A 40,790-nucleotide genomic window follows, 5' to 3' on the forward strand; every position below is an offset into this window, starting at 1 on the left:
CCCCGCACAGGCCCGCCAGGGTCAGGGCGCGCCAGGCGATGCGCAGCTCGACGCCGAGGGCCGCTTCGTCGGGGCCGTGGCCGCAGACGTCGCCGATCATGGCGTGGACGGTGCCGTCGGGGGTGCGGACGGTGTCGTAGAAGTCGCCGCCGAGCAGGGCCCGGCTGCGGCCGGGGCGGTAGCGGGCGGCGAACCGGAGGTCGGAGCCCTCCAGGAGCGGCGTGGGGAGCAGGCCGCGTTCCAGGCGGGCGTTCTCCTGGGCCCGCAGTTTCGATTCTGCAAGCTTGTACTGGGCGATGTCGGCCCGTTTTCTCTCCACGGCGTAGCGGATGGCGCGGCTCAGCAGCCGGCCGTCCAGCTCGTCCCGGAAGAGGAAGTCCTGGGCGCCGACCCGCACGGCTTCGGCGGCGCGTTCGGCGTCGGCCTCGGCGGTCAGCACGAGGACGGCGTGGCGCGGGGCCATGCGGAGCACCTGGCGGAGGGCGGTCAGCTGGTCGACGGCGGTGCCGTCGGTGCCGGCCGCCGTGCGGGCGACGCCCGTGTCCGGGAGGGACAGGTCGAGCAGGATGCAGTGCACGTCCGGGGTGAGCAGGCGTGCGGCCTCGGTGAGGTTGCGGGCGGTGCGCAGGCGGATGCGGTGGCCGTCGGCGTCGAGGATCTCGGGGACGGTGAGGCCGCCCGCCGGGTCGTCCTCGATGACCAGGAGGGTGAGCGGGGTGCCGTGGGGCGCGGTGGGGGTGGCGGCCGGCAGGGCGGTGGTGGGCAGAACGGCCTGACCGCTCTCCGGGGCGGGGATGTCCCTCTGCCGCGGTACGGGTACGGGCATCGTCTCCGGTTCCTTCCCTCCCCCCGGGGGTGCGCTCGTCCGGGCGACCCTAGCGGGCCCGGACCCGCGAACGGAATGCCGTTCCTTGCCGGGGCCTCCGGCATATGCCCTTATCGCGGGGGAAAATCGGCCTCACTGGATGACCAACGTCACGGCGGGGTCGACTCCCGTCCCGCCTACCGAGACGTCCACCACCGCCCTTTGGTTGCCCCGGCGTCCGCCGGGGGTGGGGACGGGGTGGGGTGTCGGCCGGGACCAAAACGAGATGAATTCGGCGCAAGCTCCCGCCCGGCAGGGCAACCCCGGAACGGGCGCCGAACATCGAAGCCCGTCCCGGACGACACCCCACCCCGGCACCGCCCCCGTCCCCGCAGCGGCGCCGCACGAGGGCGAGCCACCCCGAAGCGGCGGAGCGACCCCGCAGGGGCTACGCGTCCGGGCGGACCACCGCCTTGATCGGCATCGAGCCCGCGCCCGCCATCGTCACGTTGCGGCCCGGCCGCGGGGCGTGGACCATCGCGCCGTCGCCCACGTACATGGCGACGTGGCTCGCGTCGTCGAAGTAGATGATCAGGTCACCCGGCCGCATGTCCTTCACCGCGATCTTCGGCAGCAGCCGCAGCTGCTCCTGCGAGGTGCGCGGGATGGCGCGCCCCGCCGCCAGCCAGGCCTGGGAGGTCAGACCGGAGCAGTCGAACGAGCCCGGGCCCTCGGCGCCCCAGACGTACGGCTTGCCGATCTGGGCGGTGGCGTACTGCACGGCCCGCTTGCCGGCCTCCGTCGCCTTGCCGTTGACGTCCTTCAGCGCACCCGACGACAGCCACGCCGTCTGCGCCTTGTACTGCGCTTCCTGCTCCAGCTGGATCAGCCGGGCCTTCTCCTCGGCCTCGAGCTTGCTCTCCAGCTCCTCCGCCGCCTTGATCTTCTGCTCGATCTGCTTCTTCGCGTCCTCCTGCTTGACGCGATTGGCCTCCAGCGTCGCCCAGCGGGCACTCGCGTCCGCCGCGTAGCGCTTCAAGTCGTTCTGGGTGCGGTCGAGTTCGGTCAGCAGGTCCGAGGCGGCCTTCTCGCCCTGGCGCAACCGGCCCGCCCCGTCGAGGAACCGGCCCGGATCCTCGCTCAACGCCAGCTTCGCGCCCGCCGGGAGCCCGCCCGAGCGGTACTGGGCGCGCGCGGCGGCGCCCGCGCGGCTCTTCAGGGTGGTGATCCGCTCCTGGCCGGCGACGACCAGCTTGGCGATCTCGACGATCTTCTCCGACTGGGCCTTGGTCTCGGCCTCGGCGAGGTTGTAGGCGTCGGTGGCGGCGCCCGCCTGGTGGTAGAGGTCCTCTATCTCCTTGCGGACCTGCTCCAGGGACTTGGCGCCCGGCTCCGGCGCCGGAGCGGCCGGCGCACCGGGAGCGGCCGGCGCCGCGTGCGCGATGCCCGTCGCGAGGCCGGGTGCCGTCAGTATCGCCATCGCGCAGAGCAGTACGAGAGCGCTTGCACCCCGTCGACGCCTCTCGGCCCCCATGGTTCCCCCAGCCATCCCGAGCCCCGAGCCGGACCGCGCTCCGCATCAGAACTCTGCATCAGATCTGACTATTCATCAGTAACTTGTCTTTGCCATCGGGATGGTGCCACGAGTCGGTGAATTCCAACACCCTTGTGGATGGCGTCCCGATCTTGTCCGCCCCATCGGACGCCACCGGATCACCCGTCAGGAAGCCCACCGGCCCCCGCCGCCCCACCCCGACGACTCAACGGGCCGCCCCCGCCCCCGGTTCCCCACCGCGCCGGATTCACCCCGACGGGCGCAACGCCTCCCAGCGCACGGTCAGTTCGCCCTGCCGCCACCGCCCCGGCCCGTCCGCCAGCGGCCAGTCGCCCGACAGGGACCGCGCCGTCCGGATCCAGCGCTGCCGCGCCCCGTACGAGGCGTACGGGGCGGCCGCCGCCCACGCCCGGTCGAAGTCCCGCAGGAAGGCGTGCACCGGCTCGCCCGGAACGTTGCGGTGGATCAGCGCCTTCGGCAGCCGCTCCGCCAGGTCCGAGGGGCGCTCCAGGGAGCCCAGCCGGGTCGCGAAGGTCACCGTGCGCGCCCCCTCCGGCCCGAGCGCCACCCACACGTGCCGCCGCCCGATCTCGTCGCAGGTGCCCTCCACCAGCAGCCCCTCCGGGGCCAGCCGCGCGCAGAGCCGCGCCCACACCTGCGCGACCTGCTCCTCGTCGTACTGGCGCAGGACGTTCGCCGCGCGGATCAGCGCCGGCCGCTCGCCGCCCTCCAGGGGCACCTCGAAGCCGCCGTGCCGGAAGCTCAGCCCCTCCCGCTCGTACGGCTTCGCCCCCGCGACCCGCGCGGGCTCGATCTCGATGCCGACCACCCGCACCCGCGGCGCCGCCTCCCGCAGCCGCGCCAGCAGCTCGACCGCCGTCCAGGGCGCCGCCCCGTAGCCGAGGTCGACCGCGACCGGCGCCTGCGCCCGCCGCAGCGCGGCGCCGTGCGTGGCGGCGATCCAGCGGTCCATGCGGCGCAGGCGGTTCGGGTTCGTCGTCCCGCGCGTCACCGAGCCCACGGGGCGCACGGAGGCGCGGCTCGGGGTCGGGGTGCTGCGGGAGGCCATGAGCCGAGAGTAAGCGGAGGGCCCTCGCCGAATAAAAATCCGGCAAACGGAGGAGAAAACCGGCCACCCCGGAATGCGGGGGACCGCCATCCGGGTTGCACTCCTTGCAGGGCGCCGACCGCGCTCCTGTCGGCATGCCGTGCGCCCGCTCACGTCACACGGCATCCGGTGTGTCCGTGTCCGGTGTACCCGAAGGCCGGCCGACGTCCGAGCGGCCAGTCCGAGCGGCTTGTCCGAGCGAGAGGAACTGCTCCCTTGAGCCAGTACGTGTCCCGCCTCGGCGGCAGCATCAGCGGCCGGCTCGCCGCCGCCCGCGCCACCCGCCACGAACCGCCCCGGCTGCGCCTGCCCGCCGTGGGCCACCACCGCAAGCCCCGCCGCGTGGCCATGCTCAGCGTGCACACCTCGCCGCTGCACCAGCCCGGTACCGGCGACGCCGGCGGGATGAACGTCTACATCGTGGAGCTGGCCAAGCGCCTCGCCGCGATCAACGTCGAGGTCGAGATCTTCACCCGGGCCACCACCGGCGGGCTGCCCCCCGCCGTCGAGCTGGCCCCCGGGGTCCTCGTACGGCACGTGGACGCCGGCCCGTACGAAGGCCTCGCCAAGGAGGAGCTCCCCGCCCAGCTGTGCGCCTTCACCCACGGCGTGATGCAGGCCTGGGCCGGCCACCGCCCCGGCTACTACGACCTGGTCCACTCCCACTACTGGCTCTCCGGGCACGTCGGCTGGCTCGCCGCCGAGCGCTGGGGCGTCCCGCTCGTGCACGCCATGCACACCATGGCCAAGGTCAAGAACGCCGCGCTGGCCGAGGGGGACACCCCCGAGCCCGCCGCCCGCGTCATCGGCGAGACCCAGATCGTGTCCGCCGCCGACCGGCTCATCGCGAACACCGCCGAAGAGGCCGACGAGCTCGTACGGCACTACGAGGCCGACCCCGGCAAGGTGGCCGTCGTCCACCCCGGCGTGAACCTCGACCGCTTCACCGTCGGCGACGGCCGCGCCGCCGCCCGCGCCCGCCTCGGGCTGCCGCAGGACGCCGTCATCCCGCTCTTCGCGGGGCGGATCCAGCCCCTCAAGGCCCCCGACGTGCTGCTGCGCGCCGTCGCCGTGCTCGTCGACCAGGACCCCTCGCTGCGCGGGCGCCTCTTCGTCCCCGTCGTCGGCGGGCCCAGCGGCAGCGGCCTCGCCAAGCCGGAGGGCCTGCAGAAGCTCGCCGCGAAGCTCGGCATCGCGGATCTCGTGCACTTCCACCCGCCGGTGGCGCAGGACGGGCTCGCGGACTGGTTCCGGGCGGCGTCCGTGCTGGTCATGCCCTCGTACAGCGAGTCCTTCGGGCTCGTCGCCATAGAGGCCCAGGCCAGCGGCACGCCGGTGCTCGCCGCCGAGGTCGGCGGGCTGCCGGTCGCCGTGAACGACGGGGTCACGGGGATCCTCGTACCCGGGCACGACCCGGTGGACTACGCGCGCGAGCTGCGCCGCTTCGTGGACGAGCCGGGGCTCGCCGACCGGATGGGGGCCGAGGCCGCGCGGCACGCGCAGTTCTTCGGCTGGGACACCGCCGCGAGCGGCACGGCGGACGTCTACACCGCCGCCATGCATGATCATCGCCGTCGCGTACGCTCCCACCATGGCTGACGCTGACACCGACACCTCCGCGATCATCGAGGGCGTCCTGACCGGCTCGGAGCTGAGCTGGGAGAGCCCCGAGCCGGGCTCGTACGTCGTCCAGCTCCCCGGCACCCGCAAGCTGAGCACCACCTGCTCGCTGCGGGTCGGCCGGCATTCGCTGTCGGTCAACGCGTTCGTGATCCGGCACCCCGACGAGAACGAGGCCGGCGTCCACCGGTGGCTGCTGGAGCGCAACCTGAAGCTGTACGGGATGGCGTACGCGGTGGACCGGCTCGGGGACGTCTACCTGACGGCGCGGCTGCCGCTGTCGGTGGTGAACGCGGAGGACCTGGACCGGCTGCTGGGCACGATCCTGGAGGCGGCGGACGGGGCGTTCAACACGCTGCTGGAACTGGGCTTCGCCGGTGCGATCCGGCGGGAGTACGAGTGGCGGGTGTCCCGCGGGGAGCCGACCTACAACCTGGACGCCTTCAAGCACCTGACGCAGCCGTCCTGACTGCCCTGCGGGCAGTCCGGCCCTACGCCTCGGCGGCAGCCGGGAGCGGGGAGCCGGCCGTGCCGGACTCCGAAGCCGGGGCCGGAGCCGGAGCCGGGGCCTGGTCCGTGGCCGAACCCTCGGGGAGGTTCCGCATCAGGAGCCAGTAGCCGGTCCCCGCCGCCGTGCCCAGGAGGGCGGTGGTGCCCCAGAGCCAGCCCGCGCCGAACCGGTCGATGACCGCGCCCGCCAGCAGGGGGGCCACCAGGGAGGCCACCGCCCACGACAGCGTGTACATGCCCTGGTAGCGGCCGCGCCCGTGCAGCGGGGAGAGGCGGGCGACCAGGCTCATCTGGGTCGGCGAGTTGATGATCTCCGCCAGGGTCCAGACGCAGACGGTCAGCGCGAGCACCCCGATCGAGCCGCCGAAGGCCGTGAGCCCGAAGCCGTACCCCGCCAGCAGTGCCGAGATCACCAGCAGCTTCTGCGGGTCGCGGTGCTCGATGAACCGGGTGACCGGGATCTGCAGCAGCACGATCAGGAGCCCGTTCACGGCGATGACCAGCCCGTAGTCACCGGTGGTGAAGCCCGCGGTGCCCATGGCCAGTGGCAGCCCGAACGACCCCTGCATGAAGATCAGCGAGATCAGGAACGACAGCCCGACCACACCCATGTAGCGCCCGTCGCGCAGCACCGTGCCCAGGCTGACCTCCGCCTCGGCGGCCGCGTGCGCCGCGTCGCCCTTCTCGGGCCGGGACTCGGGCAGCTTGACGTACACGAGCACCGCGCAGACCAGCGTCAGCGCCGCCTCGCCCAGGAAGCCCGCCAGGTAGCTGTACTGGGCCACGAACCCGGCGACCGCCGCCGAGACGGCGAAGCCGAGGTTGATCGCCCAGTAGTTGAGCGCGAAGGCCCGGACCCGGTCCTCGGGGCGGACGATGTCCGCCATCATCGCCTGCACCGCCGGCCGCGACGCGTTCGAGGTCATGCCGACCAGCAGCGCGACCGCCGCGATGGCCGCCGGGTGCTGCATGAAGCCCAGCAGCGCGACGGAGAGCGCGGTCGAGGCCTGCGCGGCCATCAGCGTGGGCCGCCGCCCGAGCCGGTCGGTCATCACACCGGCGACGAGCGAGGAGATCACACCGCCGAGCCCGTGGAGGGCGACCACAAGTCCCGCGAAGGAGGCCGAGTAGCCCCGGTCCACGGTCAGGTACAAGGTCATGAACGTGGCGACGAAGGCCCCGAGCCGGTTGACGAGCGTGCTCGTCCACAGCCACCAGAACTCGCGGGGCAGCCCCGACACGCTCTCCCGGGCGGCCCGTCTCAGACTGGCAACGGACATAAGGAATCCCCCCGAGCGTGTAAGTGTCCCTCCGGCTCTCCGCACATTACGAGCGGAGGTCTTCCGGCGCCACTCAATTGACGCGCGCCGTCAATCGGCGGGGACGTGGACCGCGCGCGGGCGGCCCGGCGCGTCCATTAGGCTCGTACGCATGGCCGACGCACCGTACAAGCTGATCCTCCTCCGCCACGGCGAGAGCGAGTGGAACGCGAAGAACCTGTTCACCGGCTGGGTGGACGTCAATCTCAACGAGAAGGGCGAGAAGGAGGCGGTCCGCGGCGGTGAGCTGCTCAAGGACGCCGGCCTGCTCCCCGACGTCGTGCACACCTCGCTCCAGAAGCGCGCGATCCGCACCGCGCAGATGGCGCTCGAGGCCGCCGACCGCCACTGGATCCCGGTCCACCGCTCCTGGCGCCTGAACGAGCGCCACTACGGTGCCCTGCAGGGCAAGGACAAGGCCCAGACCCTCGCCGAGTTCGGCGAGGAGCAGTTCATGCTGTGGCGCCGCTCGTACGACACCCCGCCGCCGGCCCTCGAGGACGGTACGGAGTTCTCGCAGTCCGAGGACCCGCGCTACGCCTCGATCCCGCCGGAGCTGCGCCCGCGCACCGAGTGCCTCAAGGACGTCGTCGTCCGCATGCTCCCGTACTGGTACGACTCGATCGTCCCGGACCTCCTCGACGGCCACACCGTCCTGGTCGCCGCGCACGGCAACAGCCTCCGCGCGCTGGTCAAGCACCTGGACGGCATCTCCGACGCCGACATCGCGGGCCTGAACATCCCGACCGGCATCCCGCTCTCCTACGAGCTGGACGCCGACTTCAAGCCGGTCAACCCGGGCGGCACCTACCTCGACCCGGAGGCCGCCGCGGCCGCCATCGAGGCCGTCAAGAACCAGGGCAAGAAGAAGTAAGAAGAGAGATCAAGCCCCTGACCTGCGCACATGGCGCGGGTCAGGGGCCCTCTTTTGTCTCGGGGGCATCGCCGGTCGGCTAGCGCTTGGCGGCCTCGCGTTGTTCCGGGGTGACGCACAGGGTGTCGCCGTCGAAGCTGTCCCGCCAGACGTAGCCCGGGCTGCACGTGCTCGGCCCGTAGGCGCCGCCGCCGGGCTGGCGGTGGGGGTTCGCGTCGTGGGCCGCCTGGCGCCATTCCGGGGGGACGCACAGGGTGTCGCCGTCATAGCTGTCCTGCCAGACGTAGCCCTGCTTGCAGGAGTTCGGCCCGTAGGCGCCGTTGGGGTCGCGGTGGTCGTCGCCGCCGCTGCCGCCACGGGTGCCAGGGATGCTGTCCCAATAGGGGTCGTCGTCCGGAGGTGTGTCGGAGCGGACACCCAAGGCTGCGGGCCGGGTCTCCGGAGCAGCCGCCGCCGATGCCGGCAGCGCGATGGCTCCGGAGACGAAGGCGGCCGAGGTGATCGCCATCGCGAGGCGGGCGCCCCGTCGCTTGGAGTGAGCGGCGGCCGGGGTGCGAAGGGCGTAGGACATGAATGCTCCTTGACGGTTGTGCCTGGCGGGAGGGCTTTCGTTCTCCTCAAGTAGGCGACATGACGAGGGACCCCGTCATGTCCCCGAAAGACGTGGCTTGACGGAAAGGACCAGACCTGCACACAGATGACGGCCCCCGCCGGGTAGGGGGCTTTTTCGCTGTCCGGGGCCCCGTCAAGTCACGTATGCGCGTGGCATGACGGGCATGGCGCCTTCCCGCGTACTTGAGGGCCACACAGGCACAGGTCCGGCGGCCCCTGCCGCCGGCCGCGCACCTTCAACGAGCAGTCATGACCCGCGACCTTCACAAGCGGCACGTCCTGCGCGTCGGGATGGCCCTCACCTCGGCCGCCTTCGTCTCCGGAGCCATCGCGCTCCCGGCATCCGCGGCGACTCCCCACCATCCCCCGGCGAGGAGCGGCAGCGCCGACGACCCCAACCGCCAGCCCGGGAGCAACCTGTGCAAGTCGGGCTACGTCTGGCGGGACAGCTTCGAGGGCGACGGGCTGTGCGTCACCCCGGCGGAACGCGACAAGGCGCATGCCGAGAACCCGAACCGCCAGCCGGGCAGCAACCAGTGCCAGCCGGGCTACGTCTGGCGGGACACGTTCGAGGGCGACGGCCTCTGCGTCACGACGAAGGAACGGGACGTGGCGGCCGGCTGGAACCCCAACCGTCAACAGGGCAGCAACCAGTGCAAGCCGGGTTACGTCTGGCGTGACATCGCCGAGGGCGACGGGCTGTGCGTCACGCCGGCGGAACGAGACGCCTGGAAGAGCTCATGGAACCCCAACCGCGCGGCCGGGACCAACCGGTGCCAGCCGGGCTACGTCTGGAAGGACAGCTTCGAAGGCGACGATTGGTGCGTCACGACGGCAGAACGCGATGGGATCAAGAGGAAGAACTAGAGCGGTGACGCTCTGCCCGATGTGGCCCCCTACCTGCGGTCTCCCCGCCCGGTAGGGGGTTTTCGGCGTCGGAGGAGACCCCCGTCAAGCCACGTGTTCGCGCGGCATGACGGGGCCGTCGCCTTCCCCCGTACTGGAGGTGTCGGAACAGCCACGGTCCGGCGGTGTCTGCCGTCGGCCCGCACACCTTCAAGGAGCAGCCATGACCCACGCCGTCCAGGCCAAACGGTGCGTCCTGCGCGCCGGGATGGCCCTCACCTCGGCCGCCTTCGTCTCCGGAGCCATCGCGCTCCCGGCATCCGCGGCGACGGCGCCCGTGACCCGGCCCTCGGTCCTGGACGTCCTCTCCGACACCGCTTCGGGCGGCGAGGACTTCGACTTCGGCGGTATGGGCGACCCCGGGATCATCCGGGGGGAAGGCGGCGCGGGCGGCGAGGGTGGCGACGGCATCATCTGGGGGAAGGGTGGCGCCGGCGGCAGCCCCGGCGACGGCTACGACCCCAAGAACCCCTGGCGCAATCCTCGTGGCGGCGCCTACGGGCCGAACACGTGCCTGCAGGGCTACGTCTGGCGCGACAGCTACGACGGCGACACCTTCTGCGTCACTCCGGGGGAGCGCGACGCGGCCCAGAACCAGTAACGCGAAGGCCCCGGGCCGGGATGGGACGTCCCGGGCCGGGGCCCTGTCGTGCGTGTGCCGAGCCGGGGTGGGCGGGGTCAGCCGCCGCACTGGCAGGGAGCGCCGGACTGGCAGCCGCAGCCGCAGCCCGAGCCGCAGCCGCAGGCTGCGAGCAGCGGGAGGCGGAGGGGCTCCGGCCTCGGCGGCTGCTCCTGCTCCGGGGTGATGGGGACGGGGGAATCGGGCATGGTTCCTCCTCGCAGGCGGCGTACAGGGAGAGTCGTACTTGCCTTCGCCTCATTCATGCCCAGTGCCACCGGCGCGTCAACGGCGCACGGGGGCAGAACGGCTCAGATGCCCTCGACCTGGGTCGGAGGCTGGAGCTCGTCCGCGTGCTCGCCCGTCACCAGGTAGACCACGCGCTTGGCGACCGACACCGCGTGGTCCGCGAAGCGCTCGTAGTACCGGCCCAGCAGGGTCACGTCCACCGCCGTCTCGATGCCGTGCTTCCAGCGGTCGTCCATCAGGTGCTGGAACAGCGTGCGGTGCAGCTGGTCCATCTCGTCGTCGTCCTGCTCCAGCTGGAGCGCCAGGTCGACGTCCTTGGTGATGATGACCTCCGCCGCCTTCGCCATCAGGCGCTGCGCGAGCTGCCCCATCTCCAGGATCGTGGCGTGCAGGTCCCGCGGGACCGCCGTGTCCGGGAAGCGCAGCCGGGCGAGCTTCGCCACGTGCTGGGCCAGGTCGCCGCTGCGCTCCAGGTCCGCGCTCATGCGCAGCGAGGTGACCACGATGCGCAGGTCGGTGGCGACGGGCTGCTGGCGGGCCAGCAGGGCGATGGCGCGGGCCTCCAGGTCGTGCTGGAGGTCGTCGACCTTCTGGTCGGCGGCGATGACGCTCTCGGCGAGCTTCAGGTCGGCGTCGAGCATGGACGTCGTGGCCCGCCCGATCGCGGAACCGACGAGCCGGGCCATCTCGACCAGGCCTTCTCCGATCGAGTCCAGTTCCTCGTGGTACGCGTCGCGCATGTCTCGTGTCCCTCTCTCGACCTACTACTGCGGTACTGCCCGGGGGCGGGCCGGGGCGGCCTTTGGCCCCACGTTGACACGGTGAGCCGCAAACGCGTCCGACTCCGGCACCACAAGTGAATCAACCCCGTCGCCAGGGTGAACTCTGGGCGACGACTGTTCGAGGTGCCACCCGAACGGCTGTGGAAGTGTCGTCGTGCCTGCTTAACCTGGATGCATGGACGTGAACGCGGCGGTCGCCGCAGCTGCAGCGATCGCCGGTCTTTGCACCGGTGTGATCGCGATGCTGGCGTTCCGCTGGAGCGAGCGCGACCACGCCCGCCCCACCCGGAGCTCCATGCGCCCCGACATCAACGCGGTGCTCCCGCCCGGCGTGGACACCGTCCTCTCCGTGCTCCGGTCCTCCGCCGTCGTCCTCGACGAAGGCGACGCCGTCGTCAAGGCCAGCTCCGCCGCCTACGCCCTCGGGCTCGTACGGGGCGGCAAGCTCGCCGTGGAGCCCATGCTCCACATGGCCCGCGACACCCGGCGCGACGGGGAGATACGCCAGGTCGAGCTCGACCTGCCCCGGCGCGGCACCGGCCGCGGCGAGGCCCTGGCCGTCTCGGCGCGCGTGGCCCCGCTCGGCTCCCGCCTGGTGCTCCTCCTGGTCGAGGACCTCACCGAGGCCCGCCGCATCGAGGCCGTACGCCGCGACTTCGTCGCCAACGTGTCGCACGAGCTGAAGACGCCGGTCGGCGCGATCTCCCTGCTCTCCGAGGCCGTCATGGACGCCGCCGACGACCCCGAGGCGGTCAGCCGCTTCGCGGGCCGCATGCAGATCGAGTCCACCCGGCTCATCAACCTCGTACAGGAGCTCATCGACCTCTCCCGGGTCCAGAACGACGACCCGCTGGAGGACGCCGAGCCCGTCCGCGTGGACACGCTGGTAGCGGAAGCGATCGACCGCTGCCGCCACACGGCGTCCTCCAAGCAGATCACCATGGCCGCGGGCGGCACCGCCGACCTGCGCGTCTGGGGCAACCGCGGCCAGCTCGCCGCAGCCCTCGGAAATCTGGTCGAGAACGCCGTCAACTACAGCCCCGCCCGCACCCGCGTCGGCATAGCCGGCCGCAGGGTGTCGGCGCCCGGTGGAGACCTGATCGAGATCGCCGTGACCGACCAGGGCATCGGCATCCCGGAGAAGGACCGCGAGCGCATCTTCGAGCGCTTCTACCGCGTGGACCCGGCCCGCTCCCGCGCCACGGGAGGAACCGGCCTCGGCCTTGCGATCGTGAAGCACGTGGCGGCCTCGCACGGCGGGGAGGTGTCGGTCTGGAGCTCCGAGGGTCAGGGCTCCACGTTCACCCTGCGCCTGCCCGAAGCGGCCGCATCGGCCGGCACCCACGCCCCCGCGGCCGCCCGCACCCTGCCTGAAACCGAAACAGCACCAGCCATCCCAGCCCCGGAGGTCCTTCCGTGACCCGAGTGCTCGTCGTCGAGGATGAGGAATCCTTCAGCGACGCCCTGTCCTACATGCTCCGCAAGGAGGGCTTCGAGGTCGCGATCGCCGCGACCGGGCCCGACGGGCTCGACGAGTTCGAGCGCAACGGCGCCGACCTCGTCCTCCTCGACCTGATGCTCCCCGGCCTGCCGGGCACGGAGGTCTGCCGGCAGCTGCGCGGCCGCTCCAACGTCCCCGTGATCATGGTGACCGCCAAGGACAGCGAGATCGACAAGGTCGTCGGGCTGGAGATAGGAGCCGACGACTACGTCACGAAGCCCTTCTCCTCGCGGGAGCTGGTCGCCCGCATCCGTGCGGTCCTGCGCCGCCGCGGCGAGCCGGAGGAGGTCACCCCGGCGGCCCTGGAGGCGGGTCCCGTACGGATGGACGTCGACCGCCACGTGGTCACCGTCGCCGGCGGGAAGGTGGACCTCCCGCTGAAGGAGTTCGACCTGCTGGAGATGCTGCTGCGCAACGCGGGCCGCGTGCTGACCCGTATGCAGCTCATCGACCGGGTCTGGGGCGCGGACTACGTCGGCGACACCAAGACCCTCGACGTCCACGTCAAGCGCCTGCGCGCCAAAATCGAGCCGGACCCGGGCGCCCCGCGCTACCTGGTCACGGTCCGCGGCCTCGGCTACAAGTTCGAACCGTAAGCAGTACGGGAAGGGGCCCCCGGCGCCGATGCGACCGGGGGCCCCTCCGGGTGTGTTCGTGGTGGCGCAGTGGCCCGCGGCGTGCGAGGCGCTGCCCGAGGGGGTGCCCGACGGGGTGCCCGCGGCGCCGGCGGCGGGGGTGCCGGACGGGGTGCCCGAGGGGCTGCCGGACGGGGTGCCCGACGGGGTGGCGGCGGGGCTGCCGGAGGCGGTGGCGCCGGCGGCCGGGGCGGTGGTCGGGCCGTAGGCCGCGTACATGCCGTTGCCCGGGACCACGAAGGCCTCCAGCTCGACGTCGCCCGTGCTGCTCAGCTGGAAGACGATCTTCTGGACGTCGCCGTCCTTGGCACCCTCGGCGCCGCCCTCGACCACGGCGGAGGCGTTGCCCTTGCCGCCGAGCACCACGGAGCCGCCGGCCGGCACGGTGACCTTGCCGTCGCCCGCGGCCGCCTTCAGGGTGACCTTGGACTTGCCGCCCCCGAGGGTGATGCCGTCGAGGGTCTGCGGCTTGGTGCCGGAGTTGAAGACGGTCGCCGAGACGGCGGCCGGGCCCTTCTTCTCCTTGCCGCCCTGGGTGATCACCAGCGCGTTCTGGATCTTGATCTCGCCCTTGGTGACGGCGGCGTTGTCCGGCTTGATCTGGAGGGTCTGCGCGTCGTTGCCCGCACCGCATGCGGCCAGCGAGGCGATCGAGAACACGACGGCGGTGGCGGCGAGGGCGCCGCGTCGAAGGCTGCGGCTCACGGCGGCGGCAACTCCTTGGACGTACGGAACGGGCGGGTGGGCTCTCGGAACGGCCGAGGTAAAGCCGCTCTAAGGGTGTGTCAGCGCGCTTAGGTTACCGAGCCGCCGCCCTGCCCCCGCACCCGACCCTCCGCAGCGCGGCGGCCGCCCTCGGCACCGGCCCGCGATCTTGCATTCCCGTGCCGTTCGCCGCGCCGATCATGAGGTGTCGCATTCCGGCCGCCGCGCGCCGGGTGATCAATTCCGGGATTCCCCCGAACGCCGCTCCGTGATCAATTCCCGATTGGGCCGGAACCCGATCCGTATGGACGCCCGCCAGTCGAACGGAGTAGTTCGGTTTCCCGGCGCCGAACCCGGCAAAACGGGGCGTACGTCACACTGGCGCGGGTCCCGGGCGGGTGTAGCGTGGCCCTTTCGCCTGGTCCGCACAGCGCCCCCGACCTGCGAATACCCCCTTCCGCAAGCCCTCCGCAGCACGTTCCCGATGCTGTTGTCAAGCCCTGAGATGGGCCCTGACCTGCGAAAACGCCATTCATAACAGTCAGTTCTCGTGTTACCCTGGATAGCCACGGAAGGGGTACCTGTCACATGACGTTCAAGGTTGGCGACACCGTGGTCTATCCCCATCACGGGGCCGCGCTGATCGAGGCCATTGAGACTCGTCAGATCAAAGGCGTGGACAAGACCTACTTGGTGCTCAAGGTCGCCCAGGGCGACCTGACGGTTCGTGTGCCTGCGGACAATGCGGAGTTCGTCGGTGTTCGCGACGTAGTCGGCCAGGACGGGCTGGACCGGGTCTTCGAGGTGCTTCGCGCACCGTATGCAGAAGAGCCGACGAACTGGTCCCGGCGCTACAAGGCAAATCTGGAGAAGCTCGCTTCTGGCGATGTCATCAAGGTCGCCGAAGTGGTGCGTGACCTGTGGCGTCGTGAGCGTGAGCGCGGGCTTTCCGCGGGTGAGAAGCGCATGCTCGCGAAGGCGCGCCAGATCCTGGTGAGCGAGCTCGCGCTCGCGGAGAACACGAACGAGGACAAGGCCGAGGCCCTCCTCGACGAGGTGCTCGCGTCCTGACGCGAGGCCCCGTGCGGTTCGAGTTCACTGAAGAAGTTCAGTAGAACAGTGTGTACGCAGCTGTGCCGCGGTGCCCGATGACAAGGTCTCTCCTCCACGAGAGGCCTGTTGCCGGGCGCTGCGGCATGTCTGTTTCCCCACCCGCTCCTCAACCCGCATCCCACTGGTGTGCCGGGCCCGGGCAGCCTGCTCGACCGGTCGTCACGGAAGGGGCGAGGGCGTCGCACCCGGCACGCTTCAGGCCATACCCATGTCGGCCGAAGTCACAAACCTGGCTCGGAGCTACTGATGTCTGACGAAACGCGCCCCCACCGGACCGCGGCCGTGATCCCGGCCGCCGGCCGCGGGGTACGCCTCGGCCCCGGCGCCCCCAAGGCCCTGCGGGCCCTCGGCGGCACCCCGATGCTCATCCACGCCGTCCGCGCGATGGCGCGCTCCCGTGCCGTCTCCCTCGTGGTGGTCGTCGCGCCCTCCGACGGGGCCGCCGAGGTGCGCCTGCTCCTGAACGAGCACGCGCTGCCCGACCGCACCGAGATCCTGGTCGTCCCCGGCGGGGAGACCCGGCAGGAGTCCGTACGCGCCGGCCTGCGGGCGCTGCCCGCGGACGTCACCTCCGTGCTCATCCACGACGCGGCCCGCCCGCTGGTCCCCGTGGACACCGTCGACTCCGTCGTCGAGGCCGTGCGCGGCGGCACGCCCGCCGTGGTGCCCGCCCTGCCGCTGGCCGACACCGTCAAGGAGGTCGAGCCCGGCAAGCCCGGCGAGCCCGAGCCGGTCGTCGCCACCCCCGAGCGGGCCCGGCTGCGCGCCGTCCAGACCCCCCAGGGCTTCGACCTGGCCACCCTGCTGCGCGCGCACGAGGAGATCGCGGTGGCCGGCGAGGGTGCAACGGACGACGCCGGCATGGTGGAGCGGCTCGGCGTCACCGTCACGGTGGTCCCCGGCCACGAAGAGGCCTTCAAGGTCACCCGCCCGCTCGACCTGGTCCTCGCCGAGGCCGTACTCGCCCGCAGGAGGGCCACCGATGTCTACTGACCTCCCCGTGATCCCGCTCGTCGGCATCGGCACGGACGTGCACGCCTTCGAGACCGGCCGCGAGCTGTGGTGCGCCGGCCTGCTGTGGGAGGGCGAGGACGGCCTCGCCGGGCACTCCGATGGCGACGTCGCCGCGCACGCCGCCTGCGACGCCCTCTTCTCCGCCGCCGGTGTCGGCGACCTCGGCGCGCACTTCGGCACCTCCCGCCCCGAGTGGTCCGGCGCCGCCGGTGTCACCCTCCTGGCGGAGGCCGCCCGTATCGTCCGGGCCGAGGGCTTCGAGATCGGCAACATCGCCATCCAGGTGATCGGCGTACGCCCGAAGATCGGCAAGCGGCGCGAAGAGGCGCAGAAGGCGCTCGCCGCCGCCGCGGGCGCCCCCGTCTCCGTCTCCGGCACCACCACCGACGGACTCGGCCTCACCGGCCGGGCCGAAGGGCTCGCCGCGATCGCCACCGCACTCGTGTACCGGACGAACCGGGGCTGAAAACCGCCGGAGACGGCACATCTTCGGCAACAAAGGTGCCCCGGGTCCCCAAAGGGTCGCGGGGCACTGCTACGGGCGCACTACCCTGGATGCCGTGACTATTCGCCTGTACGACACCAGCGCCCGGCAGATCCGCGACTTCACCCCGCTCGTTCCGGGCTGCGTCTCGATCTACCTCTGTGGCGCCACCGTCCAGGCGGCCCCGCACATCGGGCACATCCGGTCGGGCCTCAATTTCGACATGATGCGCCGCTGGTTCGAGTACCGGGGCTACGACGTCACTTTCATCCGCAACGTCACGGACATCGACGACAAGATCATCGCGAAGTCCGCCGAGCAGCGCCGCCCCTGGTGGTCCATCGGCTACGAGAACGAGCGCGCCTTCAACGACGGGTACGCCGCCCTCGGCTGCCTGCCGCCCACCTACGAGCCCCGCGCCACCGGCCACGTCACCGAGATGGTCGAGATGATGCGCGGCCTCATCGAGCGCGGCCACGCCTACGAGTCCGAGGGCAACGTCTACTTCGACGTGAAGTCGTACCCCGGCTACCTCGCGCTGTCCCGCCAGGAGCTCGACAACATCCGCCAGCCGGAGTCCACCGGCGAGACCGGCAAGCGCGATCCCCGCGACTTCGCCATGTGGAAGTCCGTCAAGCCCGGCGAGCCCTCCTGGGAGACCCCCTGGGGCCGCGGCCGTCCCGGCTGGCACCTGGAGTGCTCCGCGATGGCGCACAAGTACCTCGGCGAGGCCTTCGACATCCACGGCGGCGGGCTCGACCTGATCTTCCCGCACCACGAGAACGAGATCGCCCAGGCCAAGGCCTTCGGCGACGAGTTCGCGAAGTTCTGGGTCCACAACGCCTGGGTCACCATGTCCGGCGAGAAGATGTCGAAGTCCCTCGGGAACTCGGTGCTCGTCTCCGAGATGGTCAAGCAGTGGCGCCCGATCGTCCTGCGCTACTACCTCGGCACCCCGCACTACCGGTCGATGATCGAGTACAGCGAGGAGGCCCTGCGCGAGGCGGAGTCCGCCTTCGCCCGTATCGAGGGCTTCTACCAGCGCGTCATCGAGAAGGCCGGCGGGGCCGTCGAGCCCGCCGCCGAGGTGCCGCCCGCCTTCGCCGAGGCCATGGACGACGACCTCGGCGTCCCGCAGGCGCTCGCCATCGTCCACACCACCGTCCGCCAGGGCAACAGCGCGCTTGCCGCCGACGACAAGGACGCGGCCATCGCGCGCCTGTCCGAGGTACGGGCCATGCTGGGCGTCCTCGGTCTGGACCCGCTCGACCCGCACTGGGCCGAGGAGACGGACCGCGGCGAGGACCTCCACGGCGCCGTGGACACCCTCGTGCGCCTGGTCCTGGAACAGCGCGAGTCCGCCCGCGCCCGCAAGGACTGGGCGACCGCCGACGCCATCCGCGACCAGCTCCAGCAGTCGGGCCTGGTCATCGAGGACAGCCCGACCGGACCGCGCTGGACCCTCGGCCCCCGCTGAGCCGGGCAGCTCAGCCTGCTGTGCCGCCCGGCACTCCGGGCGGCACACTCTTCATACGTACATATCGCAGCACCAGACGAAAACAGGTAGAAGTCATGGCCGGGAACAGCCAGCGCAGGAACCGCCGCACGTCCAACAAGAAGGGCGCGACGGTCGGCAGCGGTGGCCAGCGGCGCAGGGGCCTGGAGGGCAAGGGCCCCACGCCGAAGGCCGAGGACCGCAAGGGCCACAAGGCGTTCCGGGTCTCCAACGCCATGGCCCGGCAGGCCGCCAAGCGCCGCCCGGCCCCGCGCCGCGGCGGCCCCAAGGGCCAGAGCGAGATGGTCGTCGGCCGCAACCCGGTCTTCGAGGCGCTGCGCGACGGCGTCCCCGCCACCACCCTGTACGTCCAGCAGTTCATCGACAACGACGAGCGCGTCCGCGAGGCCCTCCAGCTCGCCGGCCAGCGCGGCAACATCAACCTGATGGAAGCCCCGCGCCCCGAGCTCGACCGCATGACCAACGGGCTCAACCACCAGGGCCTGGTCCTCCAGGTCCCGCCGTACGAGTACGCGCACCCCGAGGACCTCACCGCCGAGGCGTACGACAACGGCGAGGACCCGCTCATCGTCGCCCTCGACGGCGTCACCGACCCGCGCAACCTCGGTGCGATCGTGCGTTCCGTCTCCGCCTTCGGCGGCCACGGCGTGGTCATCCCCGAGCGTCGCGCCGCCGGTATGACCGCCGGCGCCTGGAAGACCTCGGCCGGCACCGCCGCCCGCACCCCGGTCTCCCGCGTCACCAACCTGACCCGCGCCCTCCAGGACTACAAGAAGGCCGGCATCGCCATCGTCGGCCTGGCCGCCGAGGGTACGCACGAGGTGCAGGACCTGGAGGCGCTCGGCGGCCCGGTCGTCATCGTCGTCGGCTCCGAGGGCAAGGGTCTCGGCCGCCTCGTCGGCGAGAACTGCGACTACCTCGTCCGCATCCCGATGCCGGGCGGCGCCGAGTCCCTCAACGCCGGTGTCGCCGCCGGCGTCGTGCTCTACGAGGCGGCCCGCCGCCGCGCCCAGCGTGGCCGCGTCTGATCTGCTTGATCCACTTGGCTCACGGAAAGTGACACGTGAGGCTGTCACCCCGCCCGTTCCGGGCGGGGTGGCTTGATCTTGACGGGTCTCGGACAGATCCCTGATGTCAAGGCAGTGTCCTAAACACTGATCACTCGGTTAGATGAGTGTGGACACCAGAACGTCAGGGTTCGACGACCAGCCCGCGCTGAGCATGGTCAAGGTGCCGTGCGATCCCGCACAGGTCATCGTCAACCACGCCAGCTTCCGCGTGCGGCTCGCACCGAGCCCGAGCGCGCGTTCCAAGCCCGCGAACGCCCCGGGCAGAGCGCCCGTCCTCGGCGGCGCCGTGGTCGCCGCCGCCGGGGCCACCCGGCGCCGCGCCCCCGTCGTCTGGAGCGGCAAGTCCGACGCCGGCGACGCCGCGGCCATGGGCGGCCTGCTCCAGGCCGTCCGCGAGTCCGGCCGAGGGCACGAGGAGTACGACGGCGGCGCCACCCAGGTCATCCCGCGCATCGACCTCGCGCACGACCTCGCCGACGACACCCTGGCCACGCCGACCGTCATCGGCCAGCGCAGCTACGGGGGCGGTGGCGGGGGCTACGGCGACCACGGGAGCCAGGACGAGACGCGCCCGATGGCCGCCGTACGGGACCTGCCGTACGAGCAGCCGCCCGGCGCCGGGCCGGGCGGACCGGCCGGCCCCGAATCCCGCCGGACCGGCTCCGACGCCCGGGGCCAGGCCTCCTACTACCCCGGCCGCCGGATGAACCTCGGCGTCGTGCTGCTCCCGCTGCGCGTCTTCCTCGGGTTCATCTCCATCTACGCCGGCATGGGCAAGCTGTGCGACCCCGTCTACTTCGACGGCGGCGAGCGCGGCTCCATGGTCACCTGGCTGCACACCCTGCACCCCTGGGCGCTGGCGGAGCCGCTGCGCGACTTCGCGCTCGCCCACCCGGTCGGGGCCGGCCTCAGCGTCGCGTTCCTCCAGGTCATCGTGGGCGTGCTGACGGTGTTCGGGCTGTGGCAGCGGTTCGCCGCCTGCTTCGGGGCCCTGCTGTCCGCCGCGCTGCTGATGACGGTGAGCTGGCGGACCGTCCCGGCCTACGACGCGCCCGACATCATCTACCTCGCCGCCTGGAGCCCGCTGATCATCGCGGGCGCCCCGGTGTACTCGCTGGACGGGCGCCTCGCCGGCGAGGCCTGGCGGACCCTCGGACCGCGCTCCGAGGTCTGGCGGCTGCGGCGGCGCGTCCTGCGGCGCGGGGCCGTCATGGCCACCGTCGTGTGCGGGCTCACCCTCCTGATCGGCTCCCTCCTCGGCGGGGCCGTCCGCTCCACCACCGTTGTCACCGTGCCCGGACCGGGACAGGCCCCCAGCAACTACCTGCCGGGCCGGCCCCTCCCGCAGACCACCGCCCCGCAGCAGCCCTCGCAGAAGCAGCCGTCCAAGGCGCCGCAGCCCAGCGCCACCGCCACCGAACCGGCCGCCAAGTCCGGCAAGGGCGCCACCGGCGGACCGACCCGCGGGACCGCGGGCACCGGCTCCGAGTCGCCCACCGCCAGCAAGGGCACCACGGGCAGCCAGCAGACCCCGCGCAGTACGCCGCGGCAGTCCGCCTCGCAGAAGCCGTCGAGCTCTTCCTCCTCAACCGGTTCCGCCGGCAGTGGCGGCACCACCCCGAGCAGGCAGCCCGGCCTGGTCGGGGGGCTCCTCGGCTGAGGCGGGCGAACCGCTCCGAGGGGACCGGGGGCCCGGCACGCACGGCGTGCCGGGCCCCTCCTCGTGTGCCGGGCGCGCGAAGCACCGTACGAGCGGAGCGGTGGGGCGGCGAGGGGCTCAGGAGGCCGCGTGCGCGGCCAACTCCCTTGCGGCTTCGGTGAGATCCTTCGCCGTGTCGATCGCCCGCCAGTAGGCCCCCTGGGGCAGCGGGAAGCCCGCCAGCCGCCGTTCGCGTGCCAGCCGCGGGAACGTGCTGCGTTCGTGATCACCCAAGTCCGGGAGCAGCGCGGCGAATTCGGGCCCGAAGGCGTACACGCCGGCATTGACCGGATACGGCGAAGGCGGCGCCTCGATGAAGTCCAGCACCTGCCCGAACTCGTTCGTCTCCACCACCCCCCACGGGATCCGCGGGCGGGCGAGGGCCAGGGTCGCGACCGCGTCGCGCTCGACGTGGAACGCCGCCATCTCGCGCAGCGAGAAGCGGGTCCAGACGTCGCCGTTCGTCGCGTACCAGGCGCGGTCGGGGTGCGGGAGGTGGCGGGCGGCGTGCTTGAGGCCGCCGCCGCGCCCCAGGGGCTCCTCCTCGACCACCGTGGTCACGCGCAGCGGGAGTTCGGTCCCGGCCAGCCAGTCCTGGAGCACGCCCGCGAGGTGTCCGCAGGAGACCACGGCGTCGGTGACCCCTTCGGCGGCCAGCCACGCCAGCTGGTGCCCGATGATCGGCACCCCCGTCCCCGGGATCTCGACCATCGGCTTCGGACGGTCGTCCGTGTACGGCCGCAGCCGCGACCCCTGGCCGCCCGCCAGGACGACCGCCTGGGTGGGCGTGGTGGGGAACGCGGCTGCGGGAAGGGGTGGGGCGGATCGGCGGGAGTCGTTCATGGGGGCAGCGTAGGGACGCGGCGAGGGTCAGCCCATGGAGGCGATGCCGGTCGCGTACGAGGTGTCGCACACGGGGCGGGCGAAGGACAGGGCCTTCGTCGGGCCGTAGGCGGTCTTCGCGGCGCGCCCGACGGCACGCGCGATGCCCGCGCAGTGCACGGCGAGCGACGGCCGCTTGTCCACCTCCTGCTGGAGGTGGGTGAGGACGTCACCCGGCTCCTGGCCCTGCTGGAGCTCGCTCAGCAGCTTGTCGCGGAGCACGTCCTGCGCGGCGCGCGGCTTCGCGGGGACGGAGACGTCCTCGGCGGAGGCGGTCAGGATCTGGGAGGAGGAAGTGTCCGCCCAGGGAACCATGGTGACCGCGAGGGTCCCGGACAGGACCAGGACGACGGGCAGGACCAGGGCGAGGGAACGGCCGATACGGCGGGCAGTGTGGGTCACGAGGGCGAGAGTAGCGCTCGGTGAAGATTTGGCGACATTTAGTCACCCGGTCGGGGGATGGTTCGACGTGGTTTTTCGAATTATGGGTTGACGGCCGGGGGTTGAATGGGCCGGTCTGTCGGGTGTGCACCGGGCGGGGCGGCGGCACGGGCAAGGGGCGCCCCGTCGTGACGGGGCGCCCCTTGCCGCGGTGTCAGTCGGACAGCCGCGCGCCGGAGGAGGTCGAGAAGACGTGGATCTCGCCGGCCCGGGGCACCACGTGCAGGTTCGAGCCCTTCTCGGGCACCTGGCGGCCGCCCACGCGGACCACGAGGTCCTGGGCGCCGGCGGCCTTGTCGGTGGAGCCGTAGACGTAGCCGTCGGCGCCGAGCTCCTCGACGACGTTCACGACGATTGTCAGGCCGCCGCTCTCCGCGACGTCGAAGTGCTCGGGACGGACGCCGACCGTGACGGTGCGGTCGCCCGCGTCGGCCGCGGCGGACAGCGCCTCGCGCGAGACCGGGACGACGCTGTCGCCGAACTTCACACCGCCGTCGGTGATCGGGACCTCGACCAGGTTCATGGCGGGGGAGCCGATGAAGCCGGCGACGAAGAGGTTCGCGGGGCGGTCGTACATGTTGCGCGGGGTGTCGACCTGCTGGAGCAGGCCGTCCTTCAGCACGGCCACGCGGTCGCCCATGGTCATGGCCTCGACCTGGTCGTGGGTGACGTAGACGGTGGTGATGCCGAGGTCGCGCTGGAGCGCGGCGATCTGGGTGCGGGTGGAGACGCGGAGCTTGGCGTCGAGGTTCGACAGCGGCTCGTCCATCAGGAAGACCTGCGGCTTGCGCACGATGGCGCGGCCCATGGCGACGCGCTGGCGCTGGCCGCCGGAGAGCGCCTTGGGCTTGCGGTCCAGGTACTGGGTGAGGTCGAGCATCTTCGCCGCGTCCTCCACCTTCTTGCGGATGGTGGCCTTGTCCTCGCCGGCGATCTTGAGGGCGAAGCCCATGTTGTCGGCCACGGACATGTGCGGGTAGAGCGCGTAGTTCTGGAACACCATCGCGATGTCCCGGTCCTTGGGCGGCAGGTGCGTCACGTCGCGGTCGCCGATGCGGATGGCGCCGCCGTTGACGTCCTCCAGGCCGGCGAGCATGCGCAGCGAGGTGGACTTGCCGCAGCCGGAGGGGCCGACGAGGACGAGGAACTCGCCGTCCTCGATCTCCAGCTCCAGCTGGTCGACGGCGGGCTTGTCGCCGCCCGGGTAGAGGCGGGTCGCCTTGTCGAAGGTGACAGAAGCCATGGTGGTGAATCCCTTCTACCGGCAGGAACGTGCCGGACGATCCGAGTGGAAGGTCTAGTCCAGTCGACAGGACTGCGCCCGACGCTACCTGCCCGGGCGCGTTCTGTCAGCACCCCGCAATGCCCGTTCGCGAACTCCGAACGGGTGGCGGCCGTTCGCATGGACTTCCGGAGGGTCCGAACCGGGGTGCGACACCTCGCGGGGCCGAGGCGATACCTCTGGGTGCGTCCTGGGGGCGCCTCCCGTGCGGAGAGGCACCGGCCCGGCCTGGCACCGAGAGTGGAGAAGCGAATGAAGAATCGTCTCGTAGTCATCGGATCCGCGGTTGCGGCGAGCATCGGCCTGTGCATGGCGGTCGCACCCGCCGCCATGGCCCAGCCGCTGAAGGTGACCGTGGCCTGCGGTGACGTCGCGGCGCTCCTCACCGCCGTCAGCGACGCGAATGACAACGCCGACGGTGGCACGATCACGCTGGCCAAGGACTGCGCCTACCGCTTCACGGAGGGCTTCGGGGGCTCGGACAGCGCCCTGCCGGCCATCACCGGGAAGGTCAAGATCGTCGGGCACAACTCGACGCTGATCCGGTCCGCCACCGACGGCCTCCCGCTCTTCCGGATCATCTCGGTGAGCGAGGGCGGTGAACTCCTCCTGAAGGGGGTCACCGTCACCGGCGGCCACGCCGAGGTGTACGGCGGCGGCATCGAGAACGCGGGCACCCTGCGCCTGGAGGACAGCAAGGTCGCCGGCAACCGGGCCGGCGCGGAAGGCGGCGGCATCCACAACGTGGGCGGCACCGCCACGCTCGTCGACAGCGACGTCCTGACCAACGTGGCCACCAGCGCGGACGGCACCGCCACCGGGGACGGCGGCGGCATCAGCAACGAAGCGGACAGCACCCTCACGATCAAGAAGAGCACCATCGCGGGCAACGCCGCGGACACGGACGGCGGCGGCATCGAGAACGAGGGCTCGCTCACCGTCGAGCACGGCCTCATCGCCAACAACGAGGCCCGCGAAGGCAACGGCGGCGGCATCGACAACCTCGGCACCGCGAAGCTCAAGTACACCAAGGTCGTCGAGAACTGGGCCGGCCAGAACGGCGGCGGCATCAACAACGGTGAGGAGGCGACGCTGGAGACCAACGAGTCGGCCATCGCCGACAACCGGGCGGGCAACGACGGCGGCGGTCTCAACAACGCGGGCACCGCGACGCTGAAGAAGACCAAGGTCGAGTCGAACCAGGCCGGCCACGACGGCGGCGGCATCAACAACGTGGCGGCGGGGGACGGTGCCACGGAGCTGACGCTGGAGCACTCGACGGTCGCGGAGAACCGCGCCGCGAACGTGGGCGGCGGCATCAACAACGGTGAGGGCGCCACCGTGACCCTCACGGACAGCAAGGTCGTCAAGAACCTGCCGACGAACTGCGCGGGCACGGTGCCCGGCTGCACCACCTGATCCCGCCGGGGCGGTGCCCGTGGCCAATGTGATGGCTTGGGGAAGAGCGGCCTGTGTAGAGTGATGGCGGCCCTGCCTCCTTAGCTCAGCTGGCCAGAGCACCGCTCTTGTAAAGCGGGGGTCGTCGGTTCGAACCCGACAGGGGGCTCTGCTGACGAAGGCCCCGGACCGCCCAGGTCCGGGGCCTTTCGCATGCCCTCGCGCAGGGCTCTCGGCAGCATCAGTGGCGGCCCGAGATCCGGTCGGCGAGGCGGGCGAGGGGCGTGGTCACGGGGCTGTGGCTCGCGGTCTCGCGGCGGTCCGCCTCGCGGTAGGCGGCGTACAGGGCCTGCACGCCGAGCCAGCGGAAGGGCTCCGGCTCCCAGCGGCGGACGCGGTGGCCCACCCAGGGCAGGGCGGTCAGCTCGGTGGAGTCGTCGAGGACGAGGTCGCGCAGGGTGCGGGCGGCGAGGTTGGCGGTGGCGACGCCCGAGCCGACGTAGCCGCCCGCCCAGCCGAGGCCCGTGGTGCGGTCCAGGGTGACGGTGGCGCACCAGTCGCGCGGGACGCCGAGGACGCCGGACCAGGCGTGGGTGATCTCCGTACCGGTGAGCTGGGGGAAGAAGGCGAACAGCAGGTCGCGCAGCGAGTCGATGGTGGCGGGCTGGGTGCGCCCGTCGTTGTCGGTGCGCGAGCCGAAGCGGTACGGGACCCCGCGGCCGCCGATCGCGATGCGGTCGTCGGCGGTGCGCTGGGCGTACATGTAGGCGTGGGCCATGTCGCCGAGGACCGCCGAGTCGGACCAGCCCAGCTGGTCCCAGACCGGCGCCGGGAGCGGGGCCGTGACGATCATCGAGGAGTTCATCGGGAGCCACGCGCGCTTCTGGCCCTTGAGGGCGGCGGTGAAGCCCTCCGTGCAGCGCAGGACGTGGGGGGCGCGGACGGTGCCGTACGGGGTGACGGCCTTCCCGGCGGTGATCTCCGTGACCGGGGTGGACTCGTGGATGACGACGCCGAGGCGCTCGCAGGCCGCGGCCAGGCCCCTGACCAGCTTCAGGGGGTGGATGCGGGCGCCGTGGGGGCTCCAGCTGGAGCCGACGGCGTCGGCGATGTCGATACGGGTGCGGGTGGCGGCGGCGTCGTGGAACTCGCGGTCGCTCTCGCCGAAGGCGAGTTCGGCGTCGTGGAAGGCCTTGAGCCGGGTGAGCTGGGCGGGGGTGCGGGCGACTTCGAGGACGCCGCCGCGGTGGATGTCGGCGTCGATGCCCTCCTTGGCGGCGGTGTCGATGACCTCGGCGACGGTGTCGTTCATGGCCCGCTGGAGGCGGCGGGCGGCCTCGGGGCCGTGCAGGCGGGCGTAACGGTCGCGGCCGGCGATGCCGTTGTAGAGCCAGCCGCCGTTGCGGCCGGAGGCCCCGTAGCCGCAGAACTTCTGCTCCAGGACGGTGACCCGGAGGTCGGGGGCGGCCCGCTTGAGGTAGTAGGCGGTCCACAGGCCGGTGTAGCCGCCGCCCACGATGACGACGTCGGCCGTGGCGTGGGCGGTGAGGGGGGCGCGGGGTGGCGTGGCCGGGGCGGTGCGGTCGGTCGCGTACCAGAAGGAAATGCCGCCGTTGATCGTCATGGGGGAGTTGGTACACCCCGTTCCGGAAGGGTGTCCAGGTGCGGGATGCCGGGTTTCGGGGCGTGAATCAAGGCCTTTTGGCTGATGCGGCGGGGGTGGCCGGTTCTTAGGGTGGGGCGGGGAGTTTTGTTCGGGTTTGGGTGAGAGGTGCTGTTTCGTGGTGCGTGGGTGTGGGCGTGGGCGTGTGGCCGGGCGGGTCGTGGCGGCAGTGGCGGCGGCCGCGCTGCTGGGCGGGGCGGTGGCCGGCTGCGGCGGCGGGGACCAGGGGAAGCCGGCGGCCACCGCCGTGGTGCGGACGAGTCCCCTCGCGGACGTGCTGGCGAAGCTGCCCGCGAAGGTGGAGGGCGCGAAGGTCGTCGTCGGCAGCCCGGACGCGCCGCGCACCGTCCAGGTGCTCGTCGATCCGCGGTGCGGCTACTGCGCGCGGTTCGAGGAGGCGGGCGGTGAGGTGCTGCTGAAGCTGGCGGCGGACGGGAAGGTGAAGGTGGAGTACCTGCTGGCCTCCTTCCTGGACCGGGACGGGGCGAGCGGTTCGGTGAAGGCGGTGAACGCGCTGCGGGCGTCGGTGGACGCGGGGAGGTTCGCCGAGTACCACGCGGCCGTGTTCGCGAGCCAGCCGAAGGGGAAGTTCACGGACGAACTGCTGCTGGAGATAGCGGACAAGGTGCCGGGGCTGCGCGGGCCGGCCTTCGACGCGGCGGTCGCGGAGACGGCGTACAAGGAGTGGGCCGGCGAGGCCGAGAAGGCGTTCGAGGCGACGGGCGTGCAGGGGACGCCGGCGGTCCTCGTGGAGGGGAGGCCGGTGGGGGCGAAGGACGGCTCGCTGTTCGACGCGAAGGCGTTCACGGCGACGCTGGCCGGGCTGGGGATCGGTACGGCGTGACGGAGGCTCCGGGCCGTAGGGTCGGGGGCCATGGTCGAGATGTCGGAGATCCCGGACGGGCTGGTCCGCGCGCAGCTCAGGTGGAACGGCGAGGCGGGCCGGGCCTTCATCGCGGGACTGCCGGCGCTGGCGGGGCGGTTCCTGCACGAGTGGCGGCTGCGGCGCACGGGACCGGGGATGCACGGCGTGACGGCGCTGGTGCTGCCGGTGGAACGGGCCGACGGGACCGCGGCCGTACTGAAACTGGCGCTGCCGGACGAGGAGAGCGCGGGGGAGCCGCTCGCGCTGCGCGCCTGGAACGGGGCGGGCAGCGTACGGCTGTTGGAGCACGACGCGCAGACAGGCTCGCTGCTGCTGGAGCGGCTGGACGAGGGCCGGCACCTGTCGGCGCTCGCGGAGCGGGACGCCCGGCAGGCCGTGGAGGTGGTCGCGCGGCTGCTGGCACGGCTGACGGCGGTGGCCGCCCCGGCCGGGCTGCGCGGGCTCGGGGAGGTCGCCGCGGGGATGCTGGAGGACGTACCGGAGGCGGTCGGGCGGCTCGCGGACGAGGGGGAGCGGCGGCTGCTGCGGGACTGCGCGGCGGCGGTGGCGGAGGTCGCGGGGCAGCCCGGGGACCGGCTGCTGCACTGGGACCTGCACTACGACAACGTGCTGGCGGGCGGCCGCGAGCCGTGGCTGGCGATCGACCCGAAGCCGCTGGCCGGCGATCCGGGGTTCGATCTGCTGCCGGCGATCGTGAACAACTTCCGGGCGCGGGACGTGCGGTGGCGCTTCGACCTGATGACGGAGGTGATGGGGCTGGACCGGGAGCGGGCGCGGGCCTGGTCGTTGGGGCGGGTGCTGCAGAACTGCCTGTGGGACGTGGCGGACGGGGAGGAGCGGTTGGGGGAGGAGCAGGTGGCGGTGGCGGAGCTGCTGCTCGGGCGCCGACGGCCGTGACGGCGCGGGCGTTTAGGGTGCGGGCATGATCCGTAGCGCTGAAATCGCCGATGTCCCCGTCATCCACGCGATGATCCGAGAACTCGCCGCCTACGAGAAGGTGCCCCACGAGGCGCGCGCCACCGAAGAGCAGCTGCGGGAAGCGCTGTTCGGGGAGCGGCCGGCGGTGTTCGCGCACATCGCGGAGACGGCGGAGGGGGAAGTGGTCGGCTTCGCGGTGTGGTTCCTCTCCTTCTCGACGTGGCGCGGGGTGCACGGGATCTACCTGGAGGACCTGTACGTACGACCGGGCGCGCGCGGGGGCGGCCACGGCAAGGCGCTGCTGGCCGAGCTCGCGCGGATATGCGTGGAGCGGGGCTACGAGCGGCTGGAGTGGTCGGTGCTGAACTGGAACGCGCCGACGATCGCGTTCTACGAGGCCCTGGGTGCGCGGCCGCAGGACGAGTGGACGGTGTACCGGCTGACGGATGGGGCGTTGGCGGAGCTCGGCGGCTCCTCGGCGGCCTAGGGTTCGAGGACGACCTTGCCGGTGGTGGCGCGGGTCTCCAGGTCGCGGTGGGCGGCGGCCGCCTCGGCCAGGGGGTAGCGCTGGACGGCGGGGCGCAGGCGGCCGGCGGCGGCTTCGGCGAGGGCGCGGGTCTCCAGGACGCGGAGGGGGTCGGGGGCGCCGACGCGCCGGAGCATCGCGGGGCCGAGGACGTTCTCGGTGGTGATGCCGCGGGCGGTGAGGCCGGCGCGGTCGGCGTCGGTGAGGGCGAGGGGGCCGGCGGACCAGCCGAAGACGAGGTGCCGTGCGCCGGGGGCGAGGAGGTCCAGGGCGGTGCGGGCGGTTGCGCCGCCGACGGAGTCGAACAGGACGGTGGCGCCCTCGGGGTGGCGGGCGCGTACGGTGTCGGCCCAGCCGGGGGCGGTGTAGTCGAGGGCGAGGTGGGCGCCGTTGGCGGCGGCTCGGGCGGTCTTGGCGGGGCCGCCGGCGAGGGCGATGACGGTGGCGCCGGCGTTCCTGGCGTACTGGACGAGCAGGGTGCCGATGCCGCCGGCGGCGGCGGGGACGAGCGCGGTGGAGCCGGGACCCAGCTCGGCGAACTGGAGGATCCCGAGGGTGGTGCGGCCGGTGCCGATCATGGCGACGGCCCCGGCGGGGTCGAGGCCGTCGGAGACCGGGTGCAGGCGGTCGGCGTCGGCGACGGCGTACTCGGCGTAGCCGCCGGGGGCGAAGCCGAGGTGGACGGTGACGGTCCGGCCGAGCCAGGCGGGGTCGGTGCCGGGGCCGAGGGCGTCGACGGTGCCGGCGACCTCGCGACCGGGGACGGTCGGCAGCTCGGGGAGGGCCGGCGCGGGGCCCTGGTCGCCTCCGCGCAGGGCGGTGTCGAGGAGGTGGACGCCGGCGGCGGCCACGGCTATCCGGACCTGGCCGGCGGCCGGTACGGGGACGGGGACGGTCTCGTACGAGAGGTTCTCGGCGGGGCCGAAGGCGTGGAGGCGGATGGCGCGCATGGTGGTGGGCATGGGGCCAGCCTCTGACCTCAAGCGGGGTTGAGGTCAAGGGGGTGCGCCGCCGGGGCGTTGTCGGTGGGGTCGGTCACCATGGAGGCATGGCGCGCAAAGGGCAGGCGGAGACGGCGAAGGCGACGGCGGCGAAGGTGAAGGCGAGGGTGAAGGCGGCGCGGCGGCCGGAGGTGCGGCTGCCGGAGACGGCGCCCTGGGAGGGCGGCGGGCTGGAGCCGGACGGGGACTACGACGGGCTGGAGTTCGCGGACCTCGACCTGGCGGGGCAGGAGGGGACGGGGGCCCGCTTCATGGACTGCGTGGTGCGGCGGTGCGCGCTGGACGAGGCGAGCCTGGCGAACGCGCGGTTCCTGGACTCGGTGCTGGAGGGGATCCGCGGGGTGGGGACCGACCTGGCGGGGGCCACGCTGCGGGACGTGGAGCTGGTGGACGCGCGGCTGGGCGGGGTGCAGTTGCACGGCGCCGCGCTGGAGCGGGTGGTGGTGCGGGGCGGCAAGATCGACTACCTGAACCTGCGGAAGGCGCGGCTGCGGGACGTGGTTTTCGAGGGGTGCGTGCTGGTGGAGCCGGATTTCGGGGGCGCGGTGCTGGAGCGGGTGGAATTCCCGGACTGCACGCTGAAGGGGGCGGACTTCAGCGGGGTGCGGATGACGGACGTGGACTTGCGGGGCGCGGCGGCGCTCGAGGTCGCGCGGGGGGTGGAGGCGCTGTCCGGGGCGGTGATCACCCCGGGCCAACTGCTCGACCTGGCCCCGGCGCTCGCCGTCCAGCTGGGGCTACGGGTCCTCCCGTGACGGCCGGGTCGGGCCGGGTCAGGCCGGGACGCGGGGGAAGCGGGACTGGAGGGTCCAGATGACGGGGTTGTCGGCCAGGCCGTCGTGCATGTCGACGAGGTCCGCGATGAGGTCGTGCAGGAAGTCCCGCGCTTCGCGCCGCAGCAGCCGGTGGCTGAAGGTCAGCGGGGCCTCCTCGGCCGGCATCCAGTCGGCCTCGATGTCGACCCAGCCGAAGCGCCGCTCGAAGAGCATCCGGTCCGTGGACTCGGTGAAGTCGAGCTCGGCGTACTGGCGGTGGGCGGAGCGGCTGCCGCGCGGGTCCTGGTCCAGCTGCTCGACGATGTCGCACAGGGCCCAGGCGAAGTCCAGTACGGGCACCCATCCCCAGGCTGTGGACACCTCGCGGTCGGCGTGGGTGTCGGCGAGGTAGACGTCCCCGCAGAACAGGTCGTGGCGCAGGGAGCGGACGTCCGCCGAGCGGTAGTCGGTCTGCGGGGGGTCGGGGAAGCGCCGGGAGAGGGAGTAGCCGATGTCGAGCACGTAGCCGATGGTGTCACGGGGGCCGGGGCGGTGCCGACCCCGGTGGTGCCGGTCCCGGCGGGCCCACCCCGCCGTCAGGACGGCAGGAGCCGCTGTTCCTTCGCCACGGAGACGGCGCCCGCGCGGGTGTCGACGCCGAGTTTGTCGTAGATGCGGCCCAGGTGGGTCTTGACCGTGGCTTCGCTGATGAACAGGGCGCGGGCGATGTCGCGGTTGCCGAGACCGCGGGCCAGCTGGCCGAGGATGTCCAGCTCGCGGTCGGTCAGGGTGGGGCGGGTGCCGCGCATGTGGGCCATGACGCGGCTGGCCACCGGTGCGGAGAGGGTGGTGCGGCCCTGGGCCGCCGAGTGGATGGCGGCGAAGAGCTCTTCCGGGCGTTCCGCCTTCAGGAGGTAGCCGGTGGCGCCGGCGCCGATGGCCCGGGTGATGTCCGCGTCCGTGTCGTAGGTGGTCAGGACCAGCACGTGCGGGGGGTTCGGCGCGGAGGTGATGCGGCGGGTTGCCTCGACGCCGTCGATGCCCTCGCCCAGCTGGAGGTCCATCAGGACCACGTCGGGGTGCAGCCTGGCCGCCAGTGCGACGGCCTCCTCGCCGCTGCCCGCCTCCCCGAGCACCTCGATGTCCGGCTCGCTGCCGAGGAGGGCGAGGAGGCCGGCACGCACCACCACGTGGTCGTCGCAGAGCAGGATCGTCGTCATGGGGCCGGCTCCAGGGGGATGGCCGCGGAGAGGACCGTGCCCTCGCCCGGCGTGGATTCGATGGTCAGGGTGCCGCCCAGCTGGCGGATGCGGGCGCGCATCGCGGGGAGGCCGTGTCCGCGTTCCGCGGTGGCGGCGCGGGGCTCGGTGAAGCCGTGGCCGTCGTCGGCGATGTCCAGGACCACCTGGTCGCCCAGGAAGCTCAGGGTGAGTGCGGCCGTACGGGCGCCGGAGTGCTCGCGGACGTTGGCCAGCGCGCCCTGGGCTATGCGCAGCAGGGCGGACTGGACGCGGTCCGGGAGCGGGGCCGGGCTGCCTTCGAGGTGGAAGCGGACGTCGATGTCCGGGCCGGCGTCCAGGGAGCGCAGGGCGTCGGCGAGGCCGGCGCCGCCGGCCAGCTCGGCCGGGGCCAGGTCGTGGACGAGCCGGCGGGCCTCGGCGAGGCCGCGGGCGGCGATGCCGGTGGCGGTACGGACGTGCGCGCGGGCGGTGGCCTGGTCCGTGTCCCAGGTGCGGTCCGCGGCCTGGAGCAGCATCTGCTGGCTGGACAGGTTCTGGGCGAGCGTGTCGTGGATCTCCATGGACAGCCGCTGGCGCTCGGCGAGGGTCCCCTCGCGGCGCTCGGTCGCGGCCAGCTCGCGGCGGGTGCGGATCAGGTCGTCGATCAGCGCGCGCTGGGCCTGGGCCTGGCGCTCCATGTGGACGAAGACGGCGGTGGCGAGCGCGGCGATGGCGGGCGGGGCGAGGAGGAGGTTCGGGTCGAAGGCGGTGGCGAGCTGGAGCTGGGCGATGACGACGAAGACGGTCAGGAGGGCGACGAGGACGATCGCTGCGCGGGGGCGCAGGGTGCGCAGGGCGGTGAAGAAGAGGGGGACGGCGCACCAGGCGAAGCTGGGGGCCAGGACGACGAGGACCACCCAGGTGGCGACGACCAGGCCGAGCCACAGGAGACGGCTGGGCGGCGCGGGCGTGACGCCCGCCGAGCCCGGCTGCCGGGCGGCGCCGACCGCGGGGCCCAGTACGTAGAGCAGGGCCAGGGCGATGCCGAGGGCGATGACCCAGGGGGTGCGGGGCTCGCCGGGGTGGCGCAGGAGGAAGCGGGCCACCGAAGCGGCGAGCAGGAGGAAGAACGCCGTGTGCATGACCGCGGCCAGGGTGCGGGTGTTCGGGTTCCGTGGCGGGGGGTGCTGCGGGGCGGGGCTCACGGGTGCTCCTGGGGTGTTCGGCCTGGTTCCATCTTGCCGGGTGGGTGGCGCGGGTGCGGCGCCGCTTCCCGGGCTCCGCCCCGGACCCCACGCCTCAAACGCCGCCGAGGCAGGGGCTGTGACCAGCCAATACGGAGGTGGCGGAGCGGCGCATCGACCGATCGGATGACCCCGGGGTCAACCGGTGTGGTGCGCGGTCGGAGCCGGTACGGGGACGGGGTGGCGGGGGTATCCGGGACAGGCTTGGAGCAGTGAAGGAGCCGGGTCGGTGGAAGCGCCGCCGCGCTCTCCGACCGTCCGCTGTCGTCCTCAGGAGCAGAGATGAACACCCGCACCCGCGTTCTCACCGGTACCGCCCTCGCCGTCGCGCTCGGCGCCGGGACCTTCGGCGCCGTCAGCGCCAGCGCCAGCGCCGCCCCGGCGTCCGCGCCGGCCGCCGCCTCCGCGAAGAAGGACGGCGACACGAACGACAAGAACTTCACGACCACGAAGCACCTCACCATCGAGGCCGCCAGCCGCGCCGCCCAGGCCGCGCTCGAGGCCGCGCAGAAGGAGAACCAGCGGGTCACGGTCGCGGTCGTGGACCGCAACGGCAACACGATCGTCACCCTGCGCGGCGACGGCGCGGGCCCGCAGTCCTACGAGTCGGCGCAGCGCAAGGCCTTCACCGCCGTGTCCTGGAACGCCCCGACCTCGGTGCTCGCCGGCCGCCTCGCCCAGGCCCCGAACCTGAAGGACATCCCCGGCACCCTCTTCCTCGGCGGCGGTACCCCGGTGCAGTCGGACGGCGCCCCGGTCGCGGGCATCGGCGTGGCCGGCGCCCCGAGCGGCGACCTGGACGAGAAGTTCGCCAAGGCCGGCGTGGACGCCCTCGCCAAGTAGTCGCCCCAGTGGCCGTCGCGCTTCGCTTTCCGTAGTCCCCGAGCGCACGCCGCATAGGATCGGGACGTGGAACACCGCACGACCTCCCGCCTGGCCGTCTCTGCCGCCGCCGCCCTCCTCGCCCTCACCACGGGCTGTACGGGCGGCACGGTGCAGGGGCGGCCAGGTGCGTCGGGGCTGCGCGATCCGTACTTCCCCAAGGCCGGCAACGGCGGCTACCAGGTCGACCACTACGAGCTGGACCTGGACTACGACCCGGCCGACGGGCAGCTGCACGGCACGGCCGTCATCACCGCCCGCGCCGAGCAGGCGCTCAGCTCCTTCAACCTCGACCTCAGCGGCCTGAAGGTCGAGGGAGTGACGGTGCAGGGCGCCGGCGCCCGGTACAACCGGACCGGCAACGAGCTGACGGTGCGTCCGGCCGAGGACCTGGAGAAGGGCGAGGTCTTCGTCACGGAGGTCGACTACTCGGGGAAGCCGAAGGCCCTCGTGGACCCGGACCAGTCCAAGGAAGGCTGGATCACCACCGGGAAGGACGGCACGCGGGGCGCGGTCGGCGTCGGCGAGCCGGTCGGGTCGATGACCTGGTTCCCCGGCAACCACCACCCCAGCGACAAGGCCGCCTACGACATCACCATCACCGTGCCCAAGGGGTACGAGGCCGTGTCCAACGGCGAGTTGCGCGCGCGGACCGAGGTCGGCGGCGGGCGGACGGAGTTCGCCTGGCACAGCCCGGAGCCGATGGCCAGCTACCTGGCGACGGCCGTCATCGGCCCGTACAAGGTGACGACGGGGCGCACCCCGTCCGGGGTCGCCCTGTACACGGCGGTGGCGCCCGGCGAGGCGGCGGCGAGCGCGGCCCCGCTCGCGCGGCTGCCGGAGATGGTGGAGTGGGGCAGCAAGCGCTTCGGCCCGTACCCCTTCGGTACGGCGGGGGCCGTCGTACTGCCGGAGGGGACCCTCCGCTACGCGCTGGAGACGCAGACCAAACCCGTCTTCTCCGGGGCGCCGGGCGAGGACGAGCTGGTCCTGCACGAGCTCGCGCACCAGTGGTTCGGGAACTCGGTGTCGCCGAAGTCCTGGAAGGACATGTGGCTGAACGAGGGCTTCGCCACCTACGCCGAGTGGCTGTGGGCCGAGGACCACGGCGGGCCCACGGCCCAGCAGCACTTCGACGCCTTCCTGGCCGGCGACACCGATGTGGACGAGCAGGCCGCATCCGACTGGGACGCCTTCCCGCCGGCCGACCCGCCCGGCCCCGAGGCCATCTCCGGGAACCCGGTCTACTACCGCGGCGCGATGGTGCTGCAGCGCATCCGCCAGGAGGTCGGCGACGAGAGGTTCTTCGCCCTCCTGCGGGGCTGGGCCGCCGACCACCGGCACGGCAACGCGAGTACGGCCGACTTCACCGCCTACGCGCAGGAGAAGACCGGGCACGACCTGAAGAAGGTCTGGGACGTCTGGCTGTACGGGAAGGACCGCCCGCGCCCCTAGCGGCGCGAGCGGTGTCCGCCTCCTACGCCAGCGGCTTGCGCAGCACCGTGCAGTCGCGGCCCAGTTCGCGGTCCTTGGCCCGGCGCACCGGTGCGTAGCCCTGGGACTGCCAGAAGGCGAGCGCCCGGGGGTTGTTGTCGAGTACGGCGATCCGTACTCCGGTGCTGCCGGCGGCGCGGAAGCGGTCCTCGACCAGGCCGGTCACGGCGCGGCCGTAGCCCTCGCGGTGCGCGGTGGCGTCGATGAGCAGCAGGCCGATCCACGGGTCCGGGTCCTCGGCGGCCGCGGCGCCGGGGGACGGCAGGGTGGGGGTGAGCGTGGCGGCCAGGCCGACGAGGCGGCCGGCGGCGCGGGCGAGGAGCACCTCGGCGCCGTCGTGGGCGAGTTCGTCGGCGAGGGAGGCCGCGACCTGTTCGACCGTGATGCGGTTCGGGTCGGGGAAGTCGCCGCTGAGTTCGAAGAACGCGTGGTTCGTCGCGTACAGGGCGGCGATCTCGGTCAGGACCGGGCCGGGCAGGGCGCCGTCCACGGGGACGAGCGGTTGGAGGATCACCTGGTGAACGGTAGCGAAGCCCCCTCCCCGAGCGGCGGGAGGGGGCTTCGACAGGCAAATCTTCAGCCGCGGACGGCTCAGACGTTGACGCCGAAGTCCTGCGCGATGCCGGTGAGACCGGAGGCGTAGCCCTGGCCGACGGCGCGGAACTTCCACTCGGCGCCGTTGCGGTAGAGCTCGCCGAAGACCATGGCGGTCTCGGTCGCCGCGTCCTCGGAGAGGTCGTAGCGGGCGATCTCGGCGCCGCCGGCCTGGTTCACGACGCGGATGTACGCGTTGCGGACCTGGCCGAAGTTCTGGCTGCGGGAGACGGCGTCGTAGATGGAGACCGGGAAGACGATCTTGTCGACGTCGGCCGGGAGGCCGGCGAGGTTGACGTTGATGGCCTCGTCGTCGCCGGAGCCCTCACCGGTGCGGTTGTCACCGGTGTGGACGATGGTCTGGTCCGGGGTGGACTTGTTGTTGAAGAAGACGAAGTGGCCGTCGGAGACGACCTTGCCCGTCGCGTTCACGGCGATGGCCGAGGCGTCGAGGTCGAAGTCGACACCGGTCGTGGTCCGGACGTCCCAGCCGAGGCCGACCGTGACGGCAGCGAGGCCGGGGGCCTCCTTCGTGAGCGAGACGTTGCCGCCCTTGGACAGGCTGACAGCCATGGAATGTCCCTTTCCTCATCCAACATGCACGTACAGGCGGTCAAACTACCGCTGACCCCTATAACGCGACGAGGGGGCCGTCGGGTTCCATGCGAAATGCGGGTGACGGGGCGGTGGCGGCGGCGGATCATAGGGGCATGCCTGGTCCCTATGTCATCCGCGGTTCGGTCGTGCTCCCCGAGGGCGAGCTCGCCTGGCGCTTCTCGCGGTCCTCCGGGCCGGGTGGGCAGCACGTGAACACCTCGGACTCGCGCGTGGAGCTGCTGTTCGACCTGGCGGCGACGAAGGCGCTGCCCGAGGTGTGGAAGGAGCGGGCCCTGGAGCGGCTGGCGTCCCGCCTGGTGGACGGGGTGGTGACCGTACGGGCCTCCGAGCACCGGTCGCAGTTCCGAAACCGGGAGATGGCGCTGGTGCGGCTGGCTTCGCTGCTGGCGGAGGCGACGGCGCCGCCGCCGAAGCCGCGCCGGGCGACGAAGATCCCGCGGGGGATCAACGAGCGCAGGCTCCGCGAGAAGAAGGCGCGGGCCGAGACGAAGCGCGGCCGTACCGGGCGGGACTGGTAGGCGCCGGGCTTCACGCCCCCAAGTGGCGGTAGCGGCCCCGGAAGTAGGTCAGGGGCCGGGCGTCCGGGTCGGGTTGGGCGGCGGTCAGGACGCGGCCGATGACCAGGATGTGGTCGCCCGCCTCGACACGGTTCTCCGTGCGGCACTCCAGGGTGGCCAGGGCGCCCGTCAGCAGGGGCGCGCCGGAGGCCTCGCCGCGTACGTGCGGGACGTCCGCGAAGAGCAGCCGGTCGCTGATGCGGCCTTTCATCGCGAAGCGGCCCGCGACCTGGAGCTGGTGTTCCGCGAGGACCGAGACCGCCCACAGCGGCTGCTCGGCCAGCAGGTCGTCCATCCGGGAGCCCTCGCGCAGGCTCACCACCACCAGGGGCGGCTCAAGGGACACGGACATGAAGGCGGTCGCCGTCATGCCGACGTCCTCGCCGCGCGGGCCGCCGGCCGTCAGAGGGGGCTCGTGCGCGGTGATCAGGCACACGCCCGCCGTCAGTCGGGACATGGCCGCCCGGAACTCGTCGCTGCTCACCCCCTCAGCATGGGGGTTCGGGCGGGCAGGGGCGGGTACGGGGGTCGTCTTCAGCACGGTGAAACGCTAATCTCGCCCTCCCGCGCGGCACATCGGGCCCTGGTCCGAGTCGCGTCCCCGCCCCTCGGCCTAGGCCCCGGGCGTATCGTTTGCCGGCGGGAAGGAGAGGGAGCGCTCCCAGGTGATCCCCGTGATAAAGGGCGCCGTTATTCATCTCATGTGACTTGAGTCACAGAGGGCAAGATTTGTTGACCCTGTGTACCTGCGGCACAGCTCACTGTGATTCAGTGGACGGGACACCGCAACGAAACGCCGATGACAAACCTGGAGTTGCTGTCGAGGTCTCGGGGAGAGCGAGCAATGGAGACCGAGTCGGAGCCGTACGTCCGTCTTGCGACCCTGCGGCAGCTGCACCGGGTGGTGGCCGATCTCAACACGGCCAGGAGCCTGGCGGACACTCTGCAGACCGTCGTGGACGGCATCGTCGTGGGTCTCGGCTACGAACTCGCCTGTGTCAACCTCGTACGCCCGGACGGTGATCTCGTCGTCGCCGCCTTCGCCGGCGACCCCGCCGCAGAGGCCCTCATCACCGGTCGCGTCGGCTCCCGCACCTCCTGGGAACGCCGCCTGACGATGGGTGAGAACTGGGACGGGCTCCGCTTCATCCCGCACACCGAGGGCTGGATCCTCATGGAGGACGACGTCCCCCAGTGGCACACGGAGGGCCCCGAACCGCGCTTCGAGGACGAGTGGCACCCCGAGGACCGGCTCTACGCACCCATGTATGCGTCCGGCGGGGAACTTCTGGGTGTCATTTCGGTGGACAGACCGCGCAACGGACGCCGGCCCGGCGCCTGGGGCCGCGAAGCGCTCCAGATGTACGCCTTCCAGGCGGCGATTGCGATCAGCAACGCCAGGCTCCGGGCGAACATGCAGCGGGCCCTCGTCAGGCTGGAGCGGGAGCAGCAGGCCCTGCGCGCCAGTGAAGAGTCGTTCCGGCAGGCCTTCGAGTACGCGCCCAGCGGCATGGCCATCGCCGAGATGGGCGGGGACCAGCACGGACGGCTGCTGCGGACCAACGACGCGCTGTGCCGGCTGCTGGGCCGCCCGGCCTCCGTACTGCGCCGCTACTCGTTCTCCGACCTCGTCCACCCCGAGGACATCGGGACGCTCCTGCGGACCTCCGCCGAGGGCGGGCGCGCCGAGCTGCGGCTCGGGCGGCGCGACGGTACGTATGTATGGGTCTCGCTGCGCAATTCCGTCGTGGCGGACGCCGCCGACGGGCCGCGGTTCCTGCTGACGCACGTCGAGGACATCGAGGAGCGCAAGCGGCACGAGCTCCAGCTCGCCCACCGCGCCAGCCACGACTCGCTGACCGGCCTGCCCAACAGCGCCGAGCTGCGCTCGCGGCTCGGGGCGCGGCTGTGCCGCAGGCCGCAGTCCGTACGGGCCACCGCGGTCGAGGCCCTGGACGCGGCCTTCGAGGGCCGTGAGGGGCACACGGTGTACGACGGGCACGAGGTGCGGGGAGGGGCGGGTGGTGCCGACGAGCACGGCTTTCAACCCGACTACCCCACCGACTACCCGGCCGACGGCGCCGACCGGCAGGCCGCGGGCGGGGGCGCGGCCGGGCCCGGGGGCGTGCCCGGGGGCGACCCCTTCGCCTTCCCCGGTGCGCCGGCGGCCCGCGCGGACGGCCCGTACGACCACCACGTGCACACCGTGGCGCCCGCGACCGACATCGACGACGGGACGAAGGGCCTCGCGGTGCTCTTCTGCGACCTCGACGGCTTCAAGTCGATCAACGACCGGTTCGGGCACCACACCGGGGACGCCGTCCTGATCGAGGTGGCCCGGCGGCTCACGACGGGCGTCAGGGACGGAGACACCGTCGCCCGGCTGGGTGGTGACGAGTTCGTCGTCCTTGCCGACGGGCTGGGTGCCGCGGACGCCGCCGACCTCGCCGTCCGGCTGCGCAACGCGATCATCCCGCCGATCCGCGTGGACGGCCGCGCGGTCCGTGTCGGGGCCAGTTTCGGCATCGGCTGGGCCAGCTGCGGCATGTCGGCGGACGAGGTCCTGCGCTCCGCCGACCAGCGGATGTACATCGAGAAGAGGTCCCGTTCCAAGGCGCACCGCCGCGCCGGGTGAGGCGATCGGCCGCCCGTGGGCGCACGTGTTCGGGGTAGGCTCCCGGGGGTCGAAAGGAGTGACCTGCGATGACGACGCCCGCGAACAACGGCCCGCACGGTGGGGCGAGCAAGCCCGAGGACGATGATCCGTTCGGGTATCTCTACGCGGACGGCCAGGCGGCCGGTGCCGCCCCGCCCGCATCGGGCGGTGGATACGGCTACCCCGGTCCCGCGGCCGGTGGTCATCCCGGTGCGCAGCCCGGTGTTCCGCGTACCTCCCACCACCAGGTGCGCACGGTCGGCGAGCGCAGGAACGCCGGCGGCCAGCGCGGACAGGTGCCCGTGCAGCAGCCGCCGTACCAGGCCCAGTACCAGTCCCCGGAGGCCCTCCAGGCGGGCGGTTACGGGGTTCCGCCGCAGCAGCAGGCCCCTCAGCACCAGACGCAGACGATCACGCCCTCCGGCGGCCACGGCGGCCACGGCGGCGGCTCCAGCCGCAAGGGCCTGCTCATCGCGGCCGTCGCGGTGGTCGGCGCGGTCGTGATCGGCATCGGCGCCGCCCTGGCCTTCGGCGACAAGGACAAGGGCAAGAACGACGACGCCGCCAACGCCGGCCAGCAGTCGGCGGCCCCGCAGAACCCCTCGTCCGCACCCCCGAGCGGCTCCCCCAAGCCCTCCCAGGCCCCGCTGCCCAAGGGCGAGGCGGCCGGCGCGGGCATGGTGCTGAGCGGTGGCGCGCGGCTGGAGAACGCGGTGCCGGGCTCGAAGAGCTCGGGCGGCCAGTACGTCGGCGGCTTCAACCAGCCCGGTGCGGCGCTCACCTGGACGGTGGACGTGCCGGAGGCGGGCGACTACACGCTGTTCGTCAACTACGGCGTTCCCGGCAAGGACGGCAAGGCGACGCTCACGGTCAACGGGCAGAGCCCGAACCAGTCGCTGAACCTGTCCAACTTCGCCAAGGCGGCGGACGGCGCCTGGGACAAGGGATGGACGCGCACCTACGCGTGGATCACCCTCAAGAAGGCACGTCCTGGTGGGCGTACGCCGCCAGGTCCGTCTCGCGGACCCGGGCGACGAGCTCGGCGAAGGTCGGGTCGCCGGAGACGTCGGTGCGCAG

Annotated in this window: 43 protein-coding genes and 1 tRNA gene (1 of these 44 only partly in view); 26 read left to right on the plus strand and 18 right to left on the minus strand. The window is 72.5% G+C overall.

Annotated features, from left to right (window positions below; genetic code table 11):
• The 3 genes from ACFTXQ_RS21355 to ACFTXQ_RS21365 all read right to left on the minus strand — a co-directional run.
• Window positions 1-826 carry the 5' portion of a PP2C family protein-serine/threonine phosphatase gene (locus tag ACFTXQ_RS21355; protein WP_382642978.1) on the minus strand. The gene continues 479 nt to the left of window position 1, outside the view, so 826 of the gene's 1,305 nt are visible here — the first part of the coding sequence; the start codon lies at window positions 824-826; the stop codon falls past the left edge of the window.
• A gap of 427 nt (window positions 827-1,253) precedes the next feature.
• The gene (locus tag ACFTXQ_RS21360) at window positions 1,254-2,285 is read right to left on the minus strand and encodes an NlpC/P60 family protein (protein ID WP_382642980.1); all 1,032 of its coding nucleotides are present in this window, start codon (window positions 2,283-2,285) and stop codon (window positions 1,254-1,256) included.
• A 322-nt stretch (window positions 2,286-2,607) separates the two neighbouring features.
• The gene (locus ACFTXQ_RS21365; protein ID WP_382642982.1) at window positions 2,608-3,429 is read right to left on the minus strand and encodes a class I SAM-dependent methyltransferase; all 822 of its coding nucleotides are present in this window, start codon (window positions 3,427-3,429) and stop codon (window positions 2,608-2,610) included.
• 255 nt (window positions 3,430-3,684) lie between these two features.
• On the opposite strand from ACFTXQ_RS21365, the gene mshA reads away from it, so the two are divergent.
• Both mshA and ACFTXQ_RS21375 read left to right on the plus strand, forming a co-directional pair.
• Window positions 3,685-5,067, plus strand: a complete 1,383-nt coding sequence (gene mshA, locus ACFTXQ_RS21370; protein WP_382642984.1) for a D-inositol-3-phosphate glycosyltransferase — start codon at window positions 3,685-3,687, stop codon at window positions 5,065-5,067.
• Window positions 5,060-5,557 (plus strand): YbjN domain-containing protein, encoded by a 498-nt coding sequence (locus tag ACFTXQ_RS21375; RefSeq protein ID WP_382642986.1) that lies wholly within the window; start codon window positions 5,060-5,062, stop codon window positions 5,555-5,557. The genes mshA and ACFTXQ_RS21375 overlap by 8 nt, the downstream gene beginning before the upstream one ends.
• A gap of 22 nt (window positions 5,558-5,579) precedes the next feature.
• On the opposite strand, the gene ACFTXQ_RS21380 is transcribed toward ACFTXQ_RS21375, so the two are convergent.
• Window positions 5,580-6,878, minus strand: a complete 1,299-nt coding sequence (locus ACFTXQ_RS21380; RefSeq protein ID WP_382642988.1) for an MDR family MFS transporter — start codon at window positions 6,876-6,878, stop codon at window positions 5,580-5,582.
• Window positions 6,879-7,029: 151 nt separating this feature from the next.
• Between ACFTXQ_RS21380 and ACFTXQ_RS21385 the strand changes: the two genes are divergently transcribed.
• Window positions 7,030-7,791, plus strand: a complete 762-nt coding sequence (locus tag ACFTXQ_RS21385) for a phosphoglyceromutase (protein ID WP_382642990.1) — start codon at window positions 7,030-7,032, stop codon at window positions 7,789-7,791.
• Window positions 7,792-7,870: 79 nt separating this feature from the next.
• Here the strand turns inward: ACFTXQ_RS21385 and ACFTXQ_RS21390 are convergent, their stop codons facing one another.
• Window positions 7,871-8,362, minus strand: coding sequence for a hypothetical protein (locus ACFTXQ_RS21390; protein ID WP_382642992.1), 492 nt, complete (start codon window positions 8,360-8,362; stop codon window positions 7,871-7,873).
• 290 nt (window positions 8,363-8,652) lie between these two features.
• On the opposite strand from ACFTXQ_RS21390, the gene ACFTXQ_RS21395 reads away from it, so the two are divergent.
• Window positions 8,653-9,270, plus strand: a complete 618-nt coding sequence (locus ACFTXQ_RS21395; protein WP_382642994.1) for a hypothetical protein — start codon at window positions 8,653-8,655, stop codon at window positions 9,268-9,270.
• A gap of 202 nt (window positions 9,271-9,472) precedes the next feature.
• Window positions 9,473-9,910, plus strand: coding sequence for a hypothetical protein (locus tag ACFTXQ_RS21400; protein WP_382642996.1), 438 nt, complete (start codon window positions 9,473-9,475; stop codon window positions 9,908-9,910).
• 77 nt (window positions 9,911-9,987) lie between these two features.
• Here the strand turns inward: ACFTXQ_RS21400 and ACFTXQ_RS21405 are convergent, their stop codons facing one another.
• Both ACFTXQ_RS21405 and phoU read right to left on the minus strand, forming a co-directional pair.
• Window positions 9,988-10,137 (minus strand): hypothetical protein, encoded by a 150-nt coding sequence (locus ACFTXQ_RS21405; RefSeq protein WP_167344738.1) that lies wholly within the window; start codon window positions 10,135-10,137, stop codon window positions 9,988-9,990.
• A 102-nt stretch (window positions 10,138-10,239) separates the two neighbouring features.
• Window positions 10,240-10,917 carry a phosphate signaling complex protein PhoU gene (phoU, locus tag ACFTXQ_RS21410; protein ID WP_267754036.1) on the minus strand — a complete coding sequence of 226 codons (678 nt, stop codon included), beginning with the start codon at window positions 10,915-10,917 and terminating at the stop codon, window positions 10,240-10,242.
• Between the two features lie 217 nt (window positions 10,918-11,134).
• On the opposite strand from phoU, the gene ACFTXQ_RS21415 reads away from it, so the two are divergent.
• From ACFTXQ_RS21415 to ACFTXQ_RS21460, 10 genes are all read left to right on the plus strand, one after another.
• Window positions 11,135-12,379, plus strand: a complete 1,245-nt coding sequence (locus tag ACFTXQ_RS21415) for a sensor histidine kinase (RefSeq protein WP_382642999.1) — start codon at window positions 11,135-11,137, stop codon at window positions 12,377-12,379.
• Window positions 12,376-13,056, plus strand: coding sequence for a response regulator transcription factor (locus ACFTXQ_RS21420; RefSeq protein ID WP_030387286.1), 681 nt, complete (start codon window positions 12,376-12,378; stop codon window positions 13,054-13,056). Before ACFTXQ_RS21415 ends, ACFTXQ_RS21420 begins: the two co-directional genes overlap by 4 nt.
• 58 nt (window positions 13,057-13,114) lie before the next feature.
• Complete coding sequence (locus ACFTXQ_RS21425; RefSeq protein ID WP_382643001.1) at window positions 13,115-13,303, plus strand: hypothetical protein; 189 nt, start codon at window positions 13,115-13,117, stop codon at window positions 13,301-13,303.
• 9 nt (window positions 13,304-13,312) lie between these two features.
• Window positions 13,313-13,873 (plus strand): hypothetical protein, encoded by a 561-nt coding sequence (locus tag ACFTXQ_RS21430; protein WP_382643003.1) that lies wholly within the window; start codon window positions 13,313-13,315, stop codon window positions 13,871-13,873.
• Between the two features lie 515 nt (window positions 13,874-14,388).
• On the plus strand, window positions 14,389-14,871 hold the full coding sequence (locus ACFTXQ_RS21435) for a CarD family transcriptional regulator (protein ID WP_003953493.1): 483 nt from the start codon (window positions 14,389-14,391) through the stop codon (window positions 14,869-14,871).
• A gap of 288 nt (window positions 14,872-15,159) precedes the next feature.
• Window positions 15,160-15,906 (plus strand): 2-C-methyl-D-erythritol 4-phosphate cytidylyltransferase, encoded by a 747-nt coding sequence (gene ispD, locus ACFTXQ_RS21440; protein ID WP_382643005.1) that lies wholly within the window; start codon window positions 15,160-15,162, stop codon window positions 15,904-15,906.
• Complete coding sequence (ispF, locus tag ACFTXQ_RS21445) at window positions 15,896-16,393, plus strand: 2-C-methyl-D-erythritol 2,4-cyclodiphosphate synthase (protein WP_382643007.1); 498 nt, start codon at window positions 15,896-15,898, stop codon at window positions 16,391-16,393. The genes ispD and ispF overlap by 11 nt, the downstream gene beginning before the upstream one ends.
• 94 nt (window positions 16,394-16,487) lie before the next feature.
• A complete protein-coding gene (gene cysS, locus ACFTXQ_RS21450) occupies window positions 16,488-17,888 on the plus strand; it encodes a cysteine--tRNA ligase (RefSeq protein WP_382643009.1) in 1,401 nt (466 codons plus the stop codon).
• Between the two features lie 95 nt (window positions 17,889-17,983).
• Window positions 17,984-18,955 (plus strand): 23S rRNA (guanosine(2251)-2'-O)-methyltransferase RlmB, encoded by a 972-nt coding sequence (rlmB, locus tag ACFTXQ_RS21455; RefSeq protein WP_382643011.1) that lies wholly within the window; start codon window positions 17,984-17,986, stop codon window positions 18,953-18,955.
• Between the two features lie 142 nt (window positions 18,956-19,097).
• Window positions 19,098-20,657, plus strand: coding sequence for a DoxX family membrane protein (locus tag ACFTXQ_RS21460; RefSeq protein WP_382643013.1), 1,560 nt, complete (start codon window positions 19,098-19,100; stop codon window positions 20,655-20,657).
• A gap of 117 nt (window positions 20,658-20,774) precedes the next feature.
• Here the strand turns inward: ACFTXQ_RS21460 and ACFTXQ_RS21465 are convergent, their stop codons facing one another.
• The 3 genes from ACFTXQ_RS21465 to ACFTXQ_RS21475 all read right to left on the minus strand — a co-directional run bounded on the left by ACFTXQ_RS21465 (window position 20,775) and on the right by ACFTXQ_RS21475 (window position 23,262).
• A complete protein-coding gene (locus ACFTXQ_RS21465) occupies window positions 20,775-21,539 on the minus strand; it encodes an NDP-sugar synthase (RefSeq protein ID WP_382643015.1) in 765 nt (254 codons plus the stop codon).
• Window positions 21,540-21,566: 27 nt separating this feature from the next.
• Entirely contained in the window at window positions 21,567-21,980 is a 414-nt protein-coding gene (locus ACFTXQ_RS21470; RefSeq protein WP_382643016.1) for a hypothetical protein, read from the minus strand.
• A gap of 193 nt (window positions 21,981-22,173) precedes the next feature.
• Entirely contained in the window at window positions 22,174-23,262 is a 1,089-nt protein-coding gene (locus tag ACFTXQ_RS21475) for an ABC transporter ATP-binding protein (RefSeq protein WP_382643018.1), read from the minus strand.
• 291 nt (window positions 23,263-23,553) lie between these two features.
• Here ACFTXQ_RS21475 and ACFTXQ_RS21480 point away from each other — a divergent pair, with 291 nt between their 5' ends.
• Together ACFTXQ_RS21480 and ACFTXQ_RS21485 are read left to right on the plus strand one after the other, a co-directional pair.
• Window positions 23,554-24,720 carry a hypothetical protein gene (locus ACFTXQ_RS21480; RefSeq protein ID WP_382643020.1) on the plus strand — a complete coding sequence of 389 codons (1,167 nt, stop codon included), beginning with the start codon at window positions 23,554-23,556 and terminating at the stop codon, window positions 24,718-24,720.
• A gap of 74 nt (window positions 24,721-24,794) precedes the next feature.
• Window positions 24,795-24,868: transfer RNA gene (locus ACFTXQ_RS21485), tRNA-Thr, on the plus strand.
• Between the two features lie 72 nt (window positions 24,869-24,940).
• On the opposite strand, the gene ACFTXQ_RS21490 is transcribed toward ACFTXQ_RS21485, so the two are convergent.
• Complete coding sequence (locus ACFTXQ_RS21490; protein ID WP_382643021.1) at window positions 24,941-26,323, minus strand: NAD(P)/FAD-dependent oxidoreductase; 1,383 nt, start codon at window positions 26,321-26,323, stop codon at window positions 24,941-24,943.
• Between the two features lie 184 nt (window positions 26,324-26,507).
• On the opposite strand from ACFTXQ_RS21490, the gene ACFTXQ_RS21495 reads away from it, so the two are divergent.
• Genes ACFTXQ_RS21495 through ACFTXQ_RS21505 form a run of 3 tightly spaced genes read left to right on the plus strand, consistent with a single transcriptional unit; the run spans window position 26,508 to window position 28,653 of the window.
• Window positions 26,508-27,206: a DsbA family protein gene (locus ACFTXQ_RS21495; protein ID WP_382643023.1), complete on the plus strand. Its 699-nt coding sequence runs from the start codon at window positions 26,508-26,510 to the stop codon at window positions 27,204-27,206.
• Window positions 27,207-27,236: 30 nt separating this feature from the next.
• Window positions 27,237-28,145 (plus strand): aminoglycoside phosphotransferase family protein, encoded by a 909-nt coding sequence (locus ACFTXQ_RS21500; RefSeq protein WP_382643025.1) that lies wholly within the window; start codon window positions 27,237-27,239, stop codon window positions 28,143-28,145.
• Window positions 28,146-28,170: 25 nt separating this feature from the next.
• Window positions 28,171-28,653, plus strand: a complete 483-nt coding sequence (locus ACFTXQ_RS21505; protein WP_382643027.1) for a GNAT family N-acetyltransferase — start codon at window positions 28,171-28,173, stop codon at window positions 28,651-28,653.
• Here the strand turns inward: ACFTXQ_RS21505 and ACFTXQ_RS21510 are convergent.
• Window positions 28,650-29,642, minus strand: coding sequence for a zinc-binding dehydrogenase (locus ACFTXQ_RS21510; RefSeq protein ID WP_382643054.1), 993 nt, complete (start codon window positions 29,640-29,642; stop codon window positions 28,650-28,652). The genes ACFTXQ_RS21505 and ACFTXQ_RS21510 overlap by 4 nt on opposite strands.
• 98 nt (window positions 29,643-29,740) lie before the next feature.
• On the opposite strand from ACFTXQ_RS21510, the gene ACFTXQ_RS21515 reads away from it, so the two are divergent.
• Complete coding sequence (locus ACFTXQ_RS21515) at window positions 29,741-30,448, plus strand: pentapeptide repeat-containing protein (protein ID WP_382643029.1); 708 nt, start codon at window positions 29,741-29,743, stop codon at window positions 30,446-30,448.
• A gap of 18 nt (window positions 30,449-30,466) precedes the next feature.
• On the opposite strand, the gene ACFTXQ_RS21520 is transcribed toward ACFTXQ_RS21515, so the two are convergent.
• The 3 genes from ACFTXQ_RS21520 to ACFTXQ_RS21530 all read right to left on the minus strand — a co-directional run bounded on the left by ACFTXQ_RS21520 (window position 30,467) and on the right by ACFTXQ_RS21530 (window position 32,810).
• Entirely contained in the window at window positions 30,467-30,970 is a 504-nt protein-coding gene (locus tag ACFTXQ_RS21520) for a hypothetical protein (RefSeq protein WP_382643030.1), read from the minus strand.
• Between the two features lie 74 nt (window positions 30,971-31,044).
• Window positions 31,045-31,668, minus strand: a complete 624-nt coding sequence (locus ACFTXQ_RS21525) for a response regulator (RefSeq protein ID WP_382643032.1) — start codon at window positions 31,666-31,668, stop codon at window positions 31,045-31,047.
• The gene (locus tag ACFTXQ_RS21530) at window positions 31,665-32,810 is read right to left on the minus strand and encodes a sensor histidine kinase (protein WP_382643056.1); all 1,146 of its coding nucleotides are present in this window, start codon (window positions 32,808-32,810) and stop codon (window positions 31,665-31,667) included. The genes ACFTXQ_RS21525 and ACFTXQ_RS21530 overlap by 4 nt, the downstream gene beginning before the upstream one ends.
• A gap of 384 nt (window positions 32,811-33,194) precedes the next feature.
• Between ACFTXQ_RS21530 and ACFTXQ_RS21535 the strand changes: the two genes are divergently transcribed.
• Together ACFTXQ_RS21535 and ACFTXQ_RS21540 are read left to right on the plus strand one after the other, a co-directional pair.
• Entirely contained in the window at window positions 33,195-33,755 is a 561-nt protein-coding gene (locus ACFTXQ_RS21535) for a heme-binding protein (protein ID WP_382643034.1), read from the plus strand.
• Window positions 33,756-33,821: 66 nt separating this feature from the next.
• The gene (locus ACFTXQ_RS21540) at window positions 33,822-35,249 is read left to right on the plus strand and encodes a M1 family metallopeptidase (protein WP_382643036.1); all 1,428 of its coding nucleotides are present in this window, start codon (window positions 33,822-33,824) and stop codon (window positions 35,247-35,249) included.
• Between the two features lie 22 nt (window positions 35,250-35,271).
• Here the strand turns inward: ACFTXQ_RS21540 and ACFTXQ_RS21545 are convergent, their stop codons facing one another.
• On the minus strand, window positions 35,272-35,802 hold the full coding sequence (locus tag ACFTXQ_RS21545) for a GNAT family N-acetyltransferase (RefSeq protein WP_382643038.1): 531 nt from the start codon (window positions 35,800-35,802) through the stop codon (window positions 35,272-35,274).
• 77 nt (window positions 35,803-35,879) lie between these two features.
• Window positions 35,880-36,455 (minus strand): TerD family protein, encoded by a 576-nt coding sequence (locus ACFTXQ_RS21550; RefSeq protein WP_382643040.1) that lies wholly within the window; start codon window positions 36,453-36,455, stop codon window positions 35,880-35,882.
• Window positions 36,456-36,592: 137 nt separating this feature from the next.
• Between ACFTXQ_RS21550 and arfB the strand changes: the two genes are divergently transcribed.
• Window positions 36,593-37,018 carry an alternative ribosome rescue aminoacyl-tRNA hydrolase ArfB gene (gene arfB / locus ACFTXQ_RS21555; protein WP_382643042.1) on the plus strand — a complete coding sequence of 142 codons (426 nt, stop codon included), beginning with the start codon at window positions 36,593-36,595 and terminating at the stop codon, window positions 37,016-37,018.
• 10 nt (window positions 37,019-37,028) lie between these two features.
• Here the strand turns inward: arfB and ACFTXQ_RS21560 are convergent, their stop codons facing one another.
• The gene (locus ACFTXQ_RS21560; protein WP_382643044.1) at window positions 37,029-37,598 is read right to left on the minus strand and encodes a flavin reductase family protein; all 570 of its coding nucleotides are present in this window, start codon (window positions 37,596-37,598) and stop codon (window positions 37,029-37,031) included.
• Between the two features lie 303 nt (window positions 37,599-37,901).
• On the opposite strand from ACFTXQ_RS21560, the gene cdgB reads away from it, so the two are divergent.
• Window positions 37,902-39,692, plus strand: coding sequence for a diguanylate cyclase CdgB (gene cdgB / locus ACFTXQ_RS21565; RefSeq protein ID WP_382643046.1), 1,791 nt, complete (start codon window positions 37,902-37,904; stop codon window positions 39,690-39,692).
• A gap of 68 nt (window positions 39,693-39,760) precedes the next feature.
• A partial coding sequence (locus ACFTXQ_RS21570; RefSeq protein WP_382643048.1) for a CBM35 domain-containing protein occupies window positions 39,761-40,790 on the plus strand: 1,030 nt, incomplete at its 3' end.

The organism is Streptomyces sp. NPDC057010 (genome assembly GCF_042673805.1).
In the GTDB taxonomy this organism is placed as follows: domain Bacteria; phylum Actinomycetota; class Actinomycetes; order Streptomycetales; family Streptomycetaceae; genus Streptomyces.

Coding starts and splice junctions, on each gene's coding strand:
- rlmB (WP_382643011.1), top strand. CDS start 17,984: ATGGCCGGGAACAGCCAGCGCAGGAACCGCCGCACGTCCAACAAGAAG.
- ACFTXQ_RS21360 (WP_382642980.1), bottom strand. CDS start 2,285: ATGGCGATACTGACGGCACCCGGCCTCGCGACGGGCATCGCGCACGCG.
- ACFTXQ_RS21525 (WP_382643032.1), bottom strand. CDS start 31,668: ATGACGACGATCCTGCTCTGCGACGACCACGTGGTGGTGCGTGCCGGC.
- ACFTXQ_RS21510 (WP_382643054.1), bottom strand. CDS start 29,642: ATGCGCGCCATCCGCCTCCACGCCTTCGGCCCCGCCGAGAACCTCTCG.
- ACFTXQ_RS21475 (WP_382643018.1), bottom strand. CDS start 23,262: ATGGCTTCTGTCACCTTCGACAAGGCGACCCGCCTCTACCCGGGCGGC.
- ACFTXQ_RS21385 (WP_382642990.1), top strand. CDS start 7,030: ATGGCCGACGCACCGTACAAGCTGATCCTCCTCCGCCACGGCGAGAGC.
- ACFTXQ_RS21460 (WP_382643013.1), top strand. CDS start 19,098: ATGAGTGTGGACACCAGAACGTCAGGGTTCGACGACCAGCCCGCGCTG.
- arfB (WP_382643042.1), top strand. CDS start 36,593: ATGCCTGGTCCCTATGTCATCCGCGGTTCGGTCGTGCTCCCCGAGGGC.
- ACFTXQ_RS21395 (WP_382642994.1), top strand. CDS start 8,653: ATGACCCGCGACCTTCACAAGCGGCACGTCCTGCGCGTCGGGATGGCC.
- ACFTXQ_RS21375 (WP_382642986.1), top strand. CDS start 5,060: ATGGCTGACGCTGACACCGACACCTCCGCGATCATCGAGGGCGTCCTG.
- ACFTXQ_RS21430 (WP_382643003.1), top strand. CDS start 13,313: ATGCCGTTGCCCGGGACCACGAAGGCCTCCAGCTCGACGTCGCCCGTG.
- ACFTXQ_RS21365 (WP_382642982.1), bottom strand. CDS start 3,429: ATGGCCTCCCGCAGCACCCCGACCCCGAGCCGCGCCTCCGTGCGCCCC.
- ACFTXQ_RS21390 (WP_382642992.1), bottom strand. CDS start 8,362: ATGTCCTACGCCCTTCGCACCCCGGCCGCCGCTCACTCCAAGCGACGG.
- ACFTXQ_RS21380 (WP_382642988.1), bottom strand. CDS start 6,878: ATGTCCGTTGCCAGTCTGAGACGGGCCGCCCGGGAGAGCGTGTCGGGG.
- ACFTXQ_RS21435 (WP_003953493.1), top strand. CDS start 14,389: ATGACGTTCAAGGTTGGCGACACCGTGGTCTATCCCCATCACGGGGCC.
- ACFTXQ_RS21505 (WP_382643027.1), top strand. CDS start 28,171: ATGATCCGTAGCGCTGAAATCGCCGATGTCCCCGTCATCCACGCGATG.
- ACFTXQ_RS21400 (WP_382642996.1), top strand. CDS start 9,473: ATGACCCACGCCGTCCAGGCCAAACGGTGCGTCCTGCGCGCCGGGATG.
- ACFTXQ_RS21550 (WP_382643040.1), bottom strand. CDS start 36,455: ATGGCTGTCAGCCTGTCCAAGGGCGGCAACGTCTCGCTCACGAAGGAG.
- ACFTXQ_RS21480 (WP_382643020.1), top strand. CDS start 23,554: ATGAAGAATCGTCTCGTAGTCATCGGATCCGCGGTTGCGGCGAGCATC.
- ACFTXQ_RS21530 (WP_382643056.1), bottom strand. CDS start 32,810: ATGCACACGGCGTTCTTCCTCCTGCTCGCCGCTTCGGTGGCCCGCTTC.
- phoU (WP_267754036.1), bottom strand. CDS start 10,917: ATGCGCGACGCGTACCACGAGGAACTGGACTCGATCGGAGAAGGCCTG.
- ACFTXQ_RS21535 (WP_382643034.1), top strand. CDS start 33,195: ATGAACACCCGCACCCGCGTTCTCACCGGTACCGCCCTCGCCGTCGCG.
- ACFTXQ_RS21500 (WP_382643025.1), top strand. CDS start 27,237: ATGGTCGAGATGTCGGAGATCCCGGACGGGCTGGTCCGCGCGCAGCTC.
- ACFTXQ_RS21415 (WP_382642999.1), top strand. CDS start 11,135: ATGGACGTGAACGCGGCGGTCGCCGCAGCTGCAGCGATCGCCGGTCTT.
- ACFTXQ_RS21465 (WP_382643015.1), bottom strand. CDS start 21,539: ATGAACGACTCCCGCCGATCCGCCCCACCCCTTCCCGCAGCCGCGTTC.
- ACFTXQ_RS21405 (WP_167344738.1), bottom strand. CDS start 10,137: ATGCCCGATTCCCCCGTCCCCATCACCCCGGAGCAGGAGCAGCCGCCG.
- cdgB (WP_382643046.1), top strand. CDS start 37,902: ATGGAGACCGAGTCGGAGCCGTACGTCCGTCTTGCGACCCTGCGGCAG.
- ispD (WP_382643005.1), top strand. CDS start 15,160: ATGTCTGACGAAACGCGCCCCCACCGGACCGCGGCCGTGATCCCGGCC.
- ispF (WP_382643007.1), top strand. CDS start 15,896: ATGTCTACTGACCTCCCCGTGATCCCGCTCGTCGGCATCGGCACGGAC.
- ACFTXQ_RS21515 (WP_382643029.1), top strand. CDS start 29,741: ATGGCGCGCAAAGGGCAGGCGGAGACGGCGAAGGCGACGGCGGCGAAG.
- ACFTXQ_RS21490 (WP_382643021.1), bottom strand. CDS start 26,323: ATGACGATCAACGGCGGCATTTCCTTCTGGTACGCGACCGACCGCACC.